This is a genomic window from Pseudomonas sp. GM49 (assembly GCF_000282355.1).
Lineage (GTDB): Bacteria > Pseudomonadota > Gammaproteobacteria > Pseudomonadales > Pseudomonadaceae > Aquipseudomonas.
Genome location: NZ_AKJL01000149.1, coordinates 1 through 40,902 on the forward strand (window position 1 = coordinate 1; position 40,902 = coordinate 40,902).

A 40,902-nucleotide genomic window follows, 5' to 3' on the forward strand; every position below is an offset into this window, starting at 1 on the left:
GGGAGCCGATACGGCAGCGTCCGGCCCCCAAAAGCCTCGACCAGCCAGCACTCTCAAATATCCAAGAACTTTCAGCACATCGAGTGTGGCTCGACAGGATAATTGTCGAGTGGTCTCGCTCCATCACCGAGGCGAATCTGGATCACACCCTCAAATACACAAACATGACGGGAGTTCCCGCTGATAAGAACTTTTATGGTTTGGTCATGCATTTCTTCAACCACCAGACCCATCACCGCGGGCAAGTGACTACCTTGCTTTCACAAGCGGGTGTCGACATAGGTAACACGGATCTGGTCGTCCTCATTCCATCCGAACCTTGCATAGAGTAGATAATCCCGGCGCTGGACCGGGTTTGTCTCAGTTGATCGCCTGACGCCTGTGCATGATGCCCTGCAGCCGGACATCACTCCCTGTTCAGCGCATCGATATCAGTTCAATGGAGAAAACGATGGCTCAGGCTCCTGCGGAAACCGTCAGGCCCGACGCTCAGAATATGATCTGTCCGGTCTGTCCGATCACGGTTAAGAGTTCGCCGGAGCAGTTGTCCGGCGTGAGTACCGTCAAGGTCAATTTCGCCGAGAAAATGGCCATCGTCACCTATGCCCCCAATAAAGCCAATCCTGAGGCATTGACCAAGGCGACGACGAAGGCGGGTTATCCCTCCACCGTACACAAGTGAGGCAGTCATGAGCGCCATCATTCTCGAATCCGTGTTGACCTGCCCGCATTGCGGTTTCGCCAAGCAGGAGGCCATGCCCCCCGGTGACTGCTGTGTGTTCTGCTCGTTTGGCACGGTGACTGTGGTACGGGGCTTGACCTGAGTTTATTCGGTTTATCAGGCGCCTCTAACGCGCCTCTAACCGTGGTTCTAGGAGGTGTGTCATGTGGAGTCAGCCTCTGATGCTTGTGGTGATCTACCTGATTATCACCCTCAGCATCGGCTGGTTGTATACCATTGCGCTCATATATTGGCTTTGATCCAATTGGTGACGATCGGTCAGTCTGCATTTGGTACCGTTTTCGGCAGGCAGCCTTGTCCCGATTACAGTCGTTGGGGAGTGCCTGAAATGAGGTGGTTTCAGCCGGTCGTGACAGGCAGAAATCGGCCAAAAGCAGACCCTGCTTGTGTCTACAACCGAGGCTCCATCCACTGATGTGGTCGCCCCCCTCTAAAAATGAATCGCGCTCACCCACGCACGCTCAACCGGCACATGTAAGTAGCGCGTGACACCCTGATTGGAAAGGCTCGGCAGGTGCCAGCACACCGCATGACGTAACAAATGACCTGAATGCCTTGAGCAGGTTCGGTTCACGCCGTCCCAAGACGCCCGCCTGGCCAGCCTCCTGATACGACGAATCAAGTCACGGATATTTACCTGTAGAGCAGATCCTTATACGATGAAGTCCGCTTCTACTGCCCCCCATCAGATCTGAGTAAGCTATGGTTGTTATGCATAACAAAGTGACTTAACAAAATGTGCTCTATAGCCACGCAAGATTTGCGCGAAAAAACAAGCAAAGGCTGTATACAGGTTAAAATCACTTTTACATTTAAATACAATACCATTGAGCACCCGAATGATGAACAACCCTGGTTTTTTGCCCGAAGGTTCTAAAGCCTTCAGCATAGTTATAGTAAATTATAAAACACCAGAAATTACCAAGATATGCCTGGACTTATTGCACCAGCATTTCGGCAGCAACAGCGTACCCGTATGGGTAGTTGACAACGATTCCGCCGATGAAAGCACTGAGTACTTACGTTCTCTTGACTGGATCAATTTAATCGAGCGCTCTGTTTCTGAACCAGAAGCGGGCCACATCGCGCATGGCAAAGCACTCGACCTGGTTTTGGAACGAGTTGAAACTGATTATTTATTCCTGATGCATACTGATACATTTGTTTTCGATAAAAATATTTTTCCGATGATGCTGAATAAGTGCTTAAAAGACCAAAAAGTCGTGGCAGTCGGTTGTGTTGAGCAATTAAACCGCGGCACCACGAGAACTCTTTGGCGCTTTAGCTCACGACTATTCAAGCATCATTTCAGGCGCCTGAAAATCTCCATGGGATTGCGCTCCAGAGAACCAAAACCGTACAAAGAAGTCTACTTAAAAAGTTTCTGTACACTATGGAACTGCAAACTTGTCAAGCAGCACAACTTGCACTTTTCGATGGATGATCGCGTGCCAGGTTATACTCTCCAAGACCGCATGACCGAACTTGGCTACGTCGTTGAAATGTTGTCACCGCGTAAAATCTTCAGCTATCTGGATCACATTCAGGCTGGCACTGTCGCAGCGGCTGGCGGCTATGACAAGACTCATAGACGAACCAAAATGTACAACAACATTCTTAAGCGCCTGAACAAGGACGACAGAAAAAGTTAGGCTACGATTTGACGGAACGAGCAGTGCATTCAACGCTGCTTGAAGTCACCCATAAGTTTTTATATCAAGTTATTGGAGCGATAATGGCCCCCATCACTCAAGCACTACCTATCACCCTGTCCCCGGAGCTTGATTTCGACCAAAATGCCGCCAGCGCCTTCGGTGATTCATTGACCAGTCGCTATATTCAGGCTACGCCATTTCCGCACATCGTCATTGACAACTTCTTGCACGAAGACCTGATTGCGAGCATCTGCTCGCACTTCCCCATCGAGCCAACCAACAACGAAATGCTCTACGAGCGAGGCTATAAAGGTCAATTAAAACGTCAAATCAGCCCCAATGAATGCGCCCCCTTTTTGAAGACTATTTTCAACGTCTTCAACTCGGCTCCCATGTTGCAGTTTCTTGAAAAGCTCACAGGCATCGAAGGCCTGATACCCGACCCCTACTTTACCGGTGGCGGCCTGCATGAAACGAAAAGCGGTGGTTTCCTGGGGGTGCATTCGGACTTCAGGCTCAACAAAAAACTTAATGTCGAGCGCAGACTGAATGTCATAATTTACCTGACTGAAGACTGGCGAGAGGAATACGGCGGCAACCTGGAACTTTGGGATGTCGACATGAAGACCTGCCTTAAAAAAGTCCTGCCCATTTACAATCGCTGTGTCATTTTCAACACAGACAAAGACAGCAATCATGGACACCCAGAGCCTTTAACGACTCCAGAGCACATCACCCGCAGGTCTATAGCGCTTTATTACTACACCGCGGGCACCATGGTGATCGACCCTGCACAAAGAAACAAAACCCACTACAAACCAAGGCCCAAAGATCGTTTAAGCCTGAAGTACTACATGAGCAAACTAATCAAGAGAAAAAATTAAACTGTATCGCCAGACGATCGAGCTCAGTTTTTTTTAACGTTAGCTTGCACATCAGGATATGCCCCCACGCTCAGTTACAGCGCCGATCAAATGGCCCATGGGGGCGCGGGGATAAACTTTGACTCGATCCATTGTTTGAAAGCGACAACCACGGCACCCGGAAACTTGGCCGATGGCCTGATCAGATAAACCCCACCGGCGGTATCCAGTTGCCAGTCAGGAAGGACATGCAACAGCCTCCCGGCAGCAATATCACGACTCATCAACCAGTCACCGGCGCCCAGTATTCCCGCACCAGCGCGGGCCGCTGCCAGTAATGATTCACTGTCATTGGCCGTCAGGTTTCCTTTCGGAGAAACCGTCTGCAGTTCACTGCCGCGATGGAGTCTCCACAGAGGAAAAGACGCAAGACCGCTGAAGCGAAGGCAATTGTGATTGATCAACGCCTGTGGAGTTTCAGGCATGCCGTGCTTTTTGATGTAAGCAGGCGAAGCGCACAGAATCCGGCGATGGTCGCTGAGCTTTCTGGCTATCAACCTGTTGTCTTCCAACTCTCCAATCCGAATGGCTGCGTCAAAACCTTCATCAATAATGTCGACCAGACGCTCGCTATAGTCTGCAAGGATCGAGACATGGGGATAGGCCTTGAGAAACTCCGGCAGCATCGGGCCAAGCCAAAGCCTGCCCATGGCTGCTGGCAACGCAAGCCGCAACGTACCCCGAATTTCGCTGGCACCTTCGGCCGCTTGCTGCTGCGCTTCATTCATCAATTCGATGGCTGAGCGAAGGCGCTGCTCCAGCCTGGCACCTGTTTCAGTAATTCGAACCTGCCGGGTTGAACGCTCCACGAGCCGAACGCCAAGGCGCTTTTCCATTGCCGCGAGCCGTTTCGAGACGACGGTTGGGTGTCGCTGCAATAGCCGGCCAGCCCCGACAAATGAACCTTGTGAGGCCACGGCCAGAAACGCAGCGATTTCGTCACTGTGCTGATTATTCAAAACATCAGGATTCATGGTTTTAGAATGATCGCCCCCGATGAACGCCCCGACTCCAGATCGGCATGCGCCAATGCTGCATCAGCCAGCGAGTAGCTAGCCCAGATCCGAGGTTTGATAATCCCCGCACCCATAGCGGCCAAGACATCCTGTGCTCGCTCCTGGTATTCGGAGGCACTCGCCGTATGGGCGGCCAATGAAGGACGTGTCAGGAACAGCGAGCCTTTGGAGTTGAGTGTCGACAGCTCTACGGCTGACGGCGCACCGGATGAAGCTCCGAACGATACCATCACACCACGTGGTCGTAAGCTATCCAGGGAGGCCTGGAAAGAAACACGCCCTACCGGGTCATAGACGACGTCGACCTTTTTCCCGCTGGTGATACGTGCGACCTCCGATGCCAGGTTGTCAGCGTCAAACACCAGGACTTCATCGCAGCCCAACGCTTGAGCTTTTTCGACACTGGCCGGCTTTGAAACGACGCCGATTACAGTCGCACCCAAGTGCTTGGCCCACGGAACCATGATTTCCCCCAGCCCTCCAGCTACACCATAGAGAAGAATGGTTGTGCCCTGCCCCACGGGATAGGTGGACTTCAAAAGGTACTGCGCAGTGATGCCCTTGAACATGACGGCGGCTGCATCATCGAACGACAGTGCATCCGGAATTTTGACCAGCCGATCAGCCGGATAAAGCCGGGCCGAAGCATAGGCACCCAAAGGGCCGGTGGCATAGGCGACGCGATCCCCAACTCGCACATTGCTGACGCCAGCACCCACAACGGCGACACGCCCGGCGCCTTCCAGCCCAAGTCCGGACGGCAACGCAACGGGCACCGCTCCCTTACGTTGGGTGACGTCGAGGAAGTTGACACCAATAGCTTCTTGCTCGAGCCAGACCTCGCCTTGCCCTGGCGTTTGTTCGCTCAGTGGCTCCAGGTTCATTACTTCAGGATTGCCGGACTGGTTAAACCGGATCGCAGATACCATGGTCATTTCCCTTTCAGTCAGAAGCTGCCTTCACATAAGTGCCTCTAGTGTGAGAACTGACCCTGTAATGAACAAGACCGGTTGACTGCAGATCATTAGTGCACATGTTGCAGCAATAACATCTCTGATACCACGCGTTATTGCCTGGAGCGATGCAGGTACTGGCAATACGGGTGCAATCGCGCCCGCTGCCAGCCACTCACTGGCCGTGTGTTTAACAGTTTTTGAGAGTTATTGATTCGGATTATCCCGCTGCTGCAGGCAGCATTCGGCCCGCATTGACCGGCGTGCAAGCACCTGCTTTGCGTAACCGACTGGCGAGTACCAGTGCCCGAATACAAGGCGCCCAGACCAATGCCTGGAGCCAGGTCGGAACCCGAATGACAACTTTCATCACTTGAGAACCAAATACATGGGCATGTCGAATAAATGGATCGTGGGTATTGCGTTGAGCTGTGTATTTCAGGTCGGCTGTGTCTCGAAAGTGGCGCAGCAAGAGCAATACTCGGGCTTCCTGGGCAATTACCAGGGCCTGGAGGAGCAAACTACGCCGAGTGAGCAGAAGGTATTGCGCTGGGTATCGCCGGGGTTCGATCCTCGCGCCTACTCCACTGTGGTGTTCCGGCAGGTGGAGCTGTATCCGGCGCCCCGGCCGACCGCGCGCGTCAGCCTGAAAACACTGCAAGACTTGCAATTGATGACCAGCAACAGCATCAAGAACGCCTTTGACCGCCGCTATACGATCGTCTCCTATCCGCAGCTGGCGCCGACCGATTCGCGGTCGCTGATCCTGCAAGCGGCGATCACTCACGTCAGCGCCAACAACGAAGGCATGCACTGGTATGAGGCCGTTCCAATCGGGGCAATTGTCGGGGCAACACAAGCAGCCACCGGGCATCGGGATCAGACTGCCGAGATGTACATCGAAGCCAACCTGATCGACGCCAAAACCGGTATGCCGGTCGCGAAGATCGTTCGCAAGGTGTTCGGCGAGACACTCAAAAATGCCGAACAGCCGATTGTTGCCAATGACTTCAAGGTTGCACTCAAAGGCATGACAGACGATATGCAGGCCCTCCTCCTCAAGCATTGACGCTCAGGCAAACCCCATCGCAAACGTGGAAATGCCTGCCGTCCACCGGCATTGGGTGGCATGGCAAGCAAACCGGCATGGGGTTTCAAAGTGGCGCCACGCGCGTTTTCCCTCTGACAAACCGTTAGCCGTGCCGACGCCTGACGTGAGGCTCAATGATGAAAAGACTGGCCCATACCTTAGCGGTCCTTATGATGTTCCCGGGCACCAGTGCCCTGGCGGCGACAGTGGTTCCCCTCAAAGGTCAGACTTCCCAGACCATCCAGCAGGACACCAGTGCCTGCCAATCCCAGGCCAACGCGCAACATCCGGTTCAAGGCACCGTGCCTTCCGGTGGTCGGGCCAAGGGCGCCGCAACCGCCGCGGTAGCCGGGGCGACCGCGGCAGAAATTCGGGGTCGCCAACATGAAAACGTCTATGACCAGATCGACGACGATACCAAGCAAGACTATCGCCAGAATCGGGCACGCAGTGCCGCAGCTGCTGGCGCTGTCGTGGGGGGTTCCAGGCAACGTCAGGAACGCAGACAGAACCTGAGTGCGAGCGAACAAAGCATCACCGCCAACAACTCCGTCTACAGCAGTTGTCTGCAACAACGTGGCTACGATGTTTTTCCCTGATCGGCGACAAAGACCTGCAGCGTTAATCGACCTTCCTGGCCATGACTCAACGAACCAAACCGAATCGAACTTGAGGACTCCACCGATGCGTCTTGTGTGTGTTCCTGTTGTGATGCTCGCTTCCTGGCTTCTGGCCGGTTGCGCCTCCTCCCCAAACAACCCGACTTCAACGCTGCAAACGGACAAGTCGCCCGAACAGTATGTCGACTGCCTCCTCCCGAAGTTAAAAGACCAAGAGATGAGCCCTGTCGTGTCAGGGAGCGAACGCAGCTATCGGGTTGTCGTTTCGAGCAAAATTGCCGTAGACACTGTGCTGGAAACCCATAGGGCACAGGATGGAGGCAAGGTGTATTTGTACCAGCGCCAATTGCTGGCCTCGACTTTCAAGCCGTCGAGCTTCGAGCGTGCTGCCCAGGAATGCTTGTAGCGCCAGACAGCGACTTGCCCGCCCTTCTCCCCCTCCAGACATCGCCTGCTCCCGCCTCCAAAAAAAAACCCCGCGTCCTCGATTAAAGGACGCGGGGCAAAGGCTGTTGAACGAGAGGTGAGGATCGTTTACGCCCCGACGAGCAAACCATGAACGTGATTTGTGTCAACGCTCCTCGAGATCCATTTAAAGCCGTAACGATCCTGGTTCAAAGCTAATAAGAATCAAAAATAATCCTCAACGAGCCAGGCGCACAAAAACACGATCATTGATTTGTATCGTGACAATTCAAATAGCAATTGATGCCTTGTCGAGACAGCCAAGTTAGTTCACTCAGGCGTGGCTCCGTGCAAATCCACCTGCCTGAGCTTGCAGTTTTCGGATAGCGCAGAAAATCAGTTCCAAGCATTATTCACGGTGTCCAAATCAAAAACCGCGGGTCATCCAGCAATGTTTTTCCTTTGTTTGATTCAATTCATACCTCTGACAGGCAGGGCTGTTTGCCGCACTGCACGCCTCTGAAACGAGCCATTCCAGCATTGTAAATGCGACACACAGTGCACCTTGCGCTTGGCCCTCATCTTCGTTCGCCTCCCAGACCAGAATGTACCGAGCCAAATCCGGCCCCTATACTCAGGCCAGTACCGCCTGAACGGAAGATTTCTATGAGCCACACCTTCAAATTGAAAAATGGCGCTGTGGCAGTATTCGACCCAGACAGCGCCGTGCTTTCCATTACAACACCCCATGGAGATGTACAAAATTCCACGCTAGGTAGAGCTGAGTCGCGTCTATTGGACCTGCTGCTCATGGAGCCAGGTGTCACTAAAAGCCGTGACGAAATCATCGACTACACCTGGAATGACCGTGTGGTGGCCTCCGGCAGTTTGAATCAAACCGTTTTCTCACTACGCAATATTCTTAATGACGGTCGAGATCACGAGATTTTGATGACTGTTCCTCGACGAGGATATTGCTTCAACCGACACTGTGTCGTCGATGCGCAAGCAGATGTACCAGTACCCTCAGAGGAAACTGCGCAGCCACCCGCTCCCGTCACTGAACAACTACCGCCAACCGGTAGTGATGAGCGGCCTGCACCCTCAGGTAAAACCAGTAAATCCACCCGCCTTACGAAGGCTCAACTGATCGCTTATGTCGTTACGCTGGCAGTCGTTGCCTTCACTATTTTTCAATTCGACTTCGACATGCCAAAAATTGAAATTTCCAGCGTTGACAAGAATGGACTGGTCATCCACGCCGTAGGCAATGATCTGGCCGAGGCACAAGCGCTGATGGATCTGTCGGCCAAGCAATCTGAACAGCTACCGCCAAATCTGAAGGGTCAAGTCTGGATCAACCTGTATAAAGCCAACTATTCCGTTTCGTGCATTCGCCCGGACCTGAGCACTGCGAATCTACAATTAAACAGCAGCGAAAGAGACCTCGCCTTGATGATTCGTCAATGTCTGGAAGTCACCTTATGAAGTTTGAAATTCCGCAAGTCATTCACTGGCCGCTAATAGTCTTGATCAACGCACTCTGCATTTTCTCTCTTGCTTATTCGCCTTCGCACTACATGGAAAACACCAGTTATCAAACAAAAACCCGGCAATGGCTGGAAGACCTCAATCAACTCAACACCGAAGAGTACCTCACTATCGGGCATGGCCGACTCACGGGGACCACGCTGGAAAGCCTGAATGGAAAAATCCGCAATGCGACTATATCGGCGAATATAATCGGAGAAAGCAAAACACACGTCCAGATCAAAGTCAGCAACGTCAAACTTAGCCAGGACAATGAACTGTTTGCCATTGAAAAGACCCCTGACCTGTTCTTCAGACGGCAATACGTCTTGCAAGAAGGTGCCATTCTAAACTACGAATTGATTCCGACGCCGGATAAAAACGCCGTGTGTTTTTACGTACACGAACTTGGCCGCTTGCGCTGCATGAACCATTAATCGGTTTCCCGCACTGACTCGATACCCGCCTGGTACAGGTTCATATCAAAGAATTCTCCACGCCAAAAATAACAGTTATTGATTTGAATCAGATGGCGCCCCAGCAAAAAATCCCTCGCCGATAATCTCTGGAATCGAGCCTGCTTGATTCTCGTCCGGGACAATACCTTATACAGGGGAATCAAGTGAAAGCCATGTATTTCCTGCGAGCCAACAAATCGACGACTTTCGGATTCCTGGCGGTCTTGTTTCTGTCTGCAATGCCACTTTATTCGTTGGCGCATGACGAGCACTCCGTCGAAAGTACGACAATTGAATATTATGAAATTCAAACAAACCCGGATGACAGCCAGAAACAGTCGCATCTGAAAATTCATAGTGAGAATGAGTATCATACGGACGAGCAGGACAGTGATTCTGCTCTCCCTACCCCACCACAAGGTGATACCGGCACGAGTTACGCCAACACGCGCATATTCCTTTGAGGCACGTGGTGCTCGCCGGGGCAGGCGGTGACTGCCCCCTTCTGACGACCTGGAAAATATGAGTTATTGACTTTGGCGGGCACCATCGAAGTGAGATTATTTGCAGACCAAGCCATGGCAGAGATGCAGCTGACACCAGGTTCTGCCTGAATAAACTGTTAATAAGGAAATCACCTCGATGCTACTGAAAAACTTTGTCACCGTGTCGTTTGGTTTATTGCTTTCTCTCAAGGCCATGGCCGACGACAAGGGCGTCTACAGTGCCAAATTGACGAATGTCGAAACCAACAAGAAGGCCCCAAGTGCTGTGAAAGCCAACTATCAGGTAAACACCGGTTATCGTATTGACGACTTTTACTCCTTTACAGCTGCAGCCATTGACCCGATGAAACCTCAATCGCAGATCTTCAGCTCGAAAATCGACCCGCGCAACGTTCAACACATGGACGACTCACCATTGAACAACAAGTACGCATTTTCGGCAGAGCTGGAACTGATCCGGGGACTCTGACAACCCGTTCAAAGCCAATGGCAATGGGGTCGATTCACCGACAGAACGGACGCCGTATCGCGTATCCTCTCCATGACTGCCCGTCAGGCTTGACCCTAATCATTTAACAGATGAGCCTTCAATTTCATGAGTATCGCACCGCCCGACGAGATCTTTCATTTGTCTTCTGCCTTGCCGAGCCAACTGAATAGAACAATAGGCAAATGGGAAATGAGCCTTATTCCGACCGAGCATGAGGCGCGCATTCGGCAACACAAGCTCTTTCACAGTGCCGAACTCCAGTGCAGTCGTCTTGAGTTCGACTCATCCCTCACCCTGGTCAGTTCTGTCCCTGCCGGATTCGTGACATTCGCCATCTCGCAGGCCCCGATTGGACGCCCCGTCGTAAACAATCACAAACTACAGCCTAACGAAGTCATCGTACTGCACAGCGATGAAACGGTGCATTACACCTGCGAACCGAATGAAACACTTTTCACCATCACCACAACACTGGAAAACTATGACCGGTGCCGCCAACGTCACTTGGTCATCGATATACTTGCCAACAGAACAAAACACTGTTTCCAGGCTGAAAACTTTCAATTCATACGATCTGCCATTCAAGCCATCAGCGCTTCCTGTGACGACATCAACGACGCTGGCACGGTACTTTCTTCTCTATTGCTGGCATTGACGCCCGCTGGCGGCTTCAGCCGTAAAGTCCCGACAAGAAGAAAAGTGGCGATAGAAGCCATAGAGTACATTCATGCAAATACAAAAAAAGCGCTCACTATAAAATCACTCGTAAGACAACTTGAAACCACAACCCGCACCTTGCACTTTGGCTTTATTGAAACGTTCGGGATGTCGCCAATCGCGTATATCAGGAACTTGAGACTCGCAAGCGCCCGTCTCGATCTGATAAACAAAACCTGGCCCACCGTGACAGAAACCGCGATGTTCTGGAACTTCCATCATCTGGGCCGGTTTTCCAAGGCGTATCAGATTGCATACGGAGAGACACCGTCGGAAACGGCCAGGCGCAACTCAGCCAAGCCCAGGAACACGACCTCCTCCGTTTACAACCAGGTCGTTGACGGGCTTTTATCAAAACCCGGCAAATAACGATTAATAATTACGTTTTATCAGGCACAGGTACCCACAATTGCTTATTTGCCCGTCCAAGGAGATAAGCATGCATCATCGAATAAACACACTGCCACTCAAGCAGAAAATCGCCCTGTGCATTATCGCCTATGCAAGCGGCATCTTGTTGGCCGGGGTAATTGACTGGTACTGAAGACGTTTAATCCGCGACTACAAGGTGCACAATGAAATATTGATACCTCGGGGTTTTCGATGGTTGCCATATATAAAGCGTTACTTGGAAGGCACGCAGTCACTGTATGCCTGATTGCTGCGACGGGCTGGGCCGCATGGTTCTGTGCTGGAGGACTGGCAGAGCCAATCATTTCACGGAAGTTGAATAACGTTTATGCCGATCTGCGTGCTGCTCAGGTAGAGCCTAATGCGCAGATCGACAAAGTACTGGAAGCCCTCGGCGATCTTGATCGTTCGGGTGAGGAATGCTCCGTCGAGCAATACTCACAACTGGCCGAGCTGGTTAAAAACCTGCGATTTGTTGATCAAGCGGCAATCGAACTGCCCAATGGCAAGATCTGTTCTTCCTACGGACAAGAACTCCCGTCATTACTGGCCGGTAACGTCAAGCGCAAGTTCTCCGTTGGAAAACGAACCTACTGGGTCGATTCTGGCCACACAGTTTCTGCGGACACCGACTTTATCATTGTGTCGGAACAATCAACCTACGTCTGGGCAAACAAGAAGATCCTGCTCGACAACTTGAAGTTTCCCGAGGACCTGCAACTGGACCTCATCGGCCCCGGCGGCGCTGTGCCCATTGCCTCTACGGGTGCTCAGCCGCTGAAGATGCAGAAGCCGTTCCACCTTGAAGAACTGGTGACCTCGGCAGACAAGGTCCTGATCGCCTTTGCGGGCAAGCGAAATGAACTGATCTGCGTCATTTCTCTTCCGTTGAGTTACCTGACAAGTCTCAAATTCAAATTATTCATTGGCCTTGTGTGCGTGTTCGCAGCGCTGCTCTTCCTCGCAAGGTGTACTCAACGGCATTACACCTCTACTGCGGTACGGCTTCGCAATGCCATAAAAGCCAACACGCTGGGTGTTCACTACCAGCCTATCGTCAATTTGACGACGGGCTATCTGGAGGGCGCCGAAGCACTTCCTACCTGGAGCGACAACGGCACCCATGTGCCTGCGGATGTTTTTATTGCGGTGGCGGAGAAGTCTGACTTGATCCGCAAACTGACGCGTTCGGTGATTCGGCAAGTGGCGGAGGATTACAGCACCTACCTTTGGGCGTGCAAGGACTTCTACATCACGGTCAATCTTTGCGCCCAGGATATTCAGGACCCCACCTTTCCAGACTTTGTGGCCAGCCTGCTGGCAACCTACCGCATGCCTGCGTCCGCCATGACTTTTGAAATCACCGAAAGGACCTTGCTCGATCAGAAGCCTGCCGCCATGCAATTGCGACGGCTTCGTGCATGTGGTCATCGCATTGCCGTGGACGACTTCGGTATCGGCTATTCCAACCTCTCGCTCCTGGATTCAGTGCCTTTCGACATTCTGAAAATAGATCGCTCATTCATCGCAGACGACAAGATCGCGGCCAAGGACGCCTTGTGGCGACACATTGCCCGGTTGGCCAAGTCGCTACGACTCAAGGTCGTGGCCGAAGGAGTCGAGAGTCAGCAGCAACTGCCGCATCTGGTTTCGGAGGGGGTTGTATTGGCACAAGGCTGGTTGTTCTGCAAAGCGCTACCCATTCAAGCGTTGGCAAGACGCTACTTTCAATGTCCGGCAAACATCCCGCCTTGCGACTCAAAAATATCAATCAATGACTTCTATTAACCCCTCATGGCCCCTCAAATGCTCGCCGAACCCTAACACCTGACAAACCTGAACAAGGACTCCACTACACATGCTACTTCGAAACCTTGGCTTCGCTTCACTGCTATCGTTGCTGACTTTTCAGGCGCTCGCTGATGACAAAGGTTTGTATCTTGGAGCTGGCGTAAGCAACATCCAGACCGACGAATCCAAGTTGGACGACGACGACACCAGCTACAAGGTTTATGCAGGGTATCGCGTCAATAGCTACCTGGCCTTCGAGGGCGCCTACGTCGATCTGGGTCAATTCAAGGACAAGAATCTCGATTTCGAAGGCAAATCGGCTCAGGCTGCCGCCCATGTCGGCTTTCCGTTGGGCGATCGGATGCGGGTATTCGGCAGTGTCGGTGCTCACGCCTGGGACGCCGACGGCAATGCCACCGACGACGATACCGGGGTTGATCTGACCTACGGTGTCGGCCTGGAGGTCGATGTCTTTCGCAACATCGGCCTGCGCGCCGAATACGAAGTTCTGGAGGTCGGAGAGATCAACCTGAATCAGACGACCGCATCCGCCTATATGCTTTTTTAACACCGCTACAACCGAGCGGCCTCCCCCGGTCGCTCATCGCACTCGCCGCAATGCTCGTCCTCCTCCTGCCAGCCCCTAGCCATTACTTCAACGGCTCCTTCGATTCCTGCGCAGGTGCCATGTACCACTTGTCCCTGGGCACCCATTTCTCCTGTTGCGGATCACCCAGATAGTGCGGCGACATGATCTGTACGCCGTACTCGTTGAACACATCCTGGATGTTGGCGTGCAACATGCTCAGCAGCACCGCTCGCGGCCGAGGCTGACTGGGGATGGCCTGGGCCACCAACCGGTACTCGGGGTAGAAATCCGACAAAGCCGTTTGAAACACCTGCGGCGGTGGGGTTTCGAGGACGCCGGGCGTGCGTTTGGCGGCTTCCAGCAACATCCCTTCGACCTGTCGCCAGGGGGTGTCATAGCCAATGGTGACCGCGGTGTCGACCACATAACCGGGGCCTTGTACCACCCGCGAGTAGTTCTTGGTGACGGTGCCGGTGATCATCGAGTTGGGCAGGGTCAGCACTTCGCCAAGGCCGGTACGAATGCTCGTGGTGAACATGCCCAGTTCAGTGACCGTCCCTTCGTGCTCGCCAATGCGCACGAATTCACCGGGACGCAGGGTTCGGGTGTACGTCAGGATCAATCCGGCCGCCGCCTGCCCGACGACGCTGGAAGCACCCAGCGAAATCATCAGACCGACCAGCACCGACAAGCCTTTGAACGCATCGGTACCGGCACCCGGCAAGTAGGGATAAGCCATGGCCAGGGCAAACAGCCAGATCGCCAGCGAAGTCAGGCGCTGAGTCGGCTTCAGGGTTTCATGGTTCAGCCAGTTGAAGGTGCCGGGCGTGGCCATGCGCCGCAGTATCCGGCGAGAGAATGCTGTCGCGCCTCGAGCAATGAAAAAGATCGCCAGCGCCACGCCGAGCCCGGGGATGGCCCCGAGAATCCCTTGCAGCAAATAGTCGACGACTTCCAGCAGATAGCTGTTAAGGCTTTCACCCCAGGGCCGGGTATAGGGAAAACGCGACAGGACAAACCCCAGCCACTCGTAAGTGAGCAGCAACACGATGACCCAACGCAGCAATTCCAGCACGCGGCTGACCAATGGATAGAGGAAGTTGGCGTCGATCAGCGGGACCCGCCCGACCTTCAGGGCCTGGGTGTGCCGATGCATCAGGTCGGGCAGTTTTTTCAGCAGTTTGCGCCGCAGGACCACCATGCCGAACAGCAGTGCGATGTAAACGCCGGTGGCGATCAACGCGGCAACCACGGAGCGCAGAATCAATTGCAGGCTACGGGCTTCCCGGGTTTCGGCCACGACCTGGCGCAGCTTGCCCGCCGCGGCTTCAGCGGCCTGCTGTACCGACTCGTATTCGGTCTCGTCGAAGTCCTTGGGCGAAACGATAAAGGCGCGTCGGCTACCCAGCAGCACCATGTAGCTTTTCATGATCGGGTCGAGGGTGACATTGAGGTCGTCGGCGTCATCCAGCGCCTCACCGATCACCACTTTCGCCCGTTTGACCCGCGAGGCCGGGGCTTCACCGAGGATGGTCGCGCGAAACACCATGATGCTGCGGTTGGCCACTTTCAATTCAACGGGAGCATCAACCACTTTCGGTGCATCCTCGGCCCACAGTTGCACCGACCAAAACATCCCGAAAACAGTAAACATTACAGCGAGCAGCCTGCTCCGCATGTGTCGGATCCTTACTTCACAAAATTCAGATCGAGGGTACGTACCGCAGCGTAGTTCACCGATGAACGGTTGTCAGATTGCAAGAGCGAGCCTGCTCGCGATAAACCGGAGAACACCGCGGGGCGCCTGCCAACCCGCGTTATCGTTGACGACCATCGCGAGCGAGCTCGCTCCTACAGTGTGTTCCGTACCTGATTCAAGGGTTGACCTGATAACCCTTGCCCTGCAAACAGCTGGTGTAAGCGGTCGTTGTGTTCGCCTGAGTGGTTTTCGATTGCTCCCGGCGTTCCTGGCGCTGACGTGAAGCACCGACCACGGCGCCGGCCGCCGCCGTCTCCTTGGCGCGGTTCTGGCGGTAGTCCTGTTTCCTGTCATCGTCGACTCGATCATAGGCCTCGTCGTGCTGATTGCCGCGCACCTGGGCAGCCGTCGCGCCGGCGGCGGCCCCCACGGCAGCCCCCTTGACCCGCCCGCCCGAAGGTGTGGAAGTCGTCGAGGCGCTTTGGCTGGCGGCAATGCTGTTGCATTCGTTGATGTCGGCCTGGGTTTGTTGCGAACTTTGCCCTTTCATCGGCACCACTGTTTGCGCCCATCCCGGGGCACTCAAAACCGACAAGGCAAGGCACAGACTGATGGGTGACAAGTTTTTCATGATGACCTCCGGATGAACCTGGTTCACCCCCAACAGGAGTTTAGATCAGCCCCCGTCGGCCACCCGGTTACTGACCGGCGGTGGGCCCAATCTCCATGACCAGTCGGTCGTCGACCCAACGCACGGGCACGGCCTCCAGTTGCGCGCCTTTACACGGGCCGTCGATGCAGTGCCCGTCGTCGTAACGAAACATCGCACTGTGATGGGCGCACATCAGGACCTTGCCGCGCCAGGTGCAAAACTGCTGCGGATTGAAGTCCAGCGGCACCGAGAAATGCGGGCAGCGGTTGACGTACACCCACACCTGTTCGCCCTGACGCACCGCCACCAGCCCGGCGGGATGTAATTGCTGGTGCTGCGGCAGCCCCAGCGCCCCGCCGTCGGTGATGTCGTCGAGTCGGCACAAGGTAATGGTGCTCATGGAAAACCGCGCAGTTCCGGGTTGCCCAGGCTCCAGTGCCAGGGGCGAATCTGCAGGCTGGCGAACAGTCCCGCCTGGACATAGGGATCGTCGCGCATGAACGCTTCCACCTCCGGCAGGCTGCCCGCCTCGATGACCAGCAACGTACCCGTCATCGCCGCGCCGGCATCATCAAGGATCGGACCGCCGAGGCGCACGACGACCCGATGATCCCCGGTGGCACGCAAATGCGCCTGGTGACTGGGCCGCAGACGCTGGCGCAGCGCCTGGCAGTCCGAGTGATCAGTAGCAAACACCGCAAAAAACTGACCCATGATTCACGCAGATTCCATGACAAATTCATAACACGCCCGCTTGAACGGCACTTGCATACCCAGCCTGGTGGACACATCGTCGTGGGTGTTCAAGTCCTCATAAATCACCTGCAACGACTGTTTCACCCCAAACACTGCATCGGATTGCAGATACGGATCATCGTGATTGAACAGGTGCGTGACCAGTTTGCGATAGCCCGGCACCTCGATCATGAAGTGCAGATGCGCGGGCCGCCACGCATGCCGGTTGGCGGCATCGAGCATGCGCCCTACCGGGCCATCGGTCGGTATCGGATAGGCCACCGGGACAATGGTGCGAATCGCAAAGCAGCCATCCGCGTCGGTGCGATAACGCCCGCGCAAGTTGCCGAAAGGCTGTTCGGTGTCCTGTCCGGAATACATGCCGTTTTCGGCGGTCTGCCACACGTCCAGCACCGCACCGGCCAGTGCATTGCCGTGAATATCGACCACGCGCCCGCGCACCAGCGCCGTTTCGCCGGGCGTGAAAGCCATGTTTTCGCCGAACTCGCGATCCGGCATGCCATCAATGTAAAACGGCCCGAACACGGTGGTTTCGGTGGCCGTTGCGCTGTGGCGATGGTTGATCGCGTCGACCAGCATCGAAACGCCCAGGGTGTCCGACAGCAGAATGAATTCCTGGCGCACCAGGCCATCGCACTTGTGCCCGGTGTCAGTCAGGAAACCAATGCCTTCGAACCACTCCTGTTCGGTCAATTCGACCTCACTGACAAACGCATGCAGGTGGCGAACCAGGCTTTGCATGATCTGTTTGTAGCGCGCGTTGGGCGCGTCGTTGAAGCTGTTCACCGCCTGTTGGGAGATCAGTGACTCTATGACTTTGTCTTGATCGGTCATTATTGTTATTCCGACGTGGATAAAAGTGGCGGGCAGATCAGGCTGGGGCCTGACCTGTCAGGGCACGGTTCAACAACGCCTCAATCGGGCCTTGCTCGAACGGCCGCGGGTTGTAGTAAGGGCTGGCGCATGCGATTTGCGCAGCTTCGGCCGGACCGTTGGCCGGGAAGCCGATGTCCGCCAGGGCCAGTGGGATGCCCAGTTTCTGGTTCAGCGCGTACAACAAGGCACCGACCTCGCTCGCTTCGCTCCCACCCAATGCGCGGGCGGCCCGTTGCAGCGGGCCCGCCGCCGCTTCGCGGTTGTAATGCGCGGCGTGGGGCAAGACGATGGCGTGCGCCTGTGCGTGGGGCAGATTGAACGTGCCGCCCAGGGTGTGACAGAGCTTGTGGTGCAAGGCCATGCCGACCGAGCCCAGGCAAATGCCCGCCAGCCACGCGCCATACAACGCCTGGCTGCGCGCCTCGGGGTCGTCGGGATTACTGACAACGCCCGGCAAGGCCTGCGCCAGCGAGCGAATCGACTCTTCGGCCATGAAACCGATGATCGGGTTGGCATCCTGGGCGTACAGCGCTTCGACGGCATGGGCCATGGCGTTCATGCCCGAGCACGCGGATATCTGCGTGGGCAGGGTCAGGGTCAATTGCGGGTCGTAGATGACGGTCTTGGGCAAAACCCGAATATCACGTCCGGTTTTTTTCAGGCGGTTTTCGGTCAGCCCGTAGATCGGCGTCATCTCGGAACCGGCGTAGGTGGTCGGCACCGCCACGATGGGCAGGCCGGAATCCATCGCGATCGCCTTGCCCAGGCCAATGGTCGAACCACCGCCAATGGCCACGCAGCAATCGGCGTCCAGCCGCGCCGCCTCAATGCGCGCCGCTTGCGCCACTTCCAGCGGAACGTGCATCACGGCTTTGGGATAGACACCCGCCGCACGATCACCGAGCAGCGCGGCGACCTGTTCGCCGAGCCCGTGCTGTTCCGGCGTAGTCAGGATCAACGCACGCCGGGCACCCAGCCGTTCAATTTCCTCGGCCAGCGCCGAAAGCTTGCCCCAGCCGAACACCACACGGGTCGGCAGGCTTTGGTAAACAAAAGGATTCATGGCAGGCCTCAGCGTTTGTAGTACGCAGGGATGTTGGCATCGACGTTGACCCAGACCGAACGGGCTTCGGTGTAATCGTGGATCGCTTCGAAGCCCATTTCCCGGCCATAACCAGACTGACCGACACCGCCAAACGGACTGCCCGGGTTGACCCGTTTGTAGCAATTGATCCAGCACATACCTGCATGAATCGCGTCGGCTATTTTGTGTGCGCGGCTCAGGTTCTGCGTCCACAGGCCGCTGCCTAGTCCGTATTCAGAGTCGTTGGCGATGGCCAACGCTTCTTCGTCGGTGCTGAAGCGCACCACGGTGACGAACGGGCCGAAGACTTCTTCCTGGAAAACGCGGTCACCGGGCTTGGCCTCGACCACTGTCGGCTCGACATAAAACCCATTGGCCAACGCTTTATCGTCCGGTGCCTTGCCGCCAGCGAGGACCTTGCCGCCCTGCTCTATCGCGATGTCGATGTACGCCAATACCCGGTCGCGGTGCAGCGCCGAGGTCAGCGGACCCATTTCGGTTTCCGGGTCCAAGGGATCGCCCAGGCGGATGGACTTGGCCAGGGCGATGAAACGCTCAAGGAACTGGTCGGCGATATCTTTATGCAGGATCAGCCGCGAACCGGCGATGCAGGCCTGGCCCTGGTTGTGAAAGATCGCCCAGGCCGCGCCGTTGACCGCCGCGTCCAGGTTGGCGTCCTCGAACACGATGTTCGCGCCCTTGCCGCCCAGTTCCAGCTGGATGCGCTTGAGGTTGCTTTTGGAGGCTTCGACGATCCGGCGCCCGGTGGCGGTCGAACCGGTAAAGGCAATCTTGCCCACGTCGAGGTGTTCGGCCAGCGCTTGCCCGGCGGTATGGCCGTAGCCCGGCACCACGTTGACCACGCCTTTGGGGAAGCCGACTTCGGTCATCAGCTCGACAATGCGCAAGGTCGACAACGGGGTGATTTCCGAAGGTTTGATCACGATGGTGTTGCCCGCCGCCAGCGCCGGACCCATTTTCCAGCTGGTGAACATCAGCGGGAAGTTCCACGGCACGATCTGCCCCACCACGCCAATCGGTTTGCGCTGCACGTAGTTGAGAAACCCGGCTTCGACCGGAATCACCGAACCTTCGATCTTGTCGGCCATACCGCCGAAATAACGGAAGCACGCCGCCGTACGCGGCACGTCGAGACCACGGGAGTCACGGATCGGGTGCCCGGTATTGAGGGATTCGAGCTGCGCCAGTTCTTCACCGCACTCCTCGATCTTGTCTGCCAGCTTGAGCAACAGGCGCCCGCGTTCGGCGGCGCCCAACGCAGACCAGGCCGGGAATGCACGCTTGGCGGCGGCAACGGCCAAGTCGATGTCAGCAGCTTCGGCGGCAGCGATGCGGGTGATCAACGAACCGTCATGGGGCGACACAACGTCAATGGTGCCGCCAGCGACCGCATCCACGAAACGGCCATCGATATAGAGCTGATTTTGCATAATGGTTTCCTCGCACCGCGCGGCTGGCGCAGTGTTTGACGAAGTGATTGCTGAGCGTTTTGCCCGGCGCTGGGCCGGGCCGGACACTAGGTCCTAGAACTCGATTGGATACGGTTTGAGCTCACCGCTTTCGTAGCGTTGCGGCAGGTTCGGCGTGGCGTTTTCCCAGACCATCAGCATCGAGCGTTTGGTCGAGTAGCCCTGGTGACGGATGTCGGCGGGCATGGCGCAGATGTCGCCGGCACGCATGGTGATGCGCGCACGGGGATTGCCGTCGTCCTTGTCGCCGACGTCCCAGATGATTTCGTCGGACATCTGCAAGAACCATTCGATGCGGTCGTTGCCGTGGAACACCGGCAGGATGAATTCCTCGGTGGTCGGGCAGAACAGGCTGGCCTTGCACACCGAGGTCACCGACGGGTTCCAGGTCACATCGGAGCGCGACAGGTACTTGAACAGGTTGAAGGCATGCAGTTCGCCTTCGAAGCCTTCGGCGGCATGGACCTCCGGTTCGTCCTGCGGCACATCGATGAACTGGCGATTGACCGGCAGGTCGTCACGCAGCGGCGAGTCATCCTTCAGGCCCGGCATGCGTTTGGTGGCGATGCGGGAGCGCTCGATGGCCTCGATGTTGTCGCCGTTCTTGCGACCGAACGCGCTACCGGTTTCTTCCGGGGCGGCAAAGGGGTCGAAGGTGGCGTTGGTCCAGTCCCGCAGGATGGCCTTGAAGGTGGCCATGATCAGCGGCGTTTCGAAGTTTTCGGTGTAATTGACCCCGGCCGCCTTGAGCGTGCCGTTGAAGGTGCCGGCGTACAGGTCAACCTTGCCGTAGTAGTTGCGGGTGCCAATGACGTGGTCAAAGTTGACCCAGCCATAGAAAAAGCCCCAGGCCACGTCGCGCATCATGGCGCGCAGGAAAGCATCGACCGGGATCAGGTGCGAGCGGGTCTGGCCTTTGGCCGGCCAGGTGATGCGGGCGAAATACTCGTCGCGCGACAGTTCGAAGGCGCCGAGTTTGAATGAGCAGTAGCCGGTGACGGCATGGGGCGCGCTGGCCTGGACTTCATCGTCGGCAAGGTTGGCGGTGTCGGCTGCGGTTTCAAGCATGGCCATGGCGGGATTCCTCTTGTTTTTGTGGGTGGGACGGTCGGGAGCGGCAGATCACTTGAAGCAGATGTCTGCCCATTTCTCGACCGACAACGGACCTTTGATGGTCTGCTGCAGGATCACCCCCGGGCGACTGGCTTCGAAGCGATAGGCGGTGCCGACCGGCAACAGGCATTGATGGCCGCGCTTGAGCAGCACGTAGCCCATCGGTTTGCCCGCTGGCATCTCACCGGCCAGGTGCGTGCCCTCGCCGGCTTTCAACGGCGCATCGAGCTTGAGGAAGTCCACGCGAACTTCACCGTCCATGACAATGGCGAACTCGTCGTGCGCTGCGGTGTACCAGGGCGACTGGCCTTCGGCACGCAGGGTTTCGACGACGTAGCCGAGGTTGAAACCGACCACGACTTTTTCATAAGGGAGGGATTTATCCGCCACTTCGAAAATGTTGGAAAAGGCGTAGTGGCTGGCCTGGCCGCTGATGATTTCAACCGACCCTTTGGTGTAGTTGTCCAGCGAGCCGAAGACCGTTTCGATTGCAGCGCTACTCATGGTTTTCACCGTTTTGTTGTTGTAGTAACAGTGAGCCAACAGTACGTCGCGCCACCTCGGCGAACAATTAGAGGACCGGCGACAACAGTGTTTGCGAAACGCAAACACTGGCCATACTGCAATCCCTGTAGGAGCGAGCTTGCTCGCGATGGACTCAAGAGCGCCGCGTTTCGCCAGCAGTCACGCGCAATCGTTAACGACCATCGCGAGCAGGCTCGCTCCTACAGGGTTCGTGTATTGACTCAGCGGACCCAGCCACGCTCCAGCAAGGGCTTGTCCCAGCATGGCTCATCGCCGAAGTTTTCCACCAGAAAGTCGATCAACGTACGCACTTTCAAGGCCCGGCGCTGGGTGGCGGGATACACCGCCGAAAAATTGAACGAGGACAGTGCGTACTCCGGCAACACCGGAATCAACCGGCCGCTGAGCAAGTCATCGCTGGCCACCAGGGTCGGCAGGCAGACAATGCACACACCGGTCTGCGCGTAATCGCGCAGCAAATGCACGGAGTTGGAGCGCACCTGGCCCGGCAGACTCAGCTCCACTTGCTCGTCGTCACGGGTGAAGATCCAGCGGTTGCGCGACGGATAGCCTTCGTACAAGGCGATCTTGTGTTGCAGCAACTCCTGGGGATGGGTGGGCATACCGAACTCGCCGGCGTAATCGGGCGACATGCAGAACAATCGGCGCACGCTGAACAGCTTGCGCTCGATCAGGGTTTCGGCCATGGGCGGGAACATCTGGAACGCCACGTCGAAACCTTCTTCGATGGGGTCCACCACCCGGTCGTTGACGATCACGTCCACTTCAATGTCCGGGTACAACCGCGTGAACTCGGCCAGCATGCGGCCGAAGTGGCCGATGGCGAACCCGGGCAACATCTGCACGCGCAACTTGCCGGTGGGTTTGGCGCGCAATTCGCGCATATGCTCGGTCAGCGAGTTGAAGCCCGCGACCATGTCCGCGCACTCCTTGTAGTAGGTCTCGCCCACTTCGGAGAGCCGTACATGGCGAGTGCTGCGATGGAACAGCGGCGCATTGATGAATTGCTCCAGCTGTTGGATGCGGTGGGTGATCACCGAACGGGTCACACCCAGTTGCTGGGCCGCCTTGGCGAAGTTGCCGGTTTCGGCCACTCGCACGAAGGCTTCGACACTGAGTAAACGATCCATGGGCAGGTACTCTGGAGGCTTTTGTTCTTATATGAATAGCGAGGTTAGCCTGTCGCTCCACATCCAGGGCGAAAACCTGCCTGTAGGAGCGAGCCTGCTCGCGATGGACTTGAGAACTCCGCGGGGTGTCAGGTACCCAGCGTTATCGTTAACGTCCATCGCGAGCGGGCTCGCTCCTACAGGTCATGGCCGGGCGGACAACCGTCGCTGCATCGGGAAAACCTGCCAGCCCAGGCGTTCGCTGATCAGTCCCCACACCCCTTGCGGGGCCTTGAGCATCATCACCACCGCGACCACGCCGAGGATGATCATGTACACCGCACCGTACTGCGCCAGGCAGCCGCGCAACACGAAGTAAATCAGCGTGCCAATCAACGGTCCTTCGAGCGTGCCGATGCCGCCGATGATCACGATGAAGATCACCACCGCCGTCCAGTCCTGCAGGTTGAACGCAGCGTCCGGGGAAATACGCAGCTTTTGCAGGAAGATCAGCGCCCCGACCACCCCCGTGCAACCGGCGGCCAGCACGTAAACCATCAACTTGGTTCGGAACGTATCCACACCGAGGCTGCCGGACGCCGGTTCAGAATCACGAATCGATGCCAGTGCCAGGCCCTGACGCGAGCGCAGCAGAAAAAACACGACGGCCACGGCGGCAATGGCGATGGCCAGCGCAGTGAAATAGATCAGCGTTTCGCGCCCGTCCCGGTCATTGCCGATCTGCCGCACAATCGCCGCCGGCAGGCTTTGCCCTGAACCGCCACCCAGACTGCTCATCTGCGCAAGGCCCAAACGGAAGACCTCCGCCACCACCCAGGTACCGATGGCGAAGTAGGCGCCACGCAGACGAAACACGATCAGTGCCGTGGGTATCGCCAGCAGCGCCACCAACACGCCTGAAAGCAACACCGCGACCAAGGGCGGCACACCGAATTGACTCGCCAGCATAAACAGCAGATAGCCGCCCAGACCGACGAAAGCCTGCTGCCCTACCGAGACCATGCCGGCGTAGCCCGCCAGCAAGTTCCACATTTGCGCCAATGCCAGGTAATAGGCGAACTCCACCACCAGGCGCAGGCTCGCCCGGTCGGCCCACAAGGGTGCACTGAGCAAGATCAATACGCACAGGCCCAGCAACGACAGGCCGATGGTGCTGCTGGTGGTCGTGCGTTGTACGCGAAACCTGAGCGCGGGGTTGTTCAAGGCATTCATCAGTCGACACTCCGGGGAAACAGGCCACGCGGGCGCACGACCAGGATCAGCAGAAACACAAGGTGACCGGCGAGGATTTGCCAGCCGGGATCGATTTTTGCCCCCAGGGTTTGCGCAACGCCGAGAATCACCCCTCCGGCCAACGTGCCCCACAGGCTGCCCAGGCCACCGATGATCACCGCTTCGAAGCCGTACAACAGCCGCGCCGGCCCGACCGTAGGATCAAAACTGGTGCGGATCGCCAGGAACACGCCGGCAATCGACACCACGGCCATCGCCAGCGCCATGGCCAGGCCGAAAATGTGTGCGTTGTTGACGCCCATCAGCCGTGCGGTGTGCTGGTCATCAGAGGTAGCGCGAAACGCCCGGCCCAACGATGTTTTGTAGAACAGCAATTGCAGGCCGCCGATGATCAGCAGCGCACTGCAGAACACGATGAGCGGCATCACGCCTACGCTCAGGCTGCCAATGCCGACACTGGCCACCTCAAGGTCACCTTGAGCGAGTTTTTGGCTGTCGGCACTGAAGAATTCCAGCAGCACGTTCTGCACGATGATCGACAGGCCGAAGGTCACCAGCAACGGCGGCAGAATGTCCTGGCCCAGCGTCCGGTTGAGCAACAGCCGTTGCAACAGGTAGCCGAAACAGAACATCAGCGGCACCACCAGCAGCAAACTGGCCAGCGGGCTGAACCCCAGATGATTGACCACCAGCAGCGCCAGGTACGACGCCAGGACAATGAAGTCGCCGTGGGCGATATTGACCAGGCGCATGATGCCGAACATCAACGACAACCCCACCGCGAACATCGCGTACAGGCCGCCGAGCAACATGCCTTGAAGCAAAGTATTGAGCCATTCCATCACTAGATCCCGAAATACGCGGCTTTGATTTGTGCTTTGTCCGCATCCCCAGGCCGACCGGTCAGGGACACTCGCCCTTCCTGAAAGCAATAGAAGCGGTCACACACACTCAGTGCCTGATTGATGTCTTGCTCGACGAGAATCACCGTGGTGCCGTCAGCCTTGATCGAGGGCAGCGCGGCGTAGATGTCCTTGATCGTCGTCGGTGCCAGGCCCAGGCTGATTTCGTCGCACAACAGCAAATGCGGGTTGGCCATCAGGCCCCGGCCAATCGCAACCATTTGCTGTTGGCCGCCGGACAGCGCGGTGCCGGGACGTTTGCGCAGTTTTTCCAGCACCGGGAACAGCTGATAGATGCGTTTCAGCGTCCATGGCCCCGGGCGTTTGCTGTAGGCGCCGATCAGCAGGTTTTCTTCAACGGTCAGCGAGGGAAACAGCTTGCGGCCTTCCGGCACCAGCGCGATGCCCCGCTCCAATACCTGATTGGCCGCCAGGTCACCGATGGCCTGGCCCTTGAAGTGGATGGCACCGGGCTGGTTCTTGATCAGCCCGGCCAACGAGCGCAGGAAAGTCGACTTGCCCGCGCCGTTGGAACCGATGATCGCCACGGTTTCACCGGCCTCAAGGGTCAGGCTGATGTCGAACAGCGCTTGAAAGTCGCCGTAGCCGGCGCAGAGTTTTTCGATGGTTAGCATGCGTCAGCTCCCGATGCCCATGTAGATGTCCTGGACCCGAGGATCGGCCATCACGCTGCGCGGCTCGCCTTCGGCCAGCTTGGCGCCGAAGTTGATCACCGTCAGGCGACTGACCACCGCGAGCAAGGCATGCACGATGTGCTCGATCCAGATGATGGCAACGCCGGACTTGTGGATGCCCTGAATGGTTTCCACCAGTGCCAGGCATTCCGGCTCGGTCAGGCCGCCGGCGATTTCGTCGAGCAACAACAGGCGCGGTCGGGTCGACAAGGCGCGAGCCATTTCCAGGCGCTTGCGGTCAAGCAAGGTCAGCGAACCGGCCAGCACGTTGGCCTTGCGCATCAGGCCAGTGAGTTCCAGCGTCTGCGCACACCACTGGCTGGCTTCGTTGTCACGCAGCCGCGCACCAAAGGTCGCGCCCACCAGCAGGTTCTCGAACACGGTCATCTTCACGAACGGATGCGGAATCTGATGGGAGCGGCCGATGCCTTGCTGGCAGCGCTTGAACACGGGTTCGCGGGTGACGTTGCGGCCTTCGAAATGAATCGTGCCTTTGTCCGCCGCCACGCCGCCGGCGATCAGGTTGAACAGCGTGCTTTTACCCGCGCCGTTGGGGCCGATGATGCCCAGTGCTTCACCGGGTTGCAGGGTCAGGTCGATGGCATCCGTGACCTTCACCTCGCCATAGCTTTTGTGCACATCGGTCATTTGTAGAAGTGGCTGTTGCATGGTGCACCGGTGTCCTTTTGCGCGATCAATACGTAATGGCCTGCATTTCGCCGCCCAACGGAATCGCCGGCGCGGTGGCATTGCTGGTCACGATCAGGTCGTATTTATTGTCCTTGCCCAATCGCCACTGGCCGCTGACCAGAGGTGTCTTGGCGACGTTCTTGACCGGTCCGCCATTCCAGTTGATCGGGCCGACCACGGTGCTGAGGTTGGTCTTGAGCAAGGCATCGCGGACCGCTTGGGCGTTGCCGATTTCTTCGGTGCGCTTGAGGATGTCCACTGCCAGTTCGAACAGGGCATGCACGAACCCCAACGGTTGCGTCCACTGCTTGCCGGTGGCCTGGGTGAAACCCTGGGCCAATTGGCCGGCACTGGCGCCGGTCAATGACGAACTGAACGGGTGCGTCGGGCTCCACCAGATTTCGGTCGACAGGTTGTTGCCGGCCTTGCCCAATGCCTCGACTGCCGTCGGGAACAACAATGCCTTGCCCACCGACACGGCTTTCGGATTGAAGCCTTGCTGCCGGGCCTGGGTCCAGAACGTGCTCAGGTCCGGCGGGATGACCACGCCGGTGACGATCTCGACGTCGGCCTTTTTGAACGCGGCAATCTGCGCAGAGAAATCGTCGGTCAGACTCTGGAAGCGGCCAGGGTCGACCAGTTGAAAGCCCTTTTGCGCCAGTACCGGCGGGAAACCGAGCTTCTGGTCGCCCCACGCATTGCCATCGCCGTCATTGGGGAACAGGCCGCCGACCACTTTGTTCGATGGCATCGCCCCCCACATGGCGCTGTAGGTACCGATCACGTCTTCCAGGCCCCAGAAAAAGTGGTAAGTCCACTCAAAGCCCTGCTCCGGCTTGCCGCCACGGGTAAAGAACCACGGCTGCCACGGCGCCACCGTGGAGATACACGGAACCTCGTTGATTTCGCATTGGTCGGACACCGGGTTAGTGGTTTCCGGGGTCGACGACACCAGCATCAGATCGACCTGATCCGAGAGAATCAGCTCGCTCGCCACTTCCGCCGCGCGGTTGGGGTTGGACTGGCTGTCCTTGACGATGACCTCCAGGCGGTAAGCCTTGCCAGCCACGGTGATCGAGTTCTTCAGCACTTGCTTGAGCGACTCGATGATGTAGTTATCGGCGGCCGCGAAAGGTGCCAACGGCCCGGTCTACGGGCTGACATAGCCCAGCTTGATCACTCGCTCACCGCCGATGGCAAAGGTGAACGGCATGCTTGCCAGTGCCACGCCACCGGCGGCAATACCGGTACTGCGCAGGAAATCACGGCGGGAGAAGTTGCGGCCTAACAGGTTTTTATCGTTGTTGTCTGTCATGTAAGTACTCCAAAAGCCTGGACGAACGGGGTCGCCACGTGTGGCCGGGCCATCACGCAGGGTCAGGGGTAAAGCAGGGAAATCCGTTTAGAAGAAGAAACTGACGTCGAATGACGCAACCACTTGCGAATCCTTTTCGCCGTCGGCATAGGCATCGCGGCCGGGGCCTGAATGGATGTCGTAGCGCAGTTCCGGGCGCAGGCGCACGTTGGGTGTCGGCGTCCAGGCCAGGTTGGTGGTGACGCCGTAAAAGCTGCCCCAGGTCGGATCGGGAACGCCGGTGTGCGGGTCGATGTTGGCCATCATCACGTGGACCGGAGCGTCGGTGTAGAACCACTCGGCGCGACTGTTCCACATCAGGTTTTCGCTAAGCTTGTGGTACCAGTTGACATCCGTGCCGTACCAGGTGGCGTCTTTTTTGTTGGCGAACCCGGCGAAAGCACCCTGCTCCTGCTTGCCGTAGTTCAACTCCAGCGCCACGCGGTTGTTCGGGTCGAGCACTTGCGACAGGGTCAGATAAGACGCCAGGCGCTTGAAGTCGTCATCCTTGGTGCCCGCCGGCAGCGGCGAGCCACAACTGCATTCGGCGAAACTGTCGCCAGCGCCATTGCCGTAGATGTTCTCCCAGTCGATCCAGGTGCCGAAGTCCGCCGAGCGCCAGCGTACGTTGGCGATCACGTCCGGCGAGTGATTGGGATCCTGCAGGTTGTTCCAGCCCTGGACCACACCCAGTTCGAAGCCGAGCATACTTTCACCCGGTTTCGAAGGCAGTTTGAACGAGTACAGCGCTCCGGCATGTTTGGCCGGGCCGTGCATGAATGAATAGGTGTGCGAGTAGAAGTCAGTGGGTGCAGGGGATGGCAAGGCGAAGCCGATTTCGTTTTCCAGCGGCGTGTGGAATATCCCGATCATCAGATCCGAACCGCCGAGTACCGGGAAGTAAAAATCAGCGTACGCCTGGGCAATGGTCAACGCCGGATCTTCGGCCTTGTTGTTGCGGTTGACGCTCAGGTCTTCATCCCAGCCGTAGGTCTTGAAGAAACGCGCGTCCTTGCCGTACAGCGCCGTGACATTGAAACCCCAGTCAGCTTCTTGCGGCATCGGTCCGGGAAACGGTCCGACACGACCGATCACATTGCTCTTGGGTTTCTTTTCCACGGCCAGGGCGAACTGGTTGAGGTTCACACCTTCGTCGGTATTGAAGAAGCTTTGCTTGCTGACGTCATCCGTGCCGTTGTTGTTATAGATCACACCGGCCTGAGCCCAGCCGTAGATCTTGATCCCATGTTCACGCTCAAGGCTGTCGCCGAAGACATTGCGCACCAGCGACCCCATAGGATCGTCTGCTGCCAGAGCCATAGAGGGAAACAAAACGTCGGCACCCAGAACGGGCGCGAACAGGGTTGCTGCGCAAACCCATGCACGAATACTCATACCTGCCTTCCTTATTTTTATTAGGCGCCAATCCCCCGAAGGGGCATGAGGCCGAAAGCAAGGTATGAAGTCTTGATGAGCCCTGGCTTGAGCTCCACCCGATCGTTGGCGGATCGTGGTGTTCGGCGTAATGGAGGCTACAAGCCCGCCACTGCACCAACAATTCCATTCTCGGCGACTTCAGTGTTTGCGTATTCAGAACAATGCTGGCGTCGTTGATCTGGGGTATGACCCCAATCACTTGTGGGAGCGAGCTTGCTCGCGATAGCAGTGTGTCAGACGAAATAGACGTTGACTGACATGACGCCATCGCGAGCAAGCTCGCTCCCACAGGTCATTTTGTGATCTGGAAATTTGTGGTTATTCCGGGGGGTCGAGCTGATCCAGAGCCCGGTTCACCGCCAGTTCGCCGAGCATGATGACTTGCGCAATGCCGAGCAGCGCATTGCGGCTGGTTCCTTGCAGATGATCCACCAGATCGGTGGCCATGACATTGGCCGACGCCAGCGATTCACAGGCATGCACCAGCAAGGTTTCGACATTGAGTTCGGGATTGACGATGAACATGGAACCGGGTTTGCGCGGCGTGGCCATGATGCTTGGGCCGGGGTTTAGGTAGTGATCGAGGGCGCGCTCGGCGGCTTCGTGGAGCTTTTGGGAGTCGAGGGTTTCGTACGGGGATGTCGGATCGGTGTCCGGGGGATTGGGTGTGACTTTGAACATGGATGTAACTCCTGGATGTAGATGAGGAGCCATCAACCTTCGCTACCAAACGAGGGGTGGCGGCCATACGCAGGTTGGTAGACCGGCCCAGGAACCCGGCGCATCCGAAGATGCCCTACGCATGACCACCATTAAGCAGAGACAAAAACTCTGCAAAGCGTGGTGCACTGCGCCTGGATAACCGGGCTACCAAACCCGATCGCTGCTGTTTTGCAGCGACCGGCCAACGATAGAACCCGCCCCCAAGACGCACAAGCCGGCGGATTCTGGCGTAGCTGTAGGCAATGACGCAAGCCGACGTAGCTTGCGGGAAGTAACGCTGACAGCCGTTAAACAGCCCCTTAAACACGCCTGGATTCAGGCAACCAATACACGGCCCCTGTGGGAGCGAGCTTGCTCGCGATAGCGGACTGTCAGTCGACATCTATATTGGCTGGTAGTCAGTCATCGTCGGAACGCCGCCCGGAGCAAGCTCGCTCCCACAGGGTATGCGGTGCTAATCAAGTGTTGGTGGTCAGCGGATAGAGCTTGTCATCGAACTGCGCCAGCTTCGGAAACACCAACGGTTGCTCGTCGCTTAAATGCAGCAATCGCTGGCTGTAGTCATCGAGAAAGCCCTTGCGCGCTTCGTCGCTGATATACGGCACATGCCAGGCCACGAAGGGTTCCAGTACATCAAAACCAACATAAGCCAGGGTTCCGCGCAGGATCGGCCGCAGCATGTCTTCAAGCGGGCCGTGAATCGCACCCTCACCGAACATGTGTTCACGCCCGCCCAGGGTCACGGTCACCAGCGCCTTCTTCCCAGCCAACCCACCCTGATCATAGAAGCGTTTGCCGCCGTAGCAGATGCCCGACACCAGTACCCGATCGATCCAGCCCTTGAGCATGGCCGGGGTGGAGAACCAGAAGATCGGGAAGTTGAGGATCAACAGGTCGGCCCACAGCAGCTTGTCCAGCTCGGCCTGGATGTCCGCCGCCAAAGACTGGCTTTTCACGCCCAGGCGTTGTTCCAGGGCATAGACCAGGTACTCGGGGTTTTCCCTATTCGAGAAGTCCGCGTCGCTGGCCACCGGGTTCCAGTTCATTTTGTACAGGTCGCTGACCTGTACTTCGTGGCCCTGGGCTTCAAGGGTGGCGACAGCCTGGTCGCGCAGGGCGGCGGTGAAGGATTGCGGCTCCGGATGAGCGTGGACGATCAGTACTTTCATGGTGGTTCCTTAGACTTTTTCCAGCGTATCGGTAGTAGGTTTGGAAGCGCGTGCGGCCAGCAACCGGTCGAGCCAGTCAGGGTCCATTTGCGGTTCGGAAGAAAACAGCAGGCCGGTGTAGTCCTGATGTGGCGGGGTGAAAATCTGGCTGCGCGAGCCGTGGTCCACCACCCTGCCCCGTTGCATCACCAATACCTCATCGGCAATCGCCCGAACAGTAGCAACATCGTGGGTGATGAACAGGTATGCGACACCCAGTTGTTGCTGGATGCGGTTGAGCAGTTTCAGTACGCCCTCGGCCACCAGTTGATCCAGTGCCGAGGTCACTTCATCGCAGATGATCAGCTGCGGATCGGCCGCCAGCGCCCGGGCGATGCAGATGCGTTGTTTCTGCCCGCCGGACAATTCACGGGGCTGACGCTCCATGAAGGTGGCCGGGTCGAGTTCGATCATCTCCAGCAGCTCGGCGACCCGGGCGCGCATGGCCTTGCCCTTGAGCCCGAGGTAGAACGTCAGCGGCCGGCCGATGATATCGACAATGCGCTGACGCGGATTCAGCGCGGTGTCGGGGATCTGGTAGATCATCTGGATGCGCCGCAGTTGTTCCTTGCTGCGCTGGCGAAAGTCCGCCGGCAATGGCTGGCCGTCGTACAGCACCTGGCCGTAAGTCGGCGGCAGCAAACCGGTGATCAGCCGCGCCGTGGAACTTTTGCCGCTGCCGGATTCGCCGATCACCGCCAGGGTCTGACCGCGATACAGCTTCAGGGAAACATCGTGCAGCACCGGTTGCCGGCCGTAACTGGCGCAACTGTTGCGCAGTTCCAGCAGCGGTTGTTCCTGTTGCGGGCAGGCCTTGGGTTCGGTGCGGAAACTGCGCACCGCCCACAGTGATTTGGTGTAGTCCTCCTGCGGATCGCCGAGCATCTGCCGGGTTTCGGCCTCCTCCACCAGTTTGCCGTGGCGCAGCACCATGATGCGGTCGGCCATTTGCGCCACCACCGCCAGGTCGTGGCTGATGTAGATCGCCGCACTGCCGTAGGTCGCGACGGCATCGCGAATGGCGGCGAGCACTTCGATCTGGGTGGTGACGTCGAGCGCGGTGGTCGGTTCGTCGAAGATGATCAGGTCCGGGTGGCAAGCCATGGCCATGGCGGTCATCACCCGTTGCAACTGGCCGCCGGAGACTTGATGCGGATAGCGCTGGCCAATGGTTTCGGGATTGGGCAGACGTAGTACCCGATACAGTTCTACCGCGTCGCGCATGGCCTGGTCGCGGCTCATGCCGCCGTTTTTCACGGCGGTTTCGACGTGTTGATCGATCAGCCGATGGGCCGGGTTGAACGAGGCTGCCGCGCTCTGTGCCACATAGGCAATACGCAGGCCCCGCAGTTTGCGCAGGGCTTCGGGCTTGGCGTTGAGCAAGTCGATGCCGTCGAAATGCACCGAGCCACCCGTGATCCGGCAGCCGTCGCGGGTGTAGCCCATGGCCGACAGGCCGAGGGTCGACTTGCCCGCGCCGGACTCGCCGATCAGCCCCAGCACTTCGCCGCGTTGCAGGGTCAGGTCGATGCCCTTGATCAGCGGATGCCAGGCATCCTCGTAGTGGCCTTCGATGTGCAGGTTGCGGATTTCCAGCAAAGGTTTTGTGCTCGTCATGTTCAGCATTCCTTGAGACCGCTGGATTTGTGCAGCATCCAGTCGACGACGAAGTTGACGCTGACCGTGATCAACGCCACGGCCAGGGCGGGCAGCAACGGGCTGATGTCGCCGAAGGTGATCAGCACGGCGTTGTCACGCACCATGCTGCCCCAGTCGGCGGTGGGCGGTTGAATGCCCAGGCCGAGGAACGACAACGCACTGATGAACAGGAACACAAAGCAGAAGCGCAGGCCGAACTCGGCAATCAGCGGCGCGGCGGCGTTGGGCAACACTTCGCGGGTAACCAGCCACCACAGGCCTTCGCCACGCAGGCGTGCGGCTTCAACGAAGTCCTGCACCACCACGCTCATCGCCACGGCGCGAGACAGTCGAAACACCCGGGTCGCATCCAGCAACGCAATCACCAATACCAGCGAAGTCGCCGTGGTGCCGACCACACTGAGAATCAGCAAGGCGAAGATCAGTTGCGGAATGGCCATCAGGATGTCCACCACTCGCGACAGGCCCTGATCGACCCAACCGCCCTTGATTGCCGCGATCAGACCGCTCAAGCCACCGAGCAGAAACGCCAGCACGGTGGTCAGGAAGGCAATGCCCAGAGTATTGCGCGCGCCATAGACCAGGCGGCTGAACATGTCGCGCCCCAGGTTATCGGTGCCCAACAGGAACTGTCCGCCCCACGGTGCGAAGCCCTCGCCCACCACCTGGGTTTCGCCGAACGGCGCCAGTACCGGCGCGAACACGGCCACCAGGATGTAAAGCAGGATCATCAACAGCCCGAACTTGGCGCTCAACGGCGCCCGCCACACTTGTTTCAACAGGCTCATGGTCTACCCCTTCGGATGCATCAGGCGTGGGTTGCTGGCAATCGACAGCACATCGGCGCTGGTGTTGAGCAGGATGTAGGTCGCGGCAAAGATCAGGCTGCACGCCTGGACTACCGGGATGTCGCGCTTGGCCACCGAGTCCACCAGTAACTGGCCGAGCCCCGGATAGACAAACACCACTTCGACCACCACCACGCCGACCACCAGGTACGCCAGGTTCAGGGCGACCACGTTGACGATGGGTGCCAGGGCATTGGGCAAGGCGTGGCGGAAGATGATCCGCGACTGGCTGATGCCCTTGAGCCGGGCCATTTCGATGTAGGGGCTGGCCAACAGGTTGATCAGGGAGGCGCGGGTCATGCGCATCATCTGTGCGATCACCACCAGGCTCAGGGTCGCCACCGGCAGTACCGAACGCTGCAGAATCATCCCCAGCGAAGCGTCCGGCGCCAGGTTGGAAATGCTCGGGAACCAGTTGAGCTTCACCGCGAACACCAGGATCAGGATGTAGGCAACGAAGAACTCGGGGAACGACACCGCGCTCAGGGCCGAGGTGTTGAGCAAACGGTCGAACCAGCTGTTGCGGTACAACGCGGCGAGCATCCCCAACAGCAAGGCCAACGGCACGGAAACCAGCGCCGCCAACAGCGCCAGGCTGAAGGTGTTGCCCAAACGCGCGCCGACCAGTTCAGCGATCGGCCGTTGGTTAGCCAGCGACACGCCGAGGTCGCCTTGCAACAGGTGCCAGATCCAGTGGCCGAAACGGGTCAATGGCGGCATATCCAGCCCCAGTTGCGCACGGTAGGCCGCCACGGTTTCCGGGGTGGCCGACTGGCCGAGCATGGCCTGGGCGATATCGCCCGGGAGCATGCCGACCGCCAGGAAGATGATCACTGAGACGGCGAACAGGGACAGCAGGCCCAGGGCCAGGCGTTGTCCCAACAGCTTGAAAATACTTCTCATCGTGCGGTTCCTTGAAAATGGGCACGCTTGCATAATCCTGCAAATTTCTACTGTGGGAACACGACCCCCTGTGGAGCGAGCTTGCTCGCGATAGCGGACTGTCAGCCAACATTGATGTTGAATGTGCTGCCGTCATCGCGAGCAAGCTCGCTCCCACAGTTGATCTCCACAGTTCAACTTTCCGGTTTATGCCTGCCACCAGCGCTCGATCACCCGCAGGCCGTCCAGCTCGCCGTACGGCGCGGTCTGTCCACCGTGGACGACGCGGTTGGAGCGGGCTGCCACGGAGCTGGCGAACAGCGGCACGATCGCCCCGCCCTCGTCCCGGCACAGCGCCTGCATTTCGTTGTACATCTCGCGGCGCAGCGGGTCGTTCATCTCGCCGCGGGCGGCGTTGAGCAGCTTGTTAAACCTAGGGTTGTCCCAGTGGGTTTCGTTCCACGCCGCGCCTTTGGCGTAACCGATGCTGAACATGCGGTCGGCGGTCAGGCTGCTGTACCAGAACGAGGTAGTGAAGGGCTGCTTCATCCACACGTTGGAGAAGAATCCATCCGCCGGCTCGCGCACCACGTCGATGTCGATCCCGGCGGCACGGGCCTGCTCCTTGAACAGCACCGAGGCGTCCACGGCGCCGGAATACGCTGCGTCGGAGGCTTGCAGGCGCACCTTGAGCGAATCCAGGCCGGCCTTTTTCAGATAGAAGCGCGATTTGTCCGGATCGTAGGTGCGTTGTTCCAGCGCGGTGTTGATGAAGCGGCTGCCAGGCTGGATCGGGTGGTCGTTGCCCACCAGGCCATAGCCGTGCAGCACCGAGGCCAGCAGGGTTTCGCGGTTGATCGCATGTTTCATCGCCAGGCGCACGTCGTTGTTCTGGAACGCCTGGCTGTCGGTGAGCATCGGGAAGGTGTAGTGCTGGGCGCCCTTGGTTTCTTCGATGACCAGGTTCGGGTTGCGCTTGAGCAGCGCGACGGTTTTCAGGTCGACCTTGTTGATCACATCCACTTGCCCGGTAACCAGCGCATTGACCCGTGCAGCGCCGTCGGCGATGGCAATCAGTTCGGCACTGGCGAAGTGCGCCCGTCCCGGTTTCCAGTAATCGGGGCTGCGTTCCAGGGTCATGCGCACGCCCGGTTCGAAGTCCTTGAGGCGATAGCCCCCGGTGCCGGCGCCGGCCTGCCAGTCCGCCGTGCCATCCTTGCTTGGCATGATCGCCAGGTGGTAATCGGCGACCACATAGGAGAAATCAGCGTTGCCCGAGTGCAGTTCGAACACCACGCTGTCGCTACCGTTGGCGCTGACCTTGGCCACGTCACCGAGTACGGTCTTGGCCGCCGAGGTGGATTTCTCGCCGAGGTGATGCTGGATCGACGCCACCACGTCATCGGCGGTCAGGGTCTTGCCGTTGTGGAAGGTCACGCCCTGACGGATTTTGAAGGTCCAGATGCGCGCGTCCGGGGTCGAGGTCCAGCTCTCGGCCAGTTCCGGAATGGCTGTGCCGTCGACGGCAATTTCGGTCAGGGTGTTATAGACCGCCGAGAAACCGACGAAGGTGAAGGTATCGCTCCACGAGCCCGGATCTTTCGAGTCGGTGGTGCTGCCACCGGCCAGACCCAGGCGCAACACGCCGCCGGGTTTGGGTTTGGCTTCTTCAGCGAAGGCGCCAAACGGCAGGCCCATGGAGAACGCCCCGGCCATCGCCGCAGCCGCCGCGCTGTACTTCAAGAAGTCCCTACGCGGGAAGCTGAATTCATGGTTCGCTTGAGTAATCTTGTTTTTGTTATCGCTCATTGCATTGCCCCTGATCAAAAAGCTAATGAATTACCGGTTCAAAACCACGCAAGACACCGGGCCAGGGCCCGGTGCGTACTGCATTCGAATTGCCAGAGATCACACCTGGATCGCCTTCACTTCGACGAACTCGTTCAGCCCCTCCTCACCCCATTCGCGACCGTTACCCGATTGTTTGTAACCACCGAACGGCGCCTGATAATTGAACGCCGCGCCATTGAGGAAGCACTGACCGGCGCGCATCTGCCGGCCCAGGTGCAAGGCACGCTCGGCACTGCCGGCCCAGACGCCGCTGGACAGGCCGAACGGCGAGTCATTGGCCATTTGCACCGCTTGCGCCTCATCGGCATAAGGGATCAGGCACAACACCGGGCCGAAGATTTCTTCCTGGGCGATGCGCATGCGGTTATCGACATCGGCGAACAGCGTCGGGCTGACATAGAAGCCGCGCTCGAGTGCCGACGGCGTGTCACCGCCGCACAACAGCCGTGCACCTTCCTGTTGGCCGACCTTGATGTAATCGAGCACGGTGCGTTTTTGCCCGGCCGAACACATCGGGCCGAGAAAGCTTTGCGGGTCGAGGGGATCGCCCATGCGCAGGCTCAGGGTCTCTTGCAGGGCGATTTCCACGGCTTCGGCATAACGGCTGGCCGGCAGCAGCATGCGGGTCAACGCGGTGCAGGTCTGACCGGAGTTGATCATCACGTCCTGCACGCCGTAGCGCACAGCCGCATCCAGATCCGCATCCTCGGCGATCAGCAGCGGCGACTTGCCACCCAGCTCAAGGCACACACGCTTCACTGAAGGCGCCGCCGCTTGGGCGACCCGCACTCCGGCGCCAGTGGAGCCGGTGAACGACACCATGTCCACGTCCGGGTGTTTGGCCAGCGCTTCGCCGACTTTCGAGCCCGGCCCGCTGACCAGGTTGAACACCCCGGCCGGCAAACCGATGTCCTCGATCATTTGCGCCAACAGGAAGGCATGCAGCGGCGTTTCCTGGCTTGGCTTGACCACCACGGTGCAACCGGCGGCCAAGGCCGGGGCGAGTTTGCCGATCAACTGGTGCAGTGGGTAATTCCACGGATTGATGAACGCGCAGACACCCACTGCCTCGCGAATCACCAGCGAGTTGCCGACTTCGCGCACCTCGTCCATGAGATGAGCCAGTTCGACGTACTGCTCAAGGCCTGCGATCGGCCCGTCGACCTGCACCGAGCGGCACCATTGCACCGGCATGCCCAGTTCAGTGGTGATGACCGCGGCCATCTCATCGGCACGATTGCGCAGTTGATCGGCCAGTGCCCGGATATAACCGGCACGCACGCTGGACGGCGTGCGCGACCATGAAGCGAAGGCCCGGCGAGCCGCCGCCACGGCGTTTTCGACATCGAGTTCATCACCCAGCGGAACGCTGCCGCACACTTGCTCGGTGGCCGGGTTGATCACCTCGGCGATGCCCTGCCCCGAAGGTTTCTGCCAGCGACCATCAATAAACAACGCCTTGTGGTTAAGCATGTAGCTGAGCCTCCATCAGTTCTTGGGCACAACGGGCAATGCGCTGGCAGGCATCGCGTAGCGGTTCAGCGCCGACCACCAGGCCGAGTCGGATATGCCCCGCCGCACTCGGACCAAAGGCCTCGCCGGCCAGTACCGACACGCCGTGGCGATCCAGCAAACGGTCGGCAAACGCCTGGGCGCTGAGCCCGGTTTCGCGGATATCGAGCATCACGAACATGCCGCCGTCAGGTTTCAGTGCGCGTACGCCTGGGCAGTCAGCGAGGCTGTCGCACACCAGATCGCGACGCTGGCGATAGGCTTCGCGCATGGCTTCCAGCTCCGGCAGGTTGCTTTCCAGCGCGATGACCGCGGCGTCCTGAATGAAATCCGGCGAGCCGTAGAGCATGCACAGCGCGAGGTTTTCCAGGTGCGCGGCCAGCGATGGCGGCGCCACCACCCAGCCCACGCGCCATCCGGTCATGGCGTGGGATTTCGACAGGCTGTTGAGGGTTGCGGTGCGCTCGGCCATGCCCGGCAGACTTGCCGGGCTGACGTGTTCACCTTCGAACAGCAACTCGCTGTAGACCTCGTCGGAAATCAGCCACAGGTCGTGGGCGATGCACAACTCAGCCAATGCGGCCCACGTGCTGCGCGGCAGACTGGCGCCGGACGGGTTGTGCGGGCTGTTCAGCGCCAAGGCACGGGTACGTGGGGTGATACGCGCGGCGACATCTTCGGGCAACACCCGGAAGCCGTTTTCCGAGCGCACGGGCACCGGCACCACCACGGCGCCGCAGGCACCGAACACCGCTTCGTAGGTGACGTACATCGGCTCGGCGACGATCACTTCGTCACCCGGATTCAGTACGCATTGGGCCACGCTGAACAGCGCACATTGTGCTCCGGCCAGTACGGTCACCTGATCGGCTGAAACGCTTTGGCCGCTGCGTTGTTGATGACGCTTTGCGATGGCTTCACGCAGGGCACGCTTGCCGCGCACCTCGGCATAGTGAGTGTTGCCATTGAGCAGGCTGTCGATGGCACCCTGCACGATGGGCTGCGGCGTATCGAAATCCGGGTCGCCCACGGACAGCAGCAAAATGTCCTGGCCCTGCTCGCGCAGTGCAAGGGCACGATAATGAATATCCCAGGCGGCAGCGCCATCACCGGCGATTCGTTGAGTCAGATCGGAAAAGCGCATGGCCCCATCCCCTTGAAATACAGATCAGTGCGCACAGGCGTGCTTGAGTTCGATCAGGGTCACGCCGTTGCGCTTGAAGCCGTGGCGCAAGTCAGCCTGCAACTCCGTCAGGTTTTGCGGCTGCGTCACGGTGCAGCCGAACGCACGACCGAGGGCGGCGAAATCCGGGTTGCGCGGCAATACGCCGATGGGCTCGATGTCGAGGCCAAGCATGTCGTCGCGAATTTGCCCCAGCGCGTCGTTGTTCCACAGCAGCACCACCAGCGGGCTGTCCAGCTCTTCGACGGCGGTCGCCAGCTCCTGGGCGGTGTAGAGGAATCCACCGTCGCCCACCAGCACCAGACCGGGCCGTTGCGGTGCGCCGAACTTGGCGCCGATCCCCGCCGGCAGGCCATAACCCAAGGTGCCGTAGCCGGTCGGATGCAACCAGCTGCGGATGGCCAGGCTGTCAAAGGCGTAGTTACCCGTATACGCAAGCTGGGTCATGTCGGTGCTGATGAACGCGTTGTCCGGCAGCTCAGCGGCGATACGGTCGAGAATCGATTGATGGATCGACTGCAACGGGCCATGGCTGGCCTTGACCGCTTCACGCAGTGCAGTGACCGAGGCAATCGCAGCGCTGGCATCACGTACGTCGGACGGCAGGCGCTCAAGCAAGCCACTGAGGGTTTGCTGCGCGTCGCCATGCAATGCCACTGCGCAGGGGTAGAAGTCGTTGAATTTGCGTGGGTCGATATCCACCCGCAGCAGTTCAGCGTTGAGCGGCAGGCGTTCGCGCCAGAAGTCGGTGTCGGCCATTTCGGTGCCGACCGCCAGCACCACGTCGGCCTTGGCGATCAGGTTCCAGCCCGGTTCCACACACAGGGAGGAACCGGCATTGAGCGGCGCATTCGGTGGCAGCAGACCCTTGCCGGCGACGCTGGTAAACAGCGGTGCGGCGAGCCGGGTGCTGATGGCTTGCAGTTCTGAAGTGGCATTCAACGCCCCACCACCGGCGATGATCATCGGGCGTTTGGCAGCGTTGAGCTTGGCCACGGCTTGATCCAGCGCATTGGCAGATGCCGGACCACGACCCGGACGACGCACCACCTCGTTGCTCCAGTCACGAGCGATCGGCGCCGACAGCACGTCCAGCGGCACCGAGATGTGCACCGGGCGCGGCCGCTCGCTGTCGAACACCGCGTAGGCACGGGCGATCAGTTCGGGAAGGTCTTCGGCGGTCAGTGCCACTGCGGAGAACGCGGTAATCGGCGCCGTCATCGCCCGTTGGTCCTGACACTCGTGCAGGCTGCCCCAGCCCTTGCCGAGGCTGGCGCTGTGGTTGACGCTGGAAATCACCAGCATCGGAATCGAGTCGGCGTAGGCCTGGCCGATGCCGGTGGCGGCGTTGGTCACGCCGGGGCCGGTGATGACGAAGCACACACCGGGTTTGCCGCTGACCCGGGCGTAGCCGTCGGCCATGAAACTGGCGCCTTGCTCATGGCGGGTCAAGACGTGGCGGATGCCGCTGCCGGGCAAGCCA

General features: G+C 58.5%; 43 protein-coding genes. 15 read left to right on the top strand and 28 right to left on the bottom strand.

The genetic code is table 11. The features are described from left to right. The 5 genes from PMI29_RS15360 to PMI29_RS15350 form a co-directional block, all read left to right on the top strand. Positions 1 to 332 (top strand): DinB family protein (locus tag PMI29_RS15360; protein WP_007997921.1); only part of this gene is annotated, 332 nt, incomplete at its 5' end. 119 nt (positions 333 to 451) lie between these two features. Then, positions 452 to 682 (top strand): cation transporter, encoded by a 231-nt coding sequence (locus tag PMI29_RS0130095; protein WP_007997922.1) that lies wholly within the window; start codon positions 452 to 454, stop codon positions 680 to 682. Between the two features lie 7 nt (positions 683 to 689). Beyond that, the gene (locus PMI29_RS32855; RefSeq protein WP_007997923.1) at positions 690 to 824 is read left to right on the top strand and encodes a hypothetical protein; all 135 of its coding nucleotides are present in this window, start codon (positions 690 to 692) and stop codon (positions 822 to 824) included. A gap of 760 nt (positions 825 to 1,584) precedes the next feature. Beyond that, positions 1,585 to 2,394, top strand: coding sequence for a glycosyltransferase (locus tag PMI29_RS15355; RefSeq protein ID WP_033052377.1), 810 nt, complete (start codon positions 1,585 to 1,587; stop codon positions 2,392 to 2,394). An 83-nt stretch (positions 2,395 to 2,477) separates the two neighbouring features. Beyond that, entirely contained in the window at positions 2,478 to 3,281 is an 804-nt protein-coding gene (locus PMI29_RS15350; protein ID WP_007997927.1) for a 2OG-Fe(II) oxygenase, read from the top strand. An 86-nt stretch (positions 3,282 to 3,367) separates the two neighbouring features. Here PMI29_RS15350 and PMI29_RS15345 read toward each other — a convergent pair whose 3' ends face one another. Further along, positions 3,368 to 4,294, bottom strand: a complete 927-nt coding sequence (locus PMI29_RS15345; protein ID WP_007997928.1) for a LysR substrate-binding domain-containing protein — start codon at positions 4,292 to 4,294, stop codon at positions 3,368 to 3,370. After that, positions 4,291 to 5,265, bottom strand: coding sequence for a quinone oxidoreductase family protein (locus PMI29_RS15340; protein ID WP_007997929.1), 975 nt, complete (start codon positions 5,263 to 5,265; stop codon positions 4,291 to 4,293). The genes PMI29_RS15345 and PMI29_RS15340 overlap by 4 nt, the downstream gene beginning before the upstream one ends. Before the next feature lie 412 nt (positions 5,266 to 5,677). On the opposite strand from PMI29_RS15340, the gene PMI29_RS15335 reads away from it, so the two are divergent. From PMI29_RS15335 to PMI29_RS15295, 10 genes are all read left to right on the top strand, one after another. Then, a complete protein-coding gene (locus PMI29_RS15335) occupies positions 5,678 to 6,358 on the top strand; it encodes a DUF3313 domain-containing protein (RefSeq protein ID WP_007997931.1) in 681 nt (226 codons plus the stop codon). A gap of 158 nt (positions 6,359 to 6,516) precedes the next feature. Further along, entirely contained in the window at positions 6,517 to 6,978 is a 462-nt protein-coding gene (locus PMI29_RS15330; protein WP_007997938.1) for a hypothetical protein, read from the top strand. Positions 6,979 to 7,063: 85 nt separating this feature from the next. Further along, the gene (locus tag PMI29_RS32595) at positions 7,064 to 7,405 is read left to right on the top strand and encodes a hypothetical protein (protein WP_007997940.1); all 342 of its coding nucleotides are present in this window, start codon (positions 7,064 to 7,066) and stop codon (positions 7,403 to 7,405) included. A gap of 665 nt (positions 7,406 to 8,070) precedes the next feature. Next, the gene (locus PMI29_RS15320) at positions 8,071 to 8,892 is read left to right on the top strand and encodes a transcriptional regulator (protein ID WP_007997942.1); all 822 of its coding nucleotides are present in this window, start codon (positions 8,071 to 8,073) and stop codon (positions 8,890 to 8,892) included. Further along, positions 8,889 to 9,371 (top strand): hypothetical protein, encoded by a 483-nt coding sequence (locus PMI29_RS15315; protein WP_007997944.1) that lies wholly within the window; start codon positions 8,889 to 8,891, stop codon positions 9,369 to 9,371. Before PMI29_RS15320 ends, PMI29_RS15315 begins: the two co-directional genes overlap by 4 nt. A 194-nt stretch (positions 9,372 to 9,565) precedes the next feature. Continuing rightward, positions 9,566 to 9,856, top strand: a complete 291-nt coding sequence (locus tag PMI29_RS31115) for a hypothetical protein (protein WP_081501664.1) — start codon at positions 9,566 to 9,568, stop codon at positions 9,854 to 9,856. A gap of 178 nt (positions 9,857 to 10,034) precedes the next feature. After that, positions 10,035 to 10,367: a hypothetical protein gene (locus PMI29_RS15310; RefSeq protein WP_007997949.1), complete on the top strand. Its 333-nt coding sequence runs from the start codon at positions 10,035 to 10,037 to the stop codon at positions 10,365 to 10,367. A 126-nt stretch (positions 10,368 to 10,493) separates the two neighbouring features. Then, a complete protein-coding gene (locus PMI29_RS15305) occupies positions 10,494 to 11,474 on the top strand; it encodes a helix-turn-helix domain-containing protein (RefSeq protein WP_007997951.1) in 981 nt (326 codons plus the stop codon). Between the two features lie 234 nt (positions 11,475 to 11,708). Continuing rightward, complete coding sequence (locus PMI29_RS15300; RefSeq protein WP_007997955.1) at positions 11,709 to 13,304, top strand: EAL domain-containing protein; 1,596 nt, start codon at positions 11,709 to 11,711, stop codon at positions 13,302 to 13,304. Between the two features lie 70 nt (positions 13,305 to 13,374). Beyond that, positions 13,375 to 13,875 carry an outer membrane beta-barrel protein gene (locus PMI29_RS15295; protein ID WP_007997957.1) on the top strand — a complete coding sequence of 167 codons (501 nt, stop codon included), beginning with the start codon at positions 13,375 to 13,377 and terminating at the stop codon, positions 13,873 to 13,875. An 82-nt stretch (positions 13,876 to 13,957) separates the two neighbouring features. Here the strand turns inward: PMI29_RS15295 and PMI29_RS15290 are convergent, their stop codons facing one another. The 26 genes from PMI29_RS15290 to PMI29_RS15170 form a co-directional block, all read right to left on the bottom strand. Beyond that, positions 13,958 to 15,574: a mechanosensitive ion channel family protein gene (locus PMI29_RS15290; RefSeq protein ID WP_007997959.1), complete on the bottom strand. Its 1,617-nt coding sequence runs from the start codon at positions 15,572 to 15,574 to the stop codon at positions 13,958 to 13,960. Positions 15,575 to 15,770: 196 nt separating this feature from the next. After that, positions 15,771 to 16,226, bottom strand: a complete 456-nt coding sequence (locus PMI29_RS15285) for a YMGG-like glycine zipper-containing protein (RefSeq protein WP_007997961.1) — start codon at positions 16,224 to 16,226, stop codon at positions 15,771 to 15,773. Positions 16,227 to 16,293: 67 nt separating this feature from the next. Next, positions 16,294 to 16,647 (bottom strand): Rieske (2Fe-2S) protein, encoded by a 354-nt coding sequence (locus PMI29_RS15280; protein ID WP_007997962.1) that lies wholly within the window; start codon positions 16,645 to 16,647, stop codon positions 16,294 to 16,296. Next, entirely contained in the window at positions 16,644 to 16,961 is a 318-nt protein-coding gene (locus PMI29_RS15275) for a YciI family protein (protein WP_007997964.1), read from the bottom strand. Before PMI29_RS15275 ends, PMI29_RS15280 begins: the two co-directional genes overlap by 4 nt. A gap of 3 nt (positions 16,962 to 16,964) precedes the next feature. Next, on the bottom strand, positions 16,965 to 17,837 hold the full coding sequence (locus PMI29_RS15270; protein ID WP_007997966.1) for a dioxygenase family protein: 873 nt from the start codon (positions 17,835 to 17,837) through the stop codon (positions 16,965 to 16,967). 37 nt (positions 17,838 to 17,874) lie between these two features. Next, the gene (locus PMI29_RS15265; protein WP_007997968.1) at positions 17,875 to 18,942 is read right to left on the bottom strand and encodes a maleylacetate reductase; all 1,068 of its coding nucleotides are present in this window, start codon (positions 18,940 to 18,942) and stop codon (positions 17,875 to 17,877) included. 8 nt (positions 18,943 to 18,950) lie between these two features. Beyond that, complete coding sequence (locus PMI29_RS15260; protein ID WP_007997971.1) at positions 18,951 to 20,414, bottom strand: aldehyde dehydrogenase family protein; 1,464 nt, start codon at positions 20,412 to 20,414, stop codon at positions 18,951 to 18,953. Positions 20,415 to 20,507: 93 nt separating this feature from the next. Further along, a complete protein-coding gene (locus PMI29_RS15255; protein ID WP_007997973.1) occupies positions 20,508 to 21,527 on the bottom strand; it encodes a hypothetical protein in 1,020 nt (339 codons plus the stop codon). A gap of 48 nt (positions 21,528 to 21,575) precedes the next feature. After that, entirely contained in the window at positions 21,576 to 22,070 is a 495-nt protein-coding gene (locus PMI29_RS15250; protein WP_007997975.1) for a hypothetical protein, read from the bottom strand. A gap of 242 nt (positions 22,071 to 22,312) precedes the next feature. After that, positions 22,313 to 23,242 carry a LysR family transcriptional regulator gene (locus PMI29_RS15245; protein WP_007997982.1) on the bottom strand — a complete coding sequence of 310 codons (930 nt, stop codon included), beginning with the start codon at positions 23,240 to 23,242 and terminating at the stop codon, positions 22,313 to 22,315. 183 nt (positions 23,243 to 23,425) lie between these two features. Beyond that, positions 23,426 to 24,454: a branched-chain amino acid ABC transporter permease gene (locus tag PMI29_RS15240; RefSeq protein ID WP_007997984.1), complete on the bottom strand. Its 1,029-nt coding sequence runs from the start codon at positions 24,452 to 24,454 to the stop codon at positions 23,426 to 23,428. After that, on the bottom strand, positions 24,454 to 25,317 hold the full coding sequence (locus PMI29_RS15235) for a branched-chain amino acid ABC transporter permease (protein ID WP_007997986.1): 864 nt from the start codon (positions 25,315 to 25,317) through the stop codon (positions 24,454 to 24,456). The genes PMI29_RS15240 and PMI29_RS15235 overlap by 1 nt, the downstream gene beginning before the upstream one ends. A gap of 2 nt (positions 25,318 to 25,319) precedes the next feature. Continuing rightward, positions 25,320 to 26,012 (bottom strand): ABC transporter ATP-binding protein, encoded by a 693-nt coding sequence (locus PMI29_RS15230; RefSeq protein ID WP_007997988.1) that lies wholly within the window; start codon positions 26,010 to 26,012, stop codon positions 25,320 to 25,322. Between the two features lie 3 nt (positions 26,013 to 26,015). Continuing rightward, positions 26,016 to 26,741, bottom strand: coding sequence for an ABC transporter ATP-binding protein (locus tag PMI29_RS15225; protein ID WP_007997989.1), 726 nt, complete (start codon positions 26,739 to 26,741; stop codon positions 26,016 to 26,018). A 25-nt stretch (positions 26,742 to 26,766) separates the two neighbouring features. Further along, positions 26,767 to 27,903 (bottom strand): ABC transporter substrate-binding protein, encoded by a 1,137-nt coding sequence (locus PMI29_RS15220; protein ID WP_007997991.1) that lies wholly within the window; start codon positions 27,901 to 27,903, stop codon positions 26,767 to 26,769. Between the two features lie 9 nt (positions 27,904 to 27,912). Further along, on the bottom strand, positions 27,913 to 28,077 hold the full coding sequence (locus PMI29_RS32600; RefSeq protein ID WP_007997994.1) for a twin-arginine translocation signal domain-containing protein: 165 nt from the start codon (positions 28,075 to 28,077) through the stop codon (positions 27,913 to 27,915). An 87-nt stretch (positions 28,078 to 28,164) separates the two neighbouring features. Further along, positions 28,165 to 29,511 (bottom strand): outer membrane beta-barrel protein, encoded by a 1,347-nt coding sequence (locus PMI29_RS15215; RefSeq protein ID WP_007997996.1) that lies wholly within the window; start codon positions 29,509 to 29,511, stop codon positions 28,165 to 28,167. A 360-nt stretch (positions 29,512 to 29,871) separates the two neighbouring features. Then, on the bottom strand, positions 29,872 to 30,234 hold the full coding sequence (locus PMI29_RS15210) for a DUF6124 family protein (RefSeq protein ID WP_007998002.1): 363 nt from the start codon (positions 30,232 to 30,234) through the stop codon (positions 29,872 to 29,874). A gap of 500 nt (positions 30,235 to 30,734) precedes the next feature. Continuing rightward, the gene (locus tag PMI29_RS15205) at positions 30,735 to 31,445 is read right to left on the bottom strand and encodes an NAD(P)H-dependent oxidoreductase (RefSeq protein ID WP_007998004.1); all 711 of its coding nucleotides are present in this window, start codon (positions 31,443 to 31,445) and stop codon (positions 30,735 to 30,737) included. Positions 31,446 to 31,454: 9 nt separating this feature from the next. Next, positions 31,455 to 33,101, bottom strand: coding sequence for an ABC transporter ATP-binding protein (locus PMI29_RS15200; RefSeq protein WP_007998006.1), 1,647 nt, complete (start codon positions 33,099 to 33,101; stop codon positions 31,455 to 31,457). A 2-nt stretch (positions 33,102 to 33,103) separates the two neighbouring features. Continuing rightward, complete coding sequence (locus PMI29_RS15195; protein WP_007981539.1) at positions 33,104 to 33,931, bottom strand: ABC transporter permease; 828 nt, start codon at positions 33,929 to 33,931, stop codon at positions 33,104 to 33,106. 3 nt (positions 33,932 to 33,934) lie between these two features. Beyond that, positions 33,935 to 34,894 carry an ABC transporter permease gene (locus PMI29_RS15190; protein WP_007998008.1) on the bottom strand — a complete coding sequence of 320 codons (960 nt, stop codon included), beginning with the start codon at positions 34,892 to 34,894 and terminating at the stop codon, positions 33,935 to 33,937. Between the two features lie 186 nt (positions 34,895 to 35,080). Next, positions 35,081 to 36,682 carry an ABC transporter substrate-binding protein gene (locus tag PMI29_RS15185; RefSeq protein WP_007998011.1) on the bottom strand — a complete coding sequence of 534 codons (1,602 nt, stop codon included), beginning with the start codon at positions 36,680 to 36,682 and terminating at the stop codon, positions 35,081 to 35,083. A 99-nt stretch (positions 36,683 to 36,781) separates the two neighbouring features. Next, positions 36,782 to 38,197, bottom strand: coding sequence for an aldehyde dehydrogenase family protein (locus PMI29_RS15180; RefSeq protein ID WP_007998013.1), 1,416 nt, complete (start codon positions 38,195 to 38,197; stop codon positions 36,782 to 36,784). Beyond that, complete coding sequence (locus PMI29_RS15175; protein ID WP_007998020.1) at positions 38,190 to 39,380, bottom strand: pyridoxal phosphate-dependent aminotransferase; 1,191 nt, start codon at positions 39,378 to 39,380, stop codon at positions 38,190 to 38,192. The genes PMI29_RS15180 and PMI29_RS15175 overlap by 8 nt, the downstream gene beginning before the upstream one ends. Before the next feature lie 24 nt (positions 39,381 to 39,404). Further along, the coding region (locus PMI29_RS15170; RefSeq protein WP_007998021.1) for a 5-guanidino-2-oxopentanoate decarboxylase at positions 39,405 to 40,902 on the bottom strand (1,498 nt) is incomplete at its 5' end.

Excerpts from the sequence above, each read along its gene's own strand:
- PMI29_RS15290 (WP_007997959.1), bottom strand. The coding sequence starts at position 15,574 with ATGCGGAGCAGGCTGCTCGCTGTAATGTTTACTGTTTTCGGGATGTTT.
- PMI29_RS15240 (WP_007997984.1), bottom strand. The coding sequence starts at position 24,454 with ATGAATGCCTTGAACAACCCCGCGCTCAGGTTTCGCGTACAACGCACG.
- PMI29_RS15265 (WP_007997968.1), bottom strand. The coding sequence starts at position 18,942 with ATGAATCCTTTTGTTTACCAAAGCCTGCCGACCCGTGTGGTGTTCGGC.
- PMI29_RS15315 (WP_007997944.1), top strand. The coding sequence starts at position 8,889 with ATGAAGTTTGAAATTCCGCAAGTCATTCACTGGCCGCTAATAGTCTTG.
- PMI29_RS15235 (WP_007997986.1), bottom strand. The coding sequence starts at position 25,317 with ATGGAATGGCTCAATACTTTGCTTCAAGGCATGTTGCTCGGCGGCCTG.
- PMI29_RS32600 (WP_007997994.1), bottom strand. The coding sequence starts at position 28,077 with ATGACAGACAACAACGATAAAAACCTGTTAGGCCGCAACTTCTCCCGC.
- PMI29_RS15275 (WP_007997964.1), bottom strand. The coding sequence starts at position 16,961 with ATGGGTCAGTTTTTTGCGGTGTTTGCTACTGATCACTCGGACTGCCAG.
- PMI29_RS15180 (WP_007998013.1), bottom strand. The coding sequence starts at position 38,197 with ATGCTTAACCACAAGGCGTTGTTTATTGATGGTCGCTGGCAGAAACCT.
- PMI29_RS15270 (WP_007997966.1), bottom strand. The coding sequence starts at position 17,837 with ATGACCGATCAAGACAAAGTCATAGAGTCACTGATCTCCCAACAGGCG.
- PMI29_RS15300 (WP_007997955.1), top strand. The coding sequence starts at position 11,709 with ATGGTTGCCATATATAAAGCGTTACTTGGAAGGCACGCAGTCACTGTA.
- PMI29_RS15230 (WP_007997988.1), bottom strand. The coding sequence starts at position 26,012 with ATGCTAACCATCGAAAAACTCTGCGCCGGCTACGGCGACTTTCAAGCG.
- PMI29_RS15285 (WP_007997961.1), bottom strand. The coding sequence starts at position 16,226 with ATGAAAAACTTGTCACCCATCAGTCTGTGCCTTGCCTTGTCGGTTTTG.
- PMI29_RS15305 (WP_007997951.1), top strand. The coding sequence starts at position 10,494 with ATGAGTATCGCACCGCCCGACGAGATCTTTCATTTGTCTTCTGCCTTG.
- PMI29_RS15205 (WP_007998004.1), bottom strand. The coding sequence starts at position 31,445 with ATGAAAGTACTGATCGTCCACGCTCATCCGGAGCCGCAATCCTTCACC.
- PMI29_RS15295 (WP_007997957.1), top strand. The coding sequence starts at position 13,375 with ATGCTACTTCGAAACCTTGGCTTCGCTTCACTGCTATCGTTGCTGACT.
- PMI29_RS32595 (WP_007997940.1), top strand. The coding sequence starts at position 7,064 with ATGCGTCTTGTGTGTGTTCCTGTTGTGATGCTCGCTTCCTGGCTTCTG.
- PMI29_RS15245 (WP_007997982.1), bottom strand. The coding sequence starts at position 23,242 with ATGGATCGTTTACTCAGTGTCGAAGCCTTCGTGCGAGTGGCCGAAACC.
- PMI29_RS15260 (WP_007997971.1), bottom strand. The coding sequence starts at position 20,414 with ATGCAAAATCAGCTCTATATCGATGGCCGTTTCGTGGATGCGGTCGCT.
- PMI29_RS15195 (WP_007981539.1), bottom strand. The coding sequence starts at position 33,931 with ATGAGCCTGTTGAAACAAGTGTGGCGGGCGCCGTTGAGCGCCAAGTTC.
- PMI29_RS15320 (WP_007997942.1), top strand. The coding sequence starts at position 8,071 with ATGAGCCACACCTTCAAATTGAAAAATGGCGCTGTGGCAGTATTCGAC.
- PMI29_RS15280 (WP_007997962.1), bottom strand. The coding sequence starts at position 16,647 with ATGAGCACCATTACCTTGTGCCGACTCGACGACATCACCGACGGCGGG.
- PMI29_RS15250 (WP_007997975.1), bottom strand. The coding sequence starts at position 22,070 with ATGAGTAGCGCTGCAATCGAAACGGTCTTCGGCTCGCTGGACAACTAC.
- PMI29_RS15345 (WP_007997928.1), bottom strand. The coding sequence starts at position 4,294 with ATGAATCCTGATGTTTTGAATAATCAGCACAGTGACGAAATCGCTGCG.
- PMI29_RS15210 (WP_007998002.1), bottom strand. The coding sequence starts at position 30,234 with ATGTTCAAAGTCACACCCAATCCCCCGGACACCGATCCGACATCCCCG.
- PMI29_RS15335 (WP_007997931.1), top strand. The coding sequence starts at position 5,678 with ATGGGCATGTCGAATAAATGGATCGTGGGTATTGCGTTGAGCTGTGTA.
- PMI29_RS15185 (WP_007998011.1), bottom strand. The coding sequence starts at position 36,682 with ATGAGCGATAACAAAAACAAGATTACTCAAGCGAACCATGAATTCAGC.
- PMI29_RS15225 (WP_007997989.1), bottom strand. The coding sequence starts at position 26,741 with ATGCAACAGCCACTTCTACAAATGACCGATGTGCACAAAAGCTATGGC.
- PMI29_RS15330 (WP_007997938.1), top strand. The coding sequence starts at position 6,517 with ATGAAAAGACTGGCCCATACCTTAGCGGTCCTTATGATGTTCCCGGGC.
- PMI29_RS31115 (WP_081501664.1), top strand. The coding sequence starts at position 9,566 with ATGTATTTCCTGCGAGCCAACAAATCGACGACTTTCGGATTCCTGGCG.
- PMI29_RS15255 (WP_007997973.1), bottom strand. The coding sequence starts at position 21,527 with ATGGCCATGCTTGAAACCGCAGCCGACACCGCCAACCTTGCCGACGAT.
- PMI29_RS15350 (WP_007997927.1), top strand. The coding sequence starts at position 2,478 with ATGGCCCCCATCACTCAAGCACTACCTATCACCCTGTCCCCGGAGCTT.
- PMI29_RS15355 (WP_033052377.1), top strand. The coding sequence starts at position 1,585 with ATGAACAACCCTGGTTTTTTGCCCGAAGGTTCTAAAGCCTTCAGCATA.
- PMI29_RS15340 (WP_007997929.1), bottom strand. The coding sequence starts at position 5,265 with ATGGTATCTGCGATCCGGTTTAACCAGTCCGGCAATCCTGAAGTAATG.
- PMI29_RS15200 (WP_007998006.1), bottom strand. The coding sequence starts at position 33,101 with ATGACGAGCACAAAACCTTTGCTGGAAATCCGCAACCTGCACATCGAA.
- PMI29_RS15215 (WP_007997996.1), bottom strand. The coding sequence starts at position 29,511 with ATGAGTATTCGTGCATGGGTTTGCGCAGCAACCCTGTTCGCGCCCGTT.
- PMI29_RS32855 (WP_007997923.1), top strand. The coding sequence starts at position 690 with ATGAGCGCCATCATTCTCGAATCCGTGTTGACCTGCCCGCATTGCGGT.
- PMI29_RS15310 (WP_007997949.1), top strand. The coding sequence starts at position 10,035 with ATGCTACTGAAAAACTTTGTCACCGTGTCGTTTGGTTTATTGCTTTCT.
- PMI29_RS15190 (WP_007998008.1), bottom strand. The coding sequence starts at position 34,894 with ATGAGAAGTATTTTCAAGCTGTTGGGACAACGCCTGGCCCTGGGCCTG.
- PMI29_RS0130095 (WP_007997922.1), top strand. The coding sequence starts at position 452 with ATGGCTCAGGCTCCTGCGGAAACCGTCAGGCCCGACGCTCAGAATATG.
- PMI29_RS15175 (WP_007998020.1), bottom strand. The coding sequence starts at position 39,380 with ATGCGCTTTTCCGATCTGACTCAACGAATCGCCGGTGATGGCGCTGCC.